Source organism: Prochlorococcus sp. G4PB16 (assembly GCF_059772465.1).
This window is the reverse complement of sequence record NZ_CM186289.1, coordinates 1801997-1858341: the sequence shown is the minus strand read 5'-3', so window position 1 is coordinate 1858341 and position 56345 is coordinate 1801997. Positions and strand designations below refer to the sequence as shown.

Genomic DNA, 56345 nt, shown 5'->3' with positions numbered 1-56345 from the left:
CCTGTTTTAGCTGGTACATTAATACTTTTGAGCTTTGACATAGTTGCTCATACTGGTTTCTTCAACCCAAGTCTTGGTGGAAATGTAATTGTTTATCAACATCTTTTTTGGTTTTACTCGCATCCTGCTGTTTATATCATGGTCTTACCTGCCTTTGGTTTAGTAAGTGAAATACTTCCAATCCATAGTAGAAAACCACTTTTTGGCTATACAACAATGGTCTTCTCAATCATGGGAATAGTTGTATTAGGTCTAGTTGTTTGGGCCCATCATATGTTTACAAGTGGGACTCCTCCATGGATGCGCTTATTTTTTACAATCGCTACTGCATTTATAGCTGTTCCCACAGGTATTAAATTTTTTAATTGGGTTGCGACATTATGGGGAGGGAAAATATCACTTAATGCTGCAATGCTATTTTCATGCGGATTTATAATTAATTTTGTTTTAGGTGGAATAACTGGAGTTGCCCTGGCTCAAGTACCTTTTGATGTTCATGTACATGATACCTATTTTGTTGTTGCCCATTTTCATTACATAGTTTATGGAGGTTCAGTATTTGTTATTTTCTCTTCGATTTATCACTGGTTTCCAAAATTTACCGGAAAAATGCTCAATGAAAACCTTGGAAGATTCCACTTCATAATTACTTTTATAGGGTTCAATCTTTGTTTTGCTCCTCAACACTGGCTTGGTTTAAATGGAATGCCCCGACGAGTTGCAGAATACGATCCGCAATTTCAGTTAATCAATCAAATAAGTAGCGTAGGTGCATTGTTAATGGCTTTAAGTACTTTACCGTTCCTATGGAATATTTTTCAAAGCATTCTTTACGGGGATGAAGCTGGAGGCAATCCATGGAATGCACTTACTCCTGAATGGTTAACAAGTTCACCTCCTCCTGTCGAGAATTGGGAAGGAGAGGCACCACTCGTTCTTGAACCATATGGTTATGGAGAAAAAGATTCAAATAAAACTCAGGAGGAAATGAAATGACCTCAATAGCTCCCAAAGAGCAATCCTCAGAAAGTAAGAAAGATCTCTCAACTGAAGATCATGAAGATTTTCGTTTGTTTGGATTAATAGCTTTTTTAATCGCAGACGGAATGACCTTTGCAGGTTTTTTCGCGGCATATCTAACTTTCAAAGCAGTAAATCCCATTGGCCCTGATGCTATTTACGAATTAGAACTACCATTACCAACTTTAAATACAGTTTTGCTGCTGGTTAGTAGCTTTACTTTTCATCGAGCTGGGAAATTCCTAGAAAAGAATGAATCAAAACAATGTCAAAAATGGCTTCTCATAACTGGCGCATTGGGATTGGCATTTTTAATCAGTCAAATGTTTGAATACTTTACTTTACCTTTTGGATTAACTGACAACCTTTTTGCAAGTACTTTTTATGCATTAACTGGCTTTCATGGGCTCCACGTAACACTTGGGTCGATAATGATAATGATTATTTGGTGGCAAACACGTGTCCCATCTGGTCGAGTAAATAATGAAAACAAGTTTCCATTTGAGGCAGTAGAGCTCTATTGGCACTTTGTAGACGGGATTTGGGTGGTTTTATTTATCATCCTTTACCTGCTTTGAGAGGTACAAATTGATACTAAGCAAGAAACTTTCAATTAATTTGTTGCCACAATTGCACTTATTGGTCAGAATTCAGTTAATTAAAACAGTCTGAAATGCTTGTTGGAAAAGAACTCCTCGACAAAGCAAGATCTTTAAGCAACCGTCCAGAAGACGAAATAGCTAAAGGGTGTGGTTACGTGGGGCCAAGCGGGAGAGTTTTACGTAAAAGTTTTTACCGAGCTCTAGTTGAAGCCAAAGGTTATAAACTTCGCTCAAATGGGCCAGGGAGAGCAGGAAATAGATCTTCAAGAGGAAGGCAAGCAGAATTTCGAACTAAAGTTCATGGCAATGGCAATCTTCTTATTGGTCATGCCTATACAAAAAAATTAGGTCTTGAACCTGGACAGGAATTTCGTATTGATGTGAGAAAAGAATCTGGAGCGATAAGTTTATTACCACTCAAGAAATAATAAATCTCTCAAAAAATTAAATATAAAGCGACTAATTCCAACCTTGCTCATTTAGCCACTGAGAGTTAATTATTGGGCTTTGTTTGAAAATGGGATCATTATTATTTACTTTTAGTAGTTTTTCTGCGTACTTAGCCATCAAGTCAACTTCCAAGTTAACCTTTTCACCAATCTTCAAGAACTTCAAGCATGTATTGGACCACGTATGAGGTATTACGGCTAATGAAAATTCACGCCCATCAACATATATCTCTGCAATAGTTAGACTTATTCCATTTAGGCTAATACTGGCTTTATCGCACATATATCTGCAGAAATTTAAATCATCCCAAGATACTCTCAAATTCCAAGAATTTTTCAAATTTTCGATTGAAACAACTTCACCCAATCCGTCTATGTGTCCACTCACAATATGTCCTCCTAATCTGTCAGAAAGACGTAATGCTGGCTCAAGATTTACATAACCATTTCTCTGAGATTTTTCTGCAAGATTTGTCCTCTTAAGAGTCTCTTCACTTATATTTGCGGTAAAAGAATCATTCATTAATTCAGAAACTGTTAAACAAACTCCATCAACAGAAATGCTATCTCCAAGTTTCAGAGGAGAAAAAGGACTACATCCATCAACAACCACTCCAAAATTATTTTTCTTGATTGTGCCAATAGCCTGAATTAAACCAGTAAACATTATTGGACCACAACTTCTAGAATGCTAGTTATGGTCTTAAGAAATGTCTTTGAAAAGTTTTTTGAATTTCAAATTTTGTTTGGTTATGAATTATTCCAGTTGAAAGCCAAGTCCTTTTTTCTCTGAAAACTTAGTATTGGCAATGACCAACATTTATTCCAAACACTTTCTTCTGGAATAAAGATAGTTTGATACTTCTGGGGAACATTTATATTTTTTTCCCTTATGTCAGATAAATTTGTTGGTGGCAAAAAACCTTTTCTTATTACACGACTCAAGTAAGTTTTGCCCCATAAAGAGTTAAACCAATCCGTAGGAAAAGATTCTGGAGGCAGTGAAGGAGAAGCAAGTACTGTCCAATTTAGTGGACTGCCCTCATTAGGCAAAAGGACCGACAAACGAGGGTCTTCAATAAGGCTCTTAACACAGCTAGATAAAGGTAAAACTGCTGCATTAGCTCTACCAGACACAACCCAATTCAAAGCATTCCTATCATCATATGACTTGGCTTGACTCTTAATTTTTGAAAAATCATTAACTAAATCTATTTTTTGTGCTATTGAAATCAGAAGATAAGGACTATTAGGAAAAACTATTTGATTTGTCAGTGAACTTGAGAAAATAACTTCCCAAGAATTCTTATTTTTTAGAGACAGGGAATCTTCATTTCTAAAAAGTATCACCCATGGACTAACAGCCAAAGGTAAAAGCTTTTTTTTATAATCCGCACCTAAACCATCAAGAAAAGAGCTAGTCTGTTTGCTGAAATTTTCTCTAATATTATCTGCTTTGATTTCTTGAAGTGAATTAATTGGCAAATCAGAAATCCAACCATCATTTAAGACTAGTAAATCTGTTTTTTCTTTAAGAGTGGAGTTATAGGGAACTTTTTTCAACTCGATATCTTTTATGGGGAAAAATTCCCAACCTGTAGACAAACTATTAATAAATTCACTTGGAAAACTATTAGCAACGCCTTTCAAAGCTAATTTTTGGTGAGACGTTGAGCATCCAGACAATAAAAATAAAGAAGAAATTAATCCATATTTGATGAACTCTCTCCTTCCAAGCATATCAATATTCATATTGATTAGATCCCTTGACAAGTTTTTTGTTTATTTGACTTAAAAAGATTAGCAACCTCAATATCACACATTTCAATCATTTCTTTCTGTGTCAATCCCTTGATTTGAGCCAGTAACGATAATGCTCCCGCACCAACACCCTCTTTGACGTAACCAATTTCATAATCTCGAAGAACCTTTTGATTACTATCATTAAATCTATAACCACTAGCCAAGCCCAAGATATTGACTTTGAAATGATTAGCGACTTGATTCATTAAATGAATAAAAGAATTTTTATTTTCAGCAGAAGAAAGTGATTCATCAACTAACCATGATGTCGTTCCTATTGAAATCTTACCAACAAATTCAGAACGTGATTCAGGTTCAATTTCATTTAACACCAAAGCCAATACTGCTAACATTTGACAACCACCTCCTAATAAAATCTCTTGGCCTGATTCTCTAGCTCCTATTAAAAGACCAACTGCAATTGGCTGAAATGGATCGCCAACAGCAGCCATTAGCTCTACAGAAGATGGGTTTTGCTTTAATTTCGCTGCCTTAAGTCCTTGTTTAACTAATTTTGTTTTTAATTCTGTAGGTGGATTTCTATGACTTCCGCTAATAAGACCATAAATATTTATTCCTAATCCAGACAGAACTGCAGAAGCTGTAGACGTGCCTCCTGGGACACACTCCGTTATCAAAAGAGGTTTTTTTAATTTCTTACCTATCCTAAAACCACCATCAAGTAAAAGTTTAACCCTAGTTCTTTCCATTGCATTACCTGAGCTTAAGCATCTAGCAGGGCCTATCTCGGGAGACTCTAGAGAGACATGAGTAAAGGGAGGCCTTTGTAGCAGTCCTGCAGATATGATTGTTGGTTTGATTTTTAAGAATCTTGAGGCAACATAACTAATCAATGCGGGAGAGACGCCTGCGGGTAAAGGAGGTAAAGGCCATCTTTTTGGAAGATTAGGTCCTCTCAATAAAAGTTCAGCATCTGCAACAGCTGTATAACGTCTAGAAACAGCCGTTGAACCAGCTGCAGAAATCCCCTCAATTTCTGCAGTTTGAGATCCAGCAAGAATTAAAAAGAAAGCCGTATTCGTAATATTTTCTTGCCACCGTTGAACTCTCTCATCAATATTTTTCTCATTGAGTCCTTCCCCAAAAGCTAATACTCCTGACGGCAACAAAACATAGTTGTCTCCAATCATTTTCAATCAATCAGATTCAATTGAAATTAAATTTTCTAGAATAGCGGGTGGTTCAGGTATTGATGATTTTAGTCTAGGGAAAATCCAATAAGCCAAAGCATGCAAACAAATAACATAAACGATTTCTTGAGTTATAATTAGAAACAGGGCAACTATTTGAACTTGTCTCATCTCAGGAGTAAAAGAAAGATTAAAAATTTCTATTCCTTTTTCAAGCAATCCTGCACCAGCACGAGTAATAATAACCCATAAATTCTCACCAACTAACAAAGATAAAACAAACACCCTAACGAGAAAACCCATAGTTCCTATTGAGACTCCAACGCTCCAACTTACCCACCAATTCAATCCTTTTTTCCAACTATATCCTAACCACAACGAAAGTAATCCATAAGGGAAAAGTACTAAAGGTCCTCTTAGTGGACCCATGAGAGCAGTTAATAACATCACACAGATCGTCACGCCCTCAATACCTGTTTTAACTCCTCTTCGAATTTGAAGAAGAGCCAACGGCAAAGGTAAAGCCAGGCGAAAAATAGCTCCACCAATAGGTAAGTAATAAAGCGCTATCCAAATCAAAGCAGTTGCTGAAGCCAAGTAAGAGGACTCAACAATTTTCAGGGCCTTCCTTTTGCTTAGAGGAGCTTTGTAAAAAGGCCCTCTTTTTATAAAGTTCTTATTATCTATAGTCAAAATTATTATCTTTTCAAAGATGTACCCTTTGACAAATTTTCCTCGTCAAAACGTTCAATCTTTTCGACCTCAAACTGGACCCCTGCTTTTCTCAACGCATTAGTAACACTCTCAGCTGGCGCTGAAGGATTTGCACCTGACAATCTTAGGATAATCCTGTATGGCTGAGGATTAAAAATCACCTTCTTTATTGACATAGATGATTTTTGACTAAATCTATCTTTATTAGATATTGAACTTTCTTTAATAGTATTCCCAAAATCATTTTCATTTTCTTTTTTATCATCTTTTTCCCTTGATTTGAATTTTTTTATTTCATTTGTTTTATTAGACACATTAGTTGTATTACTTAAAGTTTTTAAATTCTCAGTGCTATCAAAACTATTTTCCAACTTTTCTCCAATCAAGGTATTTGAACATGATTGCAATGGGACAATAGTAACAATTAAAAATATTCTAAGAAAAATCTTCTGAACTAATCTTAAAATTTTCAAAATTTTATTTGGTTTTTATTACCCTTACCTTACTAGCTCTTAATCGTCCTGTTTTTGTTGTAGAAGGCGCTTTTCGAGTACTACTTTTTTTTGATGATAAATCCAAATCTTTCTTAGTTGACTTTGTTGTCTTTTTTGTAGAACTTTTTTTCTTAGATGTTGTTTTCTTACTAGATTTTTTTGCTGCCAATAATTCAATAGCCTCCTCAATAGAGATATCTTCAGCACTTTTCCCGTCTGGGAGAGAGGCATTTACTTTTCCTTGTTTAACATATAAACCATACGGGCCATTAAATAATTGAATGATTTCTTTTTCTCCTTCCGGAATACCAATATCCTTCAAAGCAGTTCTGCCCCCTCTTCCGCGTTTTGGAATAGATAAAAGCTCAAGAGCCCTCTCTAGACTTACTTGAAGGACGTCATCATTACCCTTAATTGAACGATAATCTTTTTCACCATCATTTTTATTCCAAACTACATAAGGGCCAAATCTACCCAAACTTGATTGAACTCTACCTCCCTCTGGATGCTCACCAAGCATACGTGGTAGTTGAATTAATCCAAGGGCTTCCTCAAAAGTTAAATTCTCTGGTTTAAGATTCTTTGGCAATGAAGTTCTTTTTGGATTTGGAGCTTTTTTCAACGATTTATCATCTAGATATTCAAGGGCTTTTTCAATATCAATTTCTTCTTCTTTTATGTTCTCTGGCAACAATATTTGAGCCTTTGATGAATCTTGCTTCAAATAAAGTCCATATTGACTACTTTTGAATAAGCGTAAATTTCCTAGCTTTTTCTTACCTTTCGGGATACCAAGATCTTTCAATTCAACTACTAATCCCCGTTGAACAAAATGACCATATCTACCATTTAATAAATATAAATTCTGTCCACTATCAGGATCAACCCCTAATGATTCAGGACCCTCAGCTTTTTGCTTTAAGATCATTTCTGCAATATCCTCGTCCAAATCCGCAGGAGTAATTTCCTGTGGAAGAGTAGCTGTTATGGGCTTACCATTTTCACCAAGTTGCTTTGACTCAAGATAAGTTCCAAATTTACCCAACCTAACAAGAGACGAAAGCCCCTCCAAGGAAACAGATCGGAATTCGCCTCCATCTATATCTCCTTCTCTTTGTTGGACTTGATTCTCTAAACCAGTATCACCTTTATAAAAGCCCTTGAGATATGGCAGCCAACTCACTTTACCGGTTGAGATCTCATCAAGAGTAGATTCCATTCGGGCCGTAAAGCTAGTATCTACAAGATCAGGAAAATGTTCTTCAAGAAGTGCCGTAACCGCAAATGCTGTAAAGCTTGGAGTCAAAGAATTGTTATTTAAAACTGAATATCCTCGATCTACGATTGTTCCAATAATGCTTGCATACGTTGACGGACGGCCTATCCCTTCTTTCTCTAGTGTTTTAACTAGTGAAGCTTCGCTATATCTAGCGGGAGGCTGGGTCTGGTGCCCCAACGCCTCTACATACTTAGCTGTTGGAGTATCTCCTACCTTTAATTTAGGCAAAAGCACTTCTTGTCCCTCAAGTGCACTTTCAGGATCATCAGTACCTTCAACATAGGCTCTAAAGAAGCCAGGGAAATCTATTCTTTTCCCACTTGCCCTAAAACATACATCCGAAGCTTGTATCTCAACGCCAAGCATTGTCAACCTCGCATCCGCCATCTGACTTGCAACTGTTCGTTTCCAAATCAGTTCATATAAAGAAAGATCTCTTCCTTGTAAGCTTGACTCCTTGGGTGTTTTAAAGCTCTCGCCAGAAGGACGAATTGCTTCATGAGCCTCTTGAGCATTTCTAGTCTTATTGGAAAATTGGCGCGGCTTGTCACTCAAATATTCAGTCCCATACTTTGCTTTTACACAATTTCGTGAGGCGTTAATTGCTTGATCGGAAAGATGAACAGAATCTGTTCTCATATATGTAATAAAACCTCTTTCATACAAACCCTGCGCACATCTCATAGTTTCCCTAGCTGATAATCGAAGTTTTCTATTAGCTTCTTGTTGTAATGTGCTTGTCGTAAAGGGAGGAACTGGTTTACGAATGGAAGGTTTTTCCTCGACATTAATAACTTTCCATGTATCAGTAGTTAATTTTTTAGCAAGCTTCTTAGACTCTTCTTCCTTTAGTAATTTGACTTTTCGACCAGATTTTAATAATCCAGTTGACTCATCAAAATCACTACCGCTAGCAATTCTTTGACCACCAATTGAGGTCATTTTCACCTCAAATTCACAACCTTCTTTTTCTAATTTTGCTTTTAAGTCCCAATAACTTCCGCTTTTAAAAGATCTCCTTGCTCTCTCTCTGAGAACGAGCAATCTTACTGCAACTGATTGAACTCTTCCAGCAGATAAACCCCAAGAAACTTTCTTCCACAAAAGAGGAGATAACGTATAGCCTACTAATCTGTCTAATATCCTCCTTGTTTCTTGCGCATGAACTAATTCCATATCAATTTCTCTTGTTTTCGATAGAGCTTTAGAAATAGCTTCTTTTGTTATCTCATGAAAAACCATCCTCTTTACGGGGATTTTCGGATCAAGCACATTCATCAAATGCCAACTTATACTTTCGCCTTCTCTATCTTCATCAGTAGCAAGCAACAATTCACTGGCACCCTTCAAAGATTGTTTTAATTCCTTTACAATTTTTTTCTTGTCTTTGGGTACCACGTACAAAGGATCAAAATCAGCAGTGGTATTAACTCCAATCGTTGCCCACTTTTCTCCTTTGTGCTTAGCAGGTATCTCAGATGCATTGTTAGGCAAGTCTCTTATGTGCCCCATTGACGCAAGAACTTGAAAATCCTTCGGCAAAAACCCTCTAATAGTCTTTGCCTTTGTGGGACTTTCAACAATTACCAGAGTATGGTCAGTGGGCATCAGCTCAATTTTCCTCCTTCTTATCTAACGTACTGAATAGTAAAATGCATAGCCCAAAATGATAAAAAAGGCATATTTTATAACTTCGCTAGAGTTATAAAATCAGACACTGCTTAAAAACAATACATAAATGGGAGAACTTTTGTCTTTTCAAATATTCATAAATGAGCCTGTAGAGCTTTTAAATCTTTCTTTAAATGCCAAAGCTGTGCTTCCAGAGGCTGCGGTTCTAATGGCAATGCTAGGGACACTTTTGGTTGATTTGGCTGGGGAAAAGATTTCAGCCCGCTGGTCTCCTCCAATTTGTTATGCAGGTCTTTGTGCTGCTTTGATTTTGCTATTAATGCAATGGAATGGAGAAATTCAAGAATCTTTCTTAGGTGCATTTATCGCAGACAATCTTGCTATTGCTTTTAGAGGGGTTATAGCTCTATCAACTCTTATATCTCTTCTAATCAGTTGGAGGTATGCGGATCAGAATGGAAGTCCTATTGGTGAATTTGCAGCAATTTTATTAGCTGCCACTCTTGGAGCAATGCTTTTATGTGGCTCAACTGATTTGGTAAGTGTTTTTGTTTCACTGGAAACACTTTCTGTTGCGAGTTACCTACTTTCTGGATATCTCAAAAGAGATTCAAGAAGCTCAGAAGCAGCTTTGAAATATTTGTTAGTTGGTTCTGCTGCAGCCGCTGTATTTCTATATGGAGCATCCCTACTTTATGGAATCAGTGGAACTACAAATTTAAAAGAAATAGGAATAACGCTACTAAATGCTCCCACACCTTTATCTGCATTAGCACTGGTTTTCGTATTATCTACAGTGGCATTCAAAATTGCAGCAGTTCCTTTTCATCAATGGACACCAGATGTTTACGAAGGTTCTCCCACTCCAGTAGTTGCCTTTTTATCAGTAGGGTCCAAGGCGGCAGGTTTTGCTCTTGCGATAAGGATATTAGTCGGGTGTTTTAGTGCTTTTGACACACAATGGAAATTGCTATTTACTGTTTTAGCTGTTCTAAGTATGTCACTGGGAAATGTTGTTGCGCTAGCTCAAAAATCAATGAAAAGGATGCTCGCTTACAGCTCTATTGGCCAAGCTGGATTTGTAATGATTGGATTAGTTTGCGGCACTGAAGATGGATTTGCCGCGATGGTTCTATATATGGCAGCTTATTTATTTATGAATCTTGGTGCTTTTGCATGCATAATACTTTTCTCAATCAGAACTGGAAGTGATCAAATCTCAGATTATGCAGGCCTTTACCAAAAAGATCCACTCATAACTTTGGGGTTAAGTTTATGCCTTCTTTCTTTGGGAGGCATTCCTCCAATGTTGGGATTCTTCGGGAAGATTTATTTATTTTTTGCTGGATGGGCAGATGGCCAATACTTATTAGTAAGTGTTGGTCTAGTTACTTCTGTTATTTCAATTTACTATTACATCTCTGTTATAAAAATGATGGTAGTGACAGAACCTAAAGAAGCCTCAGATGTTGTAAAAGCATATCCATCAATAGAATGGTCAATTCCTGGAATGTCATCTCTCAAAGTGGCTTTGATTTTTTGCGTTCTAGTAACTGCTATTGGTGGAATCATTTCAAACCCTCTCTTTGATTTTGCTGATAGTGCGGTAAATGGAACTCCATTACTTCGTGAAGCCATTACTCTTGCAAGTAAAAGTTCAATTGGCTAACCAATTAAAATCATTGAAAAAATCTGTAGCGCGTCTAAAGAATGTAAATAAATATTATGGGGAAGGCTCAGTCAAAGTCAAAGCTCTTGACGAACTAAACCTTGAGGTTTATCAGGGCGATTACCTTGCTGTCATGGGTGCAAGTGGATCTGGGAAAAGTACTGCAATGAATATACTTGGATGTCTTGATCGTCCAACCAACGGAACTTATGAATTAAATGGAACAGCAGTAGAAAAACTTGATGATGATTTGTTAGCAGATATTAGAAACAAAGAACTTGGTTTTGTTTTTCAGCAATTTCATCTGCTTCAAGAAGTTTCAGCACTTGAGAATGTCATGCTTCCAATGATTTATGCATGCGTCCCCTTTCTCGAAAGGGAGAGGCGCGCTGAAGAAGCTCTTAATCGTGTTGGGCTTGGAAACAGGATGAGCAATTTGCCTAATCAATTGTCGGGAGGGCAACAACAAAGAGTTGCCATAGCAAGGGCAATAATCAATCAACCATCTTTGTTATTAGCAGACGAGCCAACTGGTGCTCTTGATTCAAAAACTACTGAAGATGTTTTAAATCTTTTTGACCAACTTCATAGTCAAGGGATAACAATTGTCTTAGTTACTCATGAAGATAATGTTGCTCAAAGAGCAAAAAAAATAGCAAGATTTAGAGATGGCAAGGTAACAGAGATTAAACATAATTAACTCAGGTAATTATGTTTAATAGACAAGACTTTCTTTTTATCACCTTTAAAAAGAATCAATCTTCCATTCGAGTCGATACCTTTGATATCCCATCGATATTTTGTTTCTTTTTCAATGTATTTTCTTGACCACAATCTTTGTTCAACCTGACTTGAAAGAAAATTTTTATCATCCAAAAAATCTAAAGATCTTTCTATTGCAAGTAAAACTTCCGATGACCAAAAATTTATATTCATCTTTTTATCTCCAATAATTTGTTTTAGTGAAATCCCCTCTTTAGGAACATTATTGAAAACATTTAAACCTATTCCAACTCTTAATAATCTGAGTTTTCCTCCTCTAAAAGATAATCTAGGTAAGATTCCAGCTAATTTTTTACCATCAACCAATAGATCATTTGGCCATTTTATTTTGACATTCACTCCTATCCTTTCAATCCTTTCAACCAACGCTAATGCCACCGCTAACCCGTAAAGCTGAGAATTATTTTCACAACGATCTTCTCCCTTAATAGCTGCACTAATCCAAACCCCCCCCTTTGGTGCATGCCAAATTCGACCAGCTTGACCTTGACCAAATCTTTGGCAAGAAGAAAATACAGCAATTGACTGATTTTGTTTTACTGGTTTCTCTGCAATCCAATTTGATAGCTCTATTTCTGTACTAGCACAAATAGGTTTAATAATTAATTTCCAAGATCTGGGAGAGGGATTATTTGATTTGTAATATCTATGAATCAAGCCAATCCCCATATCAGCTTTTTGATTATTCATAGTTCAAAAGTAATGTGTTCTAAAAAATTCAAGTATTATCCAACGACTTTTTCATCTCCTCTAATTCAACTTCAACTTCTTGGATTTGTACTGTCTTTACTTCATTTACATCTAAATCAGACGATGGTAAGGCTATTGCCTCAACCCCTGATTTCAACTGAGTTCTCAATATCTCTAATTCATTCTCTATATCATCACCTCCCTCTAATGCTGCAAACTTACTTTCTAGATCCTCTCCAGCCAGCTCTAATGCAGCTTGCCCAGAAGCTTCCAATGCCTCAACTTTATCTTCCATTCGTTCAAAAGCAGCCATAGCAGACTTACTACCTAAATCACCAACTGCACTTTGAATTTGTTGCTGAGCTTTAGCTGCCTGAGCTCTTGCTTTCAGCATATCTTTTTTAGTTCGAGCCTCGGCAATCTTTCTCTCTAATAACAAAAGACTTTTCTTTAATTTTTCAACTTGACCATTTTGTGTTTGGAATTGAGTCGATAAAGATTCAAAAGTTTCCTGAAAAGTTTTTTTTCTACTCAATGCTTCTCTAGCCAGATCATCTTCCCCTTTTTTTAATGCTAATTCAGCTCTAGAAAACCAATTTTTAATTTGTTCTTTTGCTTGATTTGCCTGATTCTCTAATCTCTTTTGACTTGCAATTGCCATAGCGACTGCTTGACGAAGCCTTACCAAGTCTTCTTGCATATCAGCAACAGACTGATCAAGTATTTTTATTGGATCTTCTGCATCGCTAACAAAAGCATTTAGATTGGCCCTTAGCAAGCGACTTAACCTATCAAATAATCCCATTAGGATCTTTTATGCAATCTAAAAAATATTAGCTAGATTTAAGCACTAACTCCTCAATGGTGTCTAATTAAAATTGATTTTAAAAGACTTAAAGCATAAAACAAAAGCAAAAAGAGAGCAATCAATATACGCATGCTTAGAGGAAATCAAGTCTGCATGGGAAGGGAATGTCGGAGGTCTTATTCAAAATTGGGGAGAAATAGCTGGGGAGCAACTCGCATTAAATTGCACACCACTTGTTATCCAAAATAAAGTGTTAACCATTGGAGCAAGTCATCCGCAGTGGAGACAGGCGCTTTTGTACAACCGTTTAGAGTTAATAGAGTCTCTAAAAAAATATGGATATCAAATAAAAGAGATTCGGATTAGACAACACTATCCTAATGACTTAGCTCCTCGAGAGAGTGAAAAAGAAATATGGGAAAAACACCCAAGTAGAACTGACAAGAATGGAATTACCAATTGTCCTTTTTGCAAAGTTCCTTCTCCCAAAGGTGAGGTTAAATTGTGGGGTAAATGTAGTTTTTGTAGAAGAAAAGAATTGATAATAGATTGAGCGGTTAATTTTAGGCTTCAAGTAATAAAATCCCCATTTGTCCCTTTGCTAATGTTTGATATGTTGCTTTCTTAAAGCCAGCCGAAAGTGCTAAATGAATTTGTTTTGCCCCTGAAGGGAAGTTAACTAAGCTTTTTTTTATATATGAATATTCCTTCCCTAATCCAAATAGTGATGCGATTGGGACCACATAAAAACTTAAATAAATTTTTTGGAATAGCCCTTGGATGGAAGGTCCCTCAAAAGATCTAAAATCTAAAATTCCAGCTCTTCCTCCAGGTTTCAAAATTCTTAAAGCCTCTCTAAACCCTTCATAAGAACTAGAAAGATTCCTTAAGCCATAGGCCATTAAAAGACCATCAAATTGATTTGATGGCAAATTTGTTTTAAGAGCGTCACCTTGTATCCATTCAATTGAACAATAGTTTCGTTTAGATCTTCCTTTGGCAATTAACAATGATTGAGAGGATGAATCTATCCCGATAATATTTTCAGAACTCTTCATATATCTAGCCAAAAGTATTGACATGTCTCCAGTTCCACAACAAAGGTCTATCCATTTCTCTCCAAAAGTCGGATTAAGAATATCTAGCAAACTTCTTTTCCAAAACCTATGTAAGCCAAAGCTAAATATATCATTTAAAAAATCATATTTTGAAGAAATTGAATCAAACATTTCCTCTATAGCTTTAGTATTGCCAGGTCTCATATAAATCTAAGAATTATTTCCTCGCACAAGAAATTTAATGTGGAGAGATTTATTTTACATCTTTATAGTGCAAAGATTAATCATTCAATTGGTCTGATAAGTAAATTTTCCTTAATTAAATATTCTTTGATTTCGCTGATAGTTAATTGTCCATCATGTAATAGGGATGCCAATAGAGCAGCTGAAGATTTCCCAAGAGTAAAAGCCTCTTTAATGTGTCTCAAGCAACCAGCTCCTCCTGAAGCGATTACAGGAATTGGAACCATTTCAGAAATAGATTTAGTCAGTTCTATATCATAACCATTTTGAGTTCCGTCACCGTCCATTGAAGTTAATAGGATTTCACCTGCTCCTAGCTCAAATACTTTTTCTGCCCATTCAATCGCATCCAAACCGGTATTGTTACGTCCACCACTCACATAAACGTCCCACTTATTAGGAATATTTTTATTCTTTTTTGCATCTATTGCGACCACAATACATTGAGATCCAAAGCGATTAGCCCCTTGAGAAATCAACGAAGGGTCTCTAACAGCACTGGAATTTAAACTTACTTTGTCAGCTCCTGCTCGTAACAATTCATTTATTCCATTAATAGAACTTATCCCACCTCCAACTGTGAAAGGAATGGTTACCGCCTCGGATGTTCTTCTAACCATATCAACCAAAGTTGATCTTTTCTCGTGAGTGGCTGTTATGTCTAGAAAGACCAATTCATCCGCTCCAGCATTGCTATATCTACATCCCAGCTCAACAGGATCACCTGCATCACGCAATCCAACAAAGTTAACCCCCTTCACTACTCGTCCATTTGAAACATCAAGACAAGGGATCAATCTTAAAGCAACCATGATTTTAAACAGGGGAACTGTTATGGTTGCCCAAACTTAAGCATTTTAATGCCATGGCTAAGCCAACCTCCCTTTCAAGGATAGGTTCAAAAATCAAGATCAATATTGAACGTGTAAGAGATCGCATACCTTCTTATTTGATCAACCAATTATCTGAGGACCCAAGAGGCACTGTAATCGATTATAAGATGACTGATGGTAGAGGTGGTATTGGTGTGGTAATTAAAATGAATAATGGAAGCAAACATTGGTTCTTCGAAGATGAAGTTTCTTAACCCTGAGATAGAAAAGTGAGTGATGCTAGGCAACTCCTTGGAATAAAAGGAGGTTCTGAAACAAAAAACATTTGGAAGCTTCGTTTGCAATTAATGAAGCCAATCACATGGATTCCCTTGTTATGGGGAGTCATATGTGGAGCAGCTGCCAGTGGTAATTTCCACTGGGAATTAAGCAACATTCTTGCTTCGATAAGTTGCATGTTTATGAGCGGGCCACTCTTAACTGGATATACCCAAACAATAAATGATTATTTTGATAGAGAAATCGATGCAATAAATGAACCTAATAGACCAATACCATCAGGGGCGATTTCACTTTTTCAAGTAAAATGTCAAATTTGGATTCTATTAATAGCTGGTCTTGGAGTTGCCTATTTATTAGATTTATGGGCACATCACTCAATTCCTTCCGTCCTTCTTTTGGCATTAGGAGGTTCATTTGTAAGTTTTATTTACTCAGCGCCACCTTTAAAACTTAAACAGAATGGTTGGCTTGGAAATTATGCACTTGGCGCAAGCTACATAGCTCTTCCTTGGTGGGCTGGACAGGCTCTATTTGGACATTTAACGTGGACAACTGCCCTGCTTACTCTTGCCTATAGCTTGTCAGGATTAGGAATTGCAGTAATCAACGATTTTAAAAGCGTGGAAGGGGATAAAAGCCTTGGACTTGAATCACTTCCTGTTGTTTTTGGCATTAAAAATGCAAGTCGTATTAGTGCAGGAATGATAGATATCTTTCAGCTAGCAATGGTAGTAGTTTTAATCGCGATAGGACAACATTTTGCATCTGTCATTCTGGTTTTACTAATAATTCCTCAAATAACATTTCAAGACATCTGGCTATTACGTGATCCGTTAAGCTTTGATGTTAAATATCAAGCAAGCGCACAACCTTTTCTAATATTAGGAATGCTTGTAACTGCAATTGCAATAGGACATAGTTCCTTAATCAGTTTATAAAATTAATTATTAAATCTAAAAATAAGATCAAGCTATTTAAAATTCAGTTTACAGTCCACTAGCTTTTATTGATTTTTTAATTTATTTAAAACAGCAATATAAAAACCATCTCCTTTAATTTCCTCTCCAGGCCAGATCTGTTTTTCATATTCCAATAAAAACTCAGACTTTAATTGAAGAAAGTTTTTTATCTGATTAAAATTTTCTTCAGGATGAATAGTACAAGTGGAATAAACCAACTTCCCACCATTTTTCAATAAAGGAGCCAACGAAATAAGTAGCTGACGTTGAAGTAAAACAAGCTGCCGAATATTATCCTTATTCATCCTCCACCTTGCATCAGGATGGCGAGCAAGAGTACCCAATCCTGAGCATGGGGCATCGATTAATATACGATCAAAAAAACTTTTCCATTCTGGATGTTTGGCTAATAATTCATTGGAATCAGAGACTAATAGTTGCAAACAGTTAATCCCAAGTCTCTCTGAGTTCTCAAATATTTTTTTAGACCTTCGGCTTGATCGATCAACAGACCAAATCTTGCCCTTATTATTAATTAATTCAGCAATATGTGTTGATTTACCACCCGGAGCAGCACAAGCATCAAGGATCCTTTCTCCAGGTAAAGGTCCTAATGATGGAGCAATTAGCTGTGAAGATCTGTCTTGCACGCTCCATTTACCTTCTTCATAACCAGGCCATTTCCTAGGTTCACCTAAACCAGCTTGAACTTCCAATCCGTAAGGACAGTTTGGAATTATTTGATTTTGAATGCCGAAGGAATCAAAAAGTTTTTTCACATCTTTTAAATCTGCACGCAATTTATTCACTCTTATGTCAATAGGACTAATTCTGTTGAATGCCTTAGCAATCTTATTAGCATCTACGACTCCCTTCCAAGAAATCAATTCATCTGCGAACCAAATAGGAAGAGACTCGTTTTTTGCTAATTCTAAAGTCGGATTATTTGATTTAGGTAGTTGAAAGCCTTTCTCTTTTGTTCTAAGAGCAGATCGCAAGATTCCATTAACAACTGGAGCAAGTTTTTTCAAATGATGAGTTTTCGCAAGCTCGACAGTTGTATTGATTGCCGCCGCTGGTGGTATTCGCTTCATTTTCAAAATCTGATAAAGCCCAAGATGCAATAGCCATCTCAATAAAGGAGGTTGTTTTCTAGCCGGTACTTTCCCTAAATAATCAATCCAACAATCTAAAAAATATCTTTGGCGAATTGCACCATAAGAAAGTTCAGTTATTAAGGCTTTATCTATCGATTCAAAGGAATACAGATTAAAAATCCTTTCCAAAGCTACGTCTGCGAATGCACCTCCACCTACTGCTTGGACGACCTCCCAAGCAGCTTTTCTGGCATCTAAGCCTTTTATGGATGAAAGATTTTCACTCAAAAGCAACCATGAAATTAAGATTCAGTCCACATTAAAGTGTTTATCTAATAATCATAACTCGCAGCCCTAGGAAGTCTTTTACTGCAGTGACTTTCAAAGAAAAGTCAGGGCTGTAGGCCAACTCGAAAGGTGTAACATATGTCACTTTCAAAGTATTCTTCGAGAAGTTACATTTGATACAACTTCTTTAATGTGTGAGGACACTATGAAGCTTTTTCAGCGTTTGCTGGTAGCTCCAGCTGCTTTGGGCCTAATGGCTCCACTTGCAGCTAATGCAGATACTGCATTTTCATCAACAACAACTCTTTCTGGTTCAGCTGTTTTCACAACTGGTTCAGTTGCAGATGGCGGAACATCTGATTCAGAAGAAGAACTTTATATGCAGTATGCATATACACTAGATGTTAACTCTAGCTTTACTGGTGAAGATCTTTTCTCTGCAGGTATCGTAGCTGGTAATGCTAGTGGTCCACTTGCAAGCATGGATAGTGCTGAGACAGGTGACCTAGATGTTCAGTCTCTATTTTATGCCTTCCCTGTAGGAGATCTTTCAGTAACTGTTGGACCTTTGGTTGATCAGGATGATGTTGTTGCCGCAACAACCTCTGCTTATTCAGACGCTTTCAGACTAGGCGCAATGCCTTATTCTCTAGCTGGTAACGAAACTGGTCCTGGAGTTGCTGTTGCTTACTCTAATGACAACGGCGTAGTTGCTTCTGTAAGTTTCGTTTCTGTTGGTGGTTCTTCTTCTACAGTAGGAATCGGTGCTGATGATGGCGATGATGTTTCAACTTTTACACTTGGCTATAACGGCGACGGTTTTGGTGGCGGTCTTGTAATCGCTTCTAACGACGGCGAAGGCGGAACAGCTGGATACGACACATTTGGTGGTGGTATCTACTACAGCCCAGAATCAATTGATGCAACATTCAGCGTTGCTTATGACACAACAGATCCAGAAACAGGAGCTGATGCAACTGACTTGTTCGTTGGTGTTGACTATGAAGTTGGTCCTGGAACATTAAGTGCTGCTTACAACTCAACTGATGTTGATGGTAGTGATTCTTTAGATTCAACAGGATTTGAAGTTTCTTACACTTATTCATTGAACGATAACGTTACACTTACTCCAGGTTTCTTCACTGTTGAAGATACAAGTACTGGTGATGACGACACAGGTGTTGTTGTTGAAACTGCATTTAGCTTCTAAATTTAATAGAACCTAAATTCTTTTACTCAAGTAAAAAGCTCTTGCCCAATGGGCAAGAGCTTTTTACTTGGAGATTTATCAAATATTTTAAAAACCACTGATATGTATTTTTTTATATGAAATAAATACCACTATCATCATCAAAGAGCTCCTACTGTTCCATAAGTCATAAGAAATGCCTCTACTACCAAGACGTTTTGAACGAATAAAATCAGTACTTAACAGGAGGTTTTCCGATCTCACCGTATTAATTGAGAATGTTGAAAAGCCTCATAATCTATCAGCGATAATACGAAGTTGTGATGCAGTTGGTGTTCTTGAGGCATATGCAATCTTCAATAAAGAAAAATTTTTAACATTTAATAGTACGGCTCAAGGAAGTCAAAAATGGGTACAAATAAACCAATATAAAGAAACCACTGAGGCAATAAAAGTTCTTAAAAAAAAAGGATTCAAATTGTATGGCACAAACTTAAATCCCACATCAATTGACTATAGAAAATGTAATTTTCAAGGACCAACAGCATTTGTACTAGGTGCCGAAAAATGGGGTATCAGCGAAGAAGCCGCGAGTCTAATGGATGAACATATTCATATCCCAATGAGAGGCATGGTTGAATCTTTAAATGTATCAGTTGCAGCATCTGCTTTATTATTTGAAGCGCTAAGACAACGACAAGTAGCAAATATAGTTCCTGAATCTGGAGAAGGTATGAGCGAAGAAACATACAAAGAAAAGATCTTTGAGTGGGCTTACCCAGAGGTGGCCCAATGGTGTAAAAGCAAAGGTAGAGAATATCCAGAAATTAATGAAAAAGGTGAGATTACTGATGATCTCCCAAGAACAGAAAAAATGAGGTATTAAATTCCAAACCTCAAGTATGATTCAATCCTGCAGACTAGTTTCACTAAGAAATTTCTCTAAGCCCTCTCCAATGAAAGACAGACCCAACACTAAAATAAACATAGCCATGCCAGGATAGATCGCTGTCCACCAGATACCAGTAGGTAATGCAACTAATGCCATATTTAAATCACTTCCCCATTCTGGAATATTCTCAGGAAGACCTAATCCAAGAAATCCCAATCCCCCAAGAACCAATACAGCATCCGCAGCATTAAGTGTTAAGACCACAGGGATAGAAGTAAGGACATTTTTAAGAAGGTACTTTCTTATAACCCACGTAGGGGAAGCTCCCATTGATATAGCTGCCTCTATATAAAGTTCTGATTTAACCTGTGAAGTTTGGTTTCTAACAAGCCGAAAATATTGCGGAATATAAACGACACACAATGCTATAGAAGCATTAAATATGCCTCTCCCCAATAAAAATGCCATCACCACAGAAAGGAGGAGAACAGGAATGGTATAAAGAGTATCCATGAAAAGAACTAAAATCCTATCCAAAAGCCCACCAATATAGCCACTCAAAAGTCCCAAAGGTATTCCTACGAGGACTGCAAAAGAAACGGCAACGAAAACAACCTGTAACGCAACTCCACTCGCAGCCAAAGTTCTAATACAAACATCTCTTCCTAGTCGATCTGTTCCACACCAGTGATGTATGGATGGAGCTGAAAAAATTGGATTTCCTAAACCAAATTCACCATTAGATACAATCTTTAAAGAGATTAATAGTGGCATAAAAATTGAGATGCCTATATATACGAATAGAATTATCAGCCCAGCGAACAATAATCGAGTCGACAAATTCTTTCGTCTTAAAAAACCTCTCAGATTCAATAGTCAAATAATAAGACCTAATTAAATTTAGCGGTAAAAGGTAGAAATTAAAAAAAAAATTGCTTAAATGAATGAATACATACAATTTAAGATGCATTTAAAAAATGATGGTCTCACAGTAGGGGAGCTCTCAATAACAATTGCAGCATTAATAATTATAGGTTTCATATGGACAAACTTAACCAAAGAGAAAGGGAATCAAGAGGTCTCAATGTTTATAAATAATTCAAGTGAGATAAGCCATACAAAACGAACATAGATTATAAAAAATCTATTAATCATTATTTAATTTCAAGACAGCCATAAAAGCCTCTTGGGGAACATCTACTTTCCCCATAGACTTCATTCGTTTTTTCCCTTTTGCCTGTTTCTTCAATAATTTCTTTTTTCTAGAGATATCGCCTCCGTAACATTTGGACAAAACATCTTTTCGTAAGGCACTAATACCTTCACTAGCAATAATTCGACTCCCAATTGAAGCCTGTAAAGGAATCTTAAATTGCTGTTTTGGAATAAGTTCTTTTAATTTCTCGACAAGTCCTTTTCCGACACCATAAGCATTATCTTTATGAACAATTGTCGTTAAAGGATCTGCTCGCTCTGAATTAATTAAAACGTCTAATCTGACTAAATCATTTTCTCTATATCCAATTAAGTGATATTCCATAGAAGCATATCCCTTAGTTCTACTTTTCATCTGATCAAAGAAGTCGGTGACAACTTCTGCTAGAGGTATTTCATAAATAAGAGTGACTCGATCAGTCGTTATGTACTTCATATCAATAAAATCTCCTCTTCTGTCCTGACAAAGTCCCATCAAAGTTCCGTTGTAATCATTAGGAGCATAAATTTCCATTCGGACATAGGGTTCTTCTATAGTTTCACGTTTTTGAGGGTCTGGAAGTGTAGCTGGATTATCGATCATCAAAACTTCTCCATCAGTCATTTTAACTTTATAGATAACTGAAGGTGCAGTAACAATTAAATCCAAATCATATTCTCGTTCTAAACGCTCTTGAACAATTTCCATATGCAGTAAACCTAAGAATCCACAACGAAAGCCAAAGCCCATTGCACTACTTGTTTCAGGTTCATATTTCAACGCAGCATCAGATAGCTGTAATTTGTCTAGAGCTTCTCTTAGATCTGGGTATTGATCTGCATCAGTGGGGAACAACCCGCAAAAAACCATAGGCTTGGCTTCGGTATAGCCTGGTAAAGCTTCATTAGCAGGTCTATCCTGCAACGTGATCGTATCCCCGACCCTTGCATCAGCAACTGCTTTGATTGATGCAGCTAAATATCCAACTTCACCTGCATGAAGAGAATTTACTTTTACTTGATCAGGAGCCATTACACCTATTTCATCTAGCTCATAACTTTTTTTACTAGCCATAAGTAAAACCTTGTCTTTCTTACTTATGCCCCCACTCATGATTCGGAAATAGACAATCACCCCTCTATAAGGGTCGTAATAAGAATCAAAGATAAGTGCTTTTGTAGCTTGATCAACATTATCTTTTGGAGAAGGTATTCTATCTACTACTGCTTGCAATATTTCTGGAATTCCAACCCCTGTTTTGGCAGAACAGGAAATTGCCCTAGATGTATCTAAGCCAATAATTGATTCAATCTCATTTTTGATTTTTTCAGGATCAGCACCAGGTAAATCAACTTTATTGAGAACAGGAATAATTTCTAAATCATTTTCCAAAGCAAGATAGACATTAGCCAAAGTTTGAGCTTCAACTCCTTGACTAGCATCAACAACCAGCAAGGCACCCTCACAAGCCTGCAATGATCGACTCACCTCATAAGAAAAGTCAACATGGCCAGGAGTATCAATCAAATTCAATACATATTCCTCTCCATCATCAGCTTTATAATTCATCCTCGCAGCCTGTAATTTTATAGTTATCCCCCTCTCTCTCTCAAGGTCCATATTGTCCAAAAATTGTTCTTGCATGTCTCTAGAAGAGACAGTGCCAGTGTCCTGAAGAAGCCTATCTGCCAAGGTTGATTTACCATGGTCAATATGAGCAATTATGCAGAAGTTTCTCAGACGAGAAATGGGCACATTAGTCATATGAAAGAAATTAAAGGAGCAAGATCTTCATTTATCAATTCAACTCTAAATAAAGATTAAATATAGCTCACAAGTACTAAAAATTTTAAATTAATTTAAGTAAGAAATCGTTTCTCTTGCGAATTGCCAAAAGTGCTTCTTGATTTGAATTAATATCTTTCCCAATACTGGGAAAAAGCTCTAACATTTTAATTTTCCATTTAGTTGATTTCATTTTTTCCTGCCAGCAACGATTTAAAACTTCAATCATGATTGTTACGGCTGTGCTTGCGCCAGGAGAAGCCCCAAGCAAAGCAGCTAAAGATCCATCCGATGAAGTAACAACTTCTGTTCCCATTTTCAAAACACCACCTTTAGAGGTTTGTTTAATTATTTGAACACGCTGTCCTGCAATTGAAAGATTCCAATCATTAGTTGAAACCTCAGGAAGAAATTTCTTTAAAGTTTCTATTCGATCCTGATTTGTTTGTATTAATTGATTTAATAAATATTTTCCTAGGTCTATATTTTCTAATCCTGCTTGCAACATTGGGAGAAGATTAGTTGTTTTGATGGATCTGAACAAATCCAATTTTGATCCATATTTTAAAAAATTTGAACTAAATCCAGCAAAAGGACCAAACAACAGAGATTTTTTTCCATCTATCCATCTTGTATCTAAGTGTGGCACAGACATTGGTGGTGATCCAACTGCTGGGTTACCATAAACCTTTGCATTGTGTGTTTTTGTTAATTTCTCCTCATCACAAATCAACCATTTGCCGCTGACAGGAAACCCTGCATATGACAATCCTTCTGGAATTCCCGATTTTTGCAAAAGGGATAAAGCTCCTCCTCCTGCCCCAAGAAAAACAAACTTTGATCTAACAATTCTATTTTTTTTAGCTCCTTCTAATGATAAGTACCAATCTCCCTCGCTATCTTTTTGAAGATTTTTGACATTAGTAGAGTAGTTAATCTCAATAGATTTTGCCCCCTCAATTTGGTTGATATATGAGCGAGTTAAGTTACCAAAATCAATATCAGTTCCTCTTTTAATTCTTGTCGCAGCAATCTTTTCACTCTTTTTCCTACCATCCATAATCAATGGAATCCAATCTTTTAATTCACCATGGTCCTTGGTGAAATCCATTTGCGCAAAAGCTGCATGAGAACTAAGTTCCGAAAACCTTTTTTTAAGAAAAGAAATATCTTGATCTCCAAAGACAAGGCTGATATGTGGCAACTTATTTAAAAAATTTTTTGGTATCAATTTCCCTTTTTCTGATAACGATGCCCAAAACTCTAAGCTTTGCTCGAATGATTTATTGATTTCAAAAGCTTTGCTAGTACTCAGAGAACCATCCTCTTGCATTGGAGTGTAATTAAGCTCACAATTAGCAGCATGTCCTGTTCCAGCATTATTCTTGGCGCAGCTACTTTCTAAACCAGCAGAAGATAATCTTTCAACAATAAGTAATCGTAAATCTGGCTCAAGCTCATGCAAAAGTACTGCAAGAGTTGAGCTCATGATTCCTGCACCTACTAATATTGCGTCATAAGTGTTTTCTGACTCTGAGGCATTGGTAGTAAACAAAATCTTTATCAAGATTACATACAGACTATCCTGCAATTAACTAAGCTAAGCAAAATTAAATTAAGCGAGCCGAAATGAGCGACGAAACTCTTCCGCTGACCACAGAAAATGTCGAAAAGGTTCTTGATGAATTAAGACCATTTCTCATGGCTGATGGAGGAAATGTAGAGATAGCTGAAATAGATGGACCAATAGTCAAAGTTAGACTTCAGGGGGCTTGCGGAAGTTGTCCCAGCAGCACAATGACTCTAAAAATGGGTATTGAAAGAAAGCTGAGAGAGATTATTCCAGAGGTTAGCGAGGTAATACAAGTTTTATAAATTAACTGTCTAATTAACCTTTGTTATTTAATTCAGAGAACTTAATTCCCTTTCAATTGCAGACTTATAATTAAGACAATCCAAAGGGAGACCATTATAAATTAGATAACCTATTGGGCCCATTAGACCAAGTGTAAAGACAAGATTAGAGACTTCTAAACCTATGTTTCTAAGTAAAAAAGTTATTCCATATATGCCTAAAAGATAAACATGAAGAATTAAAAATTCTTTAGTATTTTGAACAGGCCATCTAAAGATAGAACCTAAGAAAAACAAAACACCTTTCATCAATCTTATTTATAGTTGAACGATCATACATAATCATTAATCATTTTCAATGATCAATATGTATTTAAAGATCAAAAATGATGTATCAATTAATTTTTAAATTTTGATTTATTTAGAGAATATTCATTTTTAAGCTTTCTCATTCTTCTTGCCCAAATCAGTGTCGCGATAACAACCCATAAAAAGAATCCACCCAAAGCAAGAAGGCTAGCTGTGTAATTCATGAAGCAATACTTTTAAAAAGTTAGAATCGAAGTCTTTTGAAGCCAAAATATTCCTGTGACTATTGATAGTGCACCAATTGATCGCATCAAGAAAGGATAGAACCTTTTATTAGCTTTACTAGTTGCAAAAGATATACCTAAAACAACGCATCCCATTGCGAAGACTGATCCAAGTAAATATGCAAATAGATAAGCCAATGCTCCAAAAAAAGGCAATGCCAATGCAGGAATAACTGCAACCAAATGACTAGCACCAGCAAAGCCGTGCAAAACGCCTAATCCCGTTGCGGCGTGTGTATGACTTTTATGAAGTTTGTTTCCAGGTGAATGGAAATGAAAATGCTTATGAGGCATTTCTTCTCCATGCTTATGCTGATGCATATGAATATTTACTTTTAAGGAAGTCCAAATAGCTAGGAAACCAACAATCAAAAGACTTAAACCAACAAGGAACTCTGCATAAGAAGACATTAATTCAATATTTATTAAGTCTTTGGCCAAAATCCCAAATATTGAGAGGATTAAAACTCCAGCTGAGTGCCCTATCCCCCATGCCAACCCGTCAATCAAAGCCACTCGGGGTTTTTGGATAGAGGAAGGAGCCATTGCTACCATATGATCAGCTCCGCTAACCACATGTACTGCACCAGCAGCAAATCCAGTTAATACACTGATCATCATAAGTATATATCAGTAGAATTTTCTTCTAAGGAATAAATATTTTCTTCTTTCAAGGATTAAATTTTACAGCTTTATTTTTTATATTACATCCCAATAGTTTAAATATCTTTATGAAAAATTTTTATAACCAAACTTTTTAGTTGAAATTGAAAAAACAAAACTTTTTGTTTTACGAGATTTGATCCTTTTGGAGTTTTCCAGACATCTCATAGGCCTCTGAACTTCCACCATGTCCATGAGCAATACCTAATTCATGCATTTTTGCATGTTCATCAATGGTATCTCTGAGCTCTTTTGAGCCTGAACCGAATGTTGAATAAACTCCGTATGCAACTGAGCCTGCTAATAAAACAACTATTCCTCCTATCAACATCAATAAAGTTGGATCAGTAGTTGAGGTTTCCATTTGTATTAATCATTTTGATGATTCTACTGTATGAGTAAAGACATCGAGAGCGACAAATGGAAACTAGTTAAATTGTCCTATTATGATCTTAAAATTCATCAATCAAAAAGTCAAAAGGTAATTACTATTCCTGATTTTCAAATAATAAATAGCTTACAAATAATTGCTAATTGATAATAATCTAACTATTAAATATCATATTAAAAAATTTTATTATTATAGAATTATCAATATAACATTAGAGAGTGGAATTATAAGCTAAAAGGCCGAAAAAACCCAATATCAGGAGGATGCTAGCAATCCTGCTAAATGTTACAGGGCCAAAATCAATTTTCATCTCAATAGGTAACTTGGACTTTCATCTTAATATAAAACGCCACAAAAAGTGAAGCAGCTTAATTAGAAAGCAATTCAAAAGTTCAATAGAAATATCATTTTCACTAATTTGCTCGATGGAACAAAATCCAATCACTATTCACTCTTTTGATTGTTAACTTCCAATTGATGCTCATGAGCATCAATCTCTTTCTCACTTTTTTTTATTTGTCCATCGAACATAACCACCCACTCTTGAGCTTTGATTTTTTGTTCTTTTTTGATATTCATAAACCAATTAAAAATTAAATGCCATCATACTTTAAAAACTTACTTTATGACTTAAAGCGCTCCACAGTATAAATAAAAATGGTAGGCGTTATTTTTGACATAACTAGAAGCTATAATCAGATTGGTAAGTTGGCCAAAAAAAGATAATCTTAGTTACTAAAACTAAAAGATTGAAGATATGTCACCAACATTGTTTAAAGACAATTTCACCGCTCTCCAAAATAAAGACTATTTTAATTATGGAGGTCAGGGTCCACTCCCATCTCAATCATTAAATGCAATAACTTCGAGTTGGCAAACAATTCAAAACTTAGGTCCATTCACAACTAATGTTTGGCCATATATTACGAAAGAAATCATAACCACGAAAAATCTTATAGCGGAGATTTGCTCTGTTCACCCTAAGAGAATTGCCTTTACTGAAAATGTCACCTCCGGATGTGTCTTACCTTTAATAGGACTACCATTTTCTGATGGTGATAATTTATTACTCAGCGATTGTGAGCATCCTGGGATAATAGCAGCATGCAAGGAGTTGGCTCGACAAAAGAATCTAACAATCGGAATACTACCTGTCTCAAAATTATGCAATGGTGACGACAAAAAAGATGAGACGTATAAAACAGTACTTAAATTGATAGATAAATATCTACAAAAAAACACGAAACTCGTTGTCCTCTCTCATCTCCTTTGGAATACAGGACAAGTTATGCCCATTGAACTCATCTCAAAAAGACTTAAAGAGCATTCAAGCCACCCTTATTTATTAGTTGATGCTGCTCAAAGTTTTTGTCATATCCCAATCAAAGGTGCTTGTGACAATGCGGACATCTATGCGTTTACAGGACATAAATGGGCTTACGGGCCTGAGGGACTGGGGGCTGTTGCTCTTTCAACAAGAGTCCTAGAAGAATCGAGTCCAACAATGATTGGTTGGAAAAGCTTAAAATCTGAAGAAGGAATATATGTCAACAATAAAACTCCTTTTCATTCTGATGGCCGACGTTTTGAGATAGCGACTTCTTGTGTCCCTCTTTTAGCAGGTCTCAGGAACTCTCTAATAATGCTAAACAATGAAGGGCATGAATTTGAGCGCTTTTGTAAGATTAAAAGCCTAAGCTCTATCCTGTGGGAGAAACTAAACCAAATCAAAAATATTGAACTTGTTTTAAACAGTCCTCCACCTTCAGGAATTATTAGTTTTACTATAAATGGAATTAGTTCTCCTGAAGAGGTTGTCAACCATCTCGGTCGAGAAAATTTATGGATAAGAGTTCTCGAAGACCCTAAATGGCTTCGTGCTTGCGTTCATGTCACAACAGATTTAAATGAGATAGATAATCTTGTCATTGGTCTAAAAAATTACATCTCGAATAGATAGTCGATATATATTTTATTTTAAAGATAGTGCTTTTCTTGCTTGTTCACGGTCATCAAAATAAATTGTCTTATCTTTTAGAATTTGATAATCCTCATGGCCTTTCCCCGCGATTAAAACAACGTCGTTTTTCTTTGCTATTGCTATGGCCAATTGAATGGCTATGGATCTCTCTATCTCAACTGAAATTTCAGCATCAAGTGTTATTCCTTTTTCAATATCTTTAATAATTTCTCTTGGGTCTTCTTCCCGAGGATTATCAGATGTAACAACTACATGATCTGCAAAATTAGCAGCAACTTCCCCCATCTTAGATCTTTTACCTTTATCTCTATTACCACCACAACCAAAGACACATATTAATTTTTTTTTCGTCAATGATCTCGATGCGATTAAAGCATTTTGCAAACCATCAGGGGTATGAGCATAATCTACTATCACTAGTGGATAGCCGTCTTTGACTTTAAATCCATCCATATTTATCTCTTGCATTCTCCCAGGCACTCCGGGGAACTTATTCAAAGCTGTCACAAGATCATTTAATGGAAATCCCCTTTGCACTAAAATTCCAACTGCTTGCAAGAGATTCATTAAATTAAAATCACCTATTAATGGTGAATAAAATTTTTCTACCCCAAAGGGCGTATGCAATTTTCCTTTATATCCATCTTGCAGAATTTGAAGATTACTTATATATAAATCTGGTTTTTCTCTGGTTTGAGAATTCTTTTTTAATGAGCATGTCCAACATTTTTTGTTTAGCTCTTTTGCTAATAATGCGCCCCATTTGTTGTCTATATTAACTACTGATCTGGGGCCATCATCTTCTATTAGATATGATCGGAATAAACTAGCTTTAGCCTCAAAATAAGATTCCATTGAATCGTGATAATCTAAATGGTCTCTTGAAAGATTTGTAAATATTGCCCCACTAAAATCACAACCAGCAACTCTATTCTGAGCCAAAGCATGTGAACTTACTTCCATTGCTGCATATTCAACTCCTGCCTGAACAGCTTTACTAAGTTGTGCCTGCAAAGGGACAGCAAAAGTGGTTGTATATTTTGAAGTTTCCTCATGGTTAGGCCATCGATTAATTAATGTCCCAAACAAGGCGGATGGATGGCCTAACGAGGCAGTCAAAAATTCAATTAAAAATGATGTAGTCGTTTTACCATTGGTACCAGTGACACCTATCAGACAAATCTCACTAGATGGTTTACCCCAAAAATCTGCAGCTAATTTGCCCATAAATAGTGATACAGGCTCCGGAATTATAACTACAGGGTCTTCATTCGTTGGCGGATTTAAAAGAGAAGCCTTTTTGCTAATCATAGCCGCACAAGCACCTCTCTCAATTGCTTTTGTCCAATAGGTGCCTCCATCAACTTTTTCACCGCCTAAACCAATGAACAAATCACCTTTTTCGATTTCTCTAGAATCACATGAAAGATTTTTTATTTCTGGATTTGCTAACCCTAAGGGGACTTGAAGGTCAATAGCTTTCAATAAAGTGTGTAGATAACGCGACAAAACAAACCTCTGATGATGAAAAGTCAATGAAGGATCATTTCAAGTATAAAAAGATCTGCATAATTTTCACCACAAAATAAAGTGACTTACTATTAAATTATTAAAAATAAATTTAATCTTCTTTATAAAAGAAATTTAATTATAAAAAAAATAAATTATGTTTTTCTTTTTGAACCAATAAAATAATTTAATAAAAAGAGAAATTGGTTGTTTTCTTAATCTATTTTGTACAAAATATTCAAATTCTTTTGTATCCACGATAAAAGCATATCTTCCTTTAAACGTGGAGAGACCCGAGGTAATTCAATCTTTTTTAATAGTCTATTTGAGTCAAGAACTATAACTGGAACTTCATTTGTATACTTCATTTGAATATCTGTAGACACTTTTTTGCTATCTATGTCGACAATAGAAAGTACAATAGAAGGGTTTAATTTCCCTAGACATATATTAGACAATTTGTTTTCAAGTGTTTGACACAAGCAGCACCCTTTACGTGAATATAAAATCAATACCTCTGAATTCATTTTTCTGGAACTGGATCACACCCACAAGGAGTAAAAGGATGACATTTGCTTAACCTTTTCAAGGTCAGCCAACCACCTCTCCAAGGGCCATGTGTATTAACGGCTTCTATCCCATAAGCACTGCAACTAGGGATAAATCGACAACTCGGTCCAAGCAATGGCGAAATCCACTTCTGATAAAAGGAAATTAAACCAACAAAAACAAGTGCAATAGCTTTATTGATCTTTGTAAGCATCTTTAGATAGAATAATGAACTGGTGAAGAAGGGCCTAATGGAATCACTTCCAGATTACCTTTTCCAGTAAACTTTTTCTAAATTAAACCCCTATGTCTAGATACCGCGGACCTCGCTTGAGGATCACGCGACGCTTGGGAGACCTACCTGGTCTCACCAGGAAGGCCGCAAAAAGGTCTCATCCTCCAGGTCAGCACGGCCAAGCCCGTCGCAAGCGCTCTGAATACGCGATCCGACTCGAAGAAAAGCAAAAACTTCGTTTCAATTATGGTATTTCTGAACGCCAGCTTGTTCGTTATGTAAAGAAAGCTCGTGCTCAGGAGGGCTCCACAGGAACTAATCTCTTAAAGCTTTTGGAAAATAGGCTTGATAATGTTTGTTTTAGACTTGGATTTGGTCCCACCATCCCAGGTGCAAGACAGCTAGTAAACCATGGGCATGTAACCGTTAATGGAAAGATCACTGACATTGCTAGTTACCAATGCAAGGCTGGAGATGTCATTGCTATTAGAGATAACAAAGCTAGTAAGCAATTGGCCCAAGCCAACTTAGAATTTCCAGGGCTTGCGAATGTTCCTCCACATCTTGAGCTTGATAAAACCAAACTCTCGGCAAAGATATCAGCAAAGACAGATAGGGAATGGGTTGCTATTGAAATCAATGAATTGTTAGTTGTTGAGTATTACTCAAGAAAAGTTTAGAAATAGTCTGTTACTGGCTTTTTTCAATCTCAGTTCAACTTTAGTCAAACTCTTTCTACGCTACTTGGAGTGTGGCAAGAGTTTTTTTATGCCAAATATTGCAGAAATCAAGAGTTTTCGGAGGGAAAGGTGTTGTTTTGTCTTTCACAAGAGCTCCTGATGTTTTCTAATATCGTGAACTAATCCCAGGGACTAAAAAGTATAGATACAAAGTTATTGATGGAGCCAATAAGTTAGGAGCTGCCATTGATAGATCACTCGATGCCTAAACGTATTAAGAAGCTAGATCTATGAGCATGCGTAAGAGGTAGCGAGCAGGAAAGCTCAGCATGAAATCGAAACCAATAGTCCAAGAAGACGCGCAAGAACGATTAACGAAAATATGATTAGGTCAAAAAAAGTCAGTATTAGAAAGTGCCTAAATAACTTCCTTTATGAAGAGCAAAAAAGGTAGATGCTGATCTATTAAAAAAAAATCTATACAAAATAAAGCACAAGGTTTAAAACAGCTCGAGAAGTATCTCAGCTATAAAGGAATCGAGAGAACCCACCAAATAGATAACAATACTTTTCAAGAGTACACAACTTGGAGAAAAGCAAAAAAGTCGACTAGAAGAATTAAAATGTATGGAGACATGGCCAGCGAAATCTGATTCAATGAAGTCTTTTATTCAATCTGATTGATGACCGTTCGGTATTCCTCTCTCGAACACTCAACGCAATGAGTAAGATTTAATTTTTTACTAATCATGAACTCTGGTGCGGAACGTTTTAATGGTTTAATGGCGATGATAGGCATCGTTGCGGGAATAGGAGCTTATGCAACAACTGGTCAATTCATCCCAGGTATTTTCTAAAAGAATTAAAAAATCAGTGAATAGACTTTTAAGATCTATTTACTGATTTTTTTATTAACCCAATTTTTGAATTACTAATCCTGAAACGATTTAGCCTTGATTAGTATCCTTGGATTTTCCTAATGCAGGCGCATTCATTCCATCGTAATCAGGTCCAACCATAACTCCAACGATTGCAAACAAAACAATAAAAGCAATACCTACAATTGGAGCTGTGGGAGCTGGGGTTGATAACAAACCACCAAAGAGCAAATGACTCATATTAATAATGTTGGGAATTATGTTTTAGCGGTTTAATTTTATGAATGTGATTCGTTTGGAATATTTACTTTTTTATTTAACCTTTACACCTTTCATATTCAGTTCATTAGCATAAATAAGTAGTAAGGAGCAAAGTAGTTCACTCCAATTATGATAATTGCTGTACTGAAAGCCATAGGCTTGGCAACTGGAGCGGACTTAACCACTTTGTACGAAAAATTTTAAATACTGCTCAGATATTTTATCAGAGTAAGAAATCACCAATAAAATGAAGGTTTCAAGTAAACGATTAGTCTTGCTCCATCTCTTAAGAGAAAGTATTTAATGTGACAAAGCAAAAAACTTTCCATTTGATACGAGGCAATAGACTAGAAAAGGATTATAAAAATTAACTATTAAACAATATCTGGAATGATCCAGCCTGTTAAGCCGTAGTTAATTACTGCAGCAAAGAAGCCTATCATTGCAAGGCGACCATTCATTTACTCGGCTGATTTCCAGTAGTTCGTTTCTTTAACCATTACACAAAACCTGGAATAATTTGACCGGTTGCTAGATATGCCCCGACAAGAGCTAAGCAGCCAACAGAAGCAGCTAGGCCATTGAGTCGTTCAGCAAACACTTTGCCTTCTTCGACTCTTGATGTTTCAGTGATTTGATTGTTCATTACACGAAACCTGGAATGATTTGGCCGGTTGTTGCATATGCACCTATAAGAGCAATGCATCCAAACAATGCTGCATAGCCGTTAAGTCTTTCTGCAGTTACCTTTTCAGGATCAATGTTTCTGCTGTTGTTGTTGTTTTGAGTAGTCATTAAACGACACCTGGGATAAGTTGACCGGTTGTTAGGTAGATACCTGTTAATAGAACGAATGCCATCATGGCGGGTCTGCCGATGCTTCTTTCTAGAATTGTTTTGTTAGATGGTTGCATTTTAGTAGTTGTTATTGGTTTAGAAAATTCCAGGGATGATTTGACCTGTTGTGAAATAAGCACCTAAAAGGCTAATCATGCCGATCATTGCCCAACGGCCATTTATTTTCTCGGCGTATTCTGGTTTGAATTTTCAACTACATTGACGTAGTTGCCAGAGTTTGAAGGTGATTCGGAGATCAAAATATTCCAGGAATGATTTGACCTGTTGTGAAGTATGAACCCAAAAGACTGACCATACCGATCATTGCCCAACGGCCATTTATTTTCTCGGCGTATTCTGGTTTGAATTTTTCAACTACATTGACGTAGTTGCCAGAGTTTGAAGGTGATTCGGAGATCAAAATATTCCAGGAATGATTTGACCTGTTGTGAAGTATGAACCCAAAAGACTGACCATACCGATCATTGCCCAACGGCCATTTGTCTTTTCAGCTTCTTCTGGATAGCTGGTATAGTCCTCTACAAGCTGAGGCTGTGTTTCACGGCCAAAGATGTTTTGCTTACCATACTCTGTGATTACCTGAGATGAGGAAGAAGTCGTCATTGCTGGAATTGCCTAGTGTTAAAAAGTTATAGTATAAATTTTCTAAACGAAAGATACGGTAGGTACGGCTTCTTCTAATAATTAAGAACTCTAAACCTCAAACAATAAATACAGCAACTAATTAGAGAGATATAAATCCAATGATTAGATCTATTGATGACCCTAATAAGTATAAATAGGCCGGACTGGTTAGCTCTACTTCAACCATCCTTAAGTAACTGTGGAGCTTAATAATGTCAAAATTATCAAAAATAAACTTTTAGTGATTCGTGCAATCAAAATGCACTGCTGCAAAACTAATTGTCCTCCGAAATCTTAATGCCTTACTTCTATTAGCTTGTGTTGTGAAGAAGGTACTACACACTGTTTACATAACTAACAATAACATCATCCAAGGATAGTCCCAGAGATAGGTCCGAGTGGAATAACAAAAAGCATTTCACTGATTATTCAAGAGGTTCAGGAACACAAATTGATGCGCTTTACGATTGCTAAATTTTTTTTCATAACATTTGTAATCCTTGCTTGCATGAAGAGCTTTAATTTTCAATCACTTCCACTAACACTAATCAATGCAAAAGGTTAGCGACTCAACAACCCATTTTCCTATGTCTTGAAAACCTGGGAAGGTCAAGCAGTCAACATAATTGTCGTCATCAACAAAACCAGCAATTAAATCCAATGCCGTTCAAAGCAAATAAACCTGAAGAACAAATCAAAAATACTTGGCCAGACATTATTACAATTAGATTCTAATTGAGTAGAATCAGTAAAACTACTTCAATAATCCATAATTCGCCACGATTAAAAGCTTCGACAATAGATTCATAAAAATCGTTGGTTTGATTTGACAATTTAATTGATTCGGTTTTCTATTTGTTTATTTTTACAATCGATATCATCTTCGGCACATACAGCCTCGGGTATGTCGGTAGAAGAACTACAACCCATCGCACTAACAGGCAAGGTGGCAATTGTGGAATAAAGAGCTGTAGAAGAGATAAATAGTAATGAGATTAATTTTCTCATTGGAAATGACGAATATACATACAATTAAAGAAAAAAAAAGAAGTTCGTGAGATGTAAACGTTCGGTTAACTGTAAATACAAGACAACTATAAATTTTTTTTGTTTATTTGAATGGTTTGATTCTAACTCGCATTCCTCAAGATTAGAGCTGCAAAGTGGTTTATTGAATTTAACTTTATCTGATTAAACTTATGTCTAGCAAAATCAAAGCAAGTGATAATAAACTTAATTTGAAATTAGTTTAAGATATTATGACTTAGTAGATTCTACTAGAGACATTTAAAAATTTGAGACAGAGCTTACTATCAATAAAGTCCCAAACAACATTGCTTGATAAAGGATGAACATTACTACCAAACATTTGCTAAGAGGTAAATTTGATGATCAAAGTTGTAGTGCAAGTACTACTTTTTTGGAGGGAGTCCTACACCTCAACTGGACCTGTAAATGCATTAAAACTTGAGAGTGTTTAAGAGATTTCTTAAATTGTTTGCTCCTTTTAGCACTTCTAGACTAGAGGTTACTTAGCAATATCGCTTTCAAGAAGCAACAAAAAAAGAAGTCAAATAAATGAAATTGTTTTAGCTAACCTCATGAAATCATCTAGTTTCTACCTCTCATTTTTTAGCCAAAGACCGTTAGAAATGAGTTTATTCTTTATCTATTGCGGAGCTTTAGCTTGTTTCGTTAGCTCAATTGGTCACTACTAAAAAAAACCATGAATACCAACGAATTATTCAACAAGCCCATAGCAATGACTCTCGCTTTTGTCGTTTGTACTTTTTTAGCTGATTCTCTAATTGGTAGCTTTGTATGAAAATTCCAACTATCAGCTTAAAAAGAACTCTTAAAGTGACAATGAATGATGCCGTAAAGAGACTTAAGGAACTTGATGGGCTTGATAAAAAAGCTCTAAGAGAAGAGTATAAAGAATGGATTGAAGCTAACGACAGGAATAAAGACCAGCCACATGTTCTATACGCAAACCAGATCAACATTGAACAACTTTAGATTTTAAACAAAAGATTAACCATGAATGCTATATCAAAATTGACAGAAGTTCTTGAACATACCCCTAAATCAAATCAGATCGTTGATCTTATTAAACTAGCTGAAAGTGAATCTAGTGTAGACATAACAAAGCAACTTACTTTGCTCACAGGTGTATGGGAACTAAAATGGAGTACTTCCAACTCTCCTTTTTTAAATTATTCACCGCTATTAGATAATTTACAAATTCTTGAGCCAGATAGAAGTAGAGGACTGAATTTATTAAGACCCAAAGGTTTTGTAGGGAATCTTTTTTCTACTAATATTGTTGCTGAGATAGACATCATTGATCAGAAACGTATAGACGTTAGCTTTAAAAAAGCAGGAATAATAGGTCCTAAGTTACTAGGTAATCAGATTGGTTTCTTATTAGAGATTAGAAAAACTCAAAAAGGTTGGTTAGATACAACTGTATTATCTCCCAAATTGCGTATATGCAAAGGTTATAAGGGTACAACTTTTGCTTTGTTAAAAAGAAATGATTTATTACTTACTGAGTTTTTTAATCCTTTAACTTTGTCATGTTAAACGTAAAGATATGTAGTACAAGCCTCAATCAAAAGACATGAAAATGTTTTAGAAAAAATAGGTCATCATTCATATCATTATGGCCTCAATTCCTACTTATACCTTCATTCTATCCAATTTTAATTGGATATTTTACTTGGATTGCAGGTCTTTTTAAAATCTTTATACAGTTATAAGGCTTATTCAAACTGACCTTTTCGAGGTTAAGCGTAAATTACTTTTTATAGATTCACTCTCGGAAAAGTAACAAATGAAGACTCTGGCAAGAAGAGAAATTCTAGTTCTTAATATGTCAAAAATTTTGGAGCCTCAGAAAGAATCCCAAGTTAATTTCATTTTTCGTTCTTCAAATATTCAATTAGTGTTTGTAATTCTTTAATGCGTTGTTCAGCAGCTTGAATTCTTTCTTGTGTAGTCATTTCTTATCCTTCCATCATGAAACTAAAAAACGCTATAAATATGTAGAAGTTTCCTGCAAAAATAAGAGGAATGAACTTTTTAAAGTTTGATTCACTAAAGTTTTTATTCAATGAAGTCATAATTAGGTAAGTACTGAAGAACCAATTTCGAAAGCCCCAGCTAATAAAAGGATTGCTGGAAGATTTATAAGAAGCAATAGCTTAGCAGCAGTAATTTTAGTTATTGCATGCATAGCTGATTAATTTCCTGTATTTTGTGTAATTGTCTAATTAATATAGAAGTTAGTTTTTTTCGCATAGGTTTGTCGGTGTAGGGGTAACCAGTTCGGGGCATTTTTACCTATTGGATTGTTTTATAGGTTTCTTAGATAATCACTTCGGTTCTACAAATCATCTAACAATGGCTTTTTCAAAATTTCCTCAAACTCTTTAATAAATAATTAAGCTCGCTTGTTTTTAAGACTATGTCCAATACTTTTCACCTTTCACAAACTAAGAAGAAGGGTAAAGTTTTGACACTCTCTTTGTTCGTCTTGTAAGTTCTCTTCTCTTGAATTTTTGATTTGTCATTCTCGTAAATATAAAACCTGGAACAATCCATATTGATGCAATCAGGGAAGTCATCAAGACTTGATTGTTAAAGATATTTTCAAATAGATTCATCGCGAAGTAATCAGGTTTCATTTTTCTCATGCTCGCTTCCAAACAAGGTAAGTGTGATACTATTTTTGTACGGATAGCTAGTCAGACTGATTTCGCAAATATCATGAAAATCCGTCAAACAGATAGTCAAACTTGAATCCAACTTAAATTTCTTTACAAACAGTTGCTATTGCTAAAGCCATGTATTACTCATGAAAGGTATGGGCTTCACATGGCTCTTTCTCATTAAATTTAATTATATAGCCCCTTTTTTTAGGGGGTTTTTCATGTTTTTCTATAGCCTATAGAAAAACAACTCAAAGAATATGAGATCAATAAAAAGAGAAAAAGAGTTCAGAGCTGGAGTAAACACAAGAGTCATACATCACAAAAAAAATTTTTCTGAAGAGACTGGATCAATAATGTCTCCAATCTTCCAAACCTCAACGTTCGTTCATGGCAATGAAAGTGGCTTTGACTACACTCGTTCAGGGAATCCAAATTTTCGAATTCTTGAATCAGTTTTGTCTGATCTGGAAGAATGTCAGTTCGCAAGTGTATTTAGTTCTGGGGTCGCTGCTATTACAGCAATAGTGTCCTCTCTTAAAGCTGGAGACTTAATACTTTGTGAGGAAAACCTTTATGGGTGTACGGTGAGACTATTTGAACAAGTTTTTAAACGTTTTGGATTAAGAACTCAATGGATAGACTTTACTAAGCCCAATTTTAAAGAAGTCATTTCAAATAACAAACCCGCGATGATTTGGATCGAAAGTCCGACAAACCCACTCCTTAAAATTATTGATATTGAAGAGATTTGTCATGTCTCAAATAAAATGAAAATTCCTGTTGTGGTAGACAATACTTTTGCGACACCTCTAATACAAAGGCCTCTTAAGCTTGGAGCGACCTTATCTTTAACTAGCACGACCAAGTATATCAATGGTCACTCAGATGCACTTGGAGGTGCGGTATGCACCGAGAGTACCGCATGGAGAGATAAGCTCAATTTCGCTCAAAAAGCTCTTGGCTTAAATCCTTCTCCTTTTGATTGTTGGCTTATTACTAGGGGGGTGAAAACGCTTCCACTTCGCTTAGATAGACAAATAAATAATGCATCTATAATAGCTAATCAATTAGCCGACAATCCAGCAATAAAATCAGTTAGCTATCCCTTCAGGAGTGATCATCCACAATGTAAATTAGCTAAAAGGCAAATGGCTCTGGGAGGAGCAATTGTTACTGCCACTATTAACGCAACGCAAGCCCAAACTTATTCATTTTGCAAAAGTCTTCATTACTTCAAAATGGCAGAAAGTCTGGGAGGGATTGAAAGCCTTGTTTGTCACCCAGCAACAATGACACACGCATCAGTTCCCAAAGAAACCAAATTAAAGATTGGAATCACTGATTCACTTATACGATTTTCCATCGGATGTGAAGATATTGAGGACTTGAGTAATGATTTAAATCAAGCCTTAGGAAAAGTCTCTTGACTGAAAGAAATTTACTAAATGATCCTTGCTGGAGTTCTAAAGATTTAGGAGAGCCTCTACCGGACAGGCCACATGCCGTATCGGTTGCGTTACCCAGATGGGAAGATGTCATCGCCTACGAAGAGAAAGTTCCAAGCTGCATTGATTCATTAAAAGCAATTTATCCTAGATTTGGGTTTAACCCGTTTGTTGCTGAGGTAGCTCTTAAATCACTTGAATTTCATGGTCAATCACAGCAAAGTTGTTGGCCCTATCCCAATAAAGCTTCTGCTTTGAGCGCTCAAAAATATTGTCATAGAAAATATTCTGATTGTTCTTCAAAAATAAAAGATTTTCTTGGTATTTCCTGTCTAATTGTTGACCAAAGGAGTTCTTCTTCAGCAAAAGCCTTCTGGCAACACACTGGTCTTGGATTATCATCACGTGAAGCTGCAATTGCTCTTGGGAAAGAGAAAAAGCCCTCCACTTCTGATGGGCATAGCGCTCGAAATGAACTTCTTAATCGTTTAGCAAAAATATATAATTGTGATAGCAATCTAATACGACTACATCGTTCAGGCATGGCTGCCTTAACGACTATTCTATCAGCGATAAATTCTCTTAAAAGAACTTCTTCGACGCTTCAAATAGGCTTCCCATATGTTGACGTGCTTAAACTTCCTCAGATTATTTTCCAAGGAAGTGATCTAATTGTTAACACAAAATTAAATCATATAAAAGAAGCGCTGGATAAAAAAAATCCAGCCGCATTAATTATAGAAATACCTAGCAACCCTTTATTGCAATGTGTTGACCTCATCTCTATTTCAAAATTAGCCCAAGACAAAAACATCCCAATCATCGTTGACGATACCATCGGTTCATCTCTAAATGTTCATCTAACTCCTTATGCCGATGTTGTTTTTAGTTCACTTACAAAAAGTTTTGCTGGAAGAGGAGATATTCTTGCTGGTAGTACTGTCATAAGCCCTTTTTCTAAATGGAAAAAAGAATTAGCTGAGATAATTCCTAAAGTTGCATTATCAACCCTATCCGATTCAGATGCTATCGAGTTGGAGAAAAGCAGTCGAGACGTTGAGGACCGCTTAAAAAGGTTAAATAAATCTTGCTTAAAACTGAAAGAAAAATTAGAAACAAAAAAAGAAATTTCAAAGGTTTTACATCCTCAATATTGTAAAAACTTTAATTCGCTGTTAAAGAAAGGAGGAGGTTATGGATGTCTATTATCGTTTGAACTTAAAGGGGGGATTGAAGAATCAAAAAGAGTCTATGATTTATTGAGAGTAAACAAAGGACCAAGTTTAGGTACAAATTTTACGTTGGTTTGTCCATATGTTCAGTTGGCTCACTTTAAAGAATTAAAATGGGCTGAAAGTTGCGGCGTATCAGAACACTTATTGAGAGTGTCTGTAGGGCTAGAACATGAAGATGACTTATGGTCAAGATTTAATTCAGTAATATAAAAAAAACACTAATAAAGATTATCTAAATAACCAATTATCTAGATTTTTATATAGATTTAGAATATTAGTTAATTAAGTCATTTAAAAAATGTCCAGAATCTATGAAGACAATAGTTTTGCTATTGGTCATACACCCTTAGTCAAACTTAATTCGATTACAAAAAACACAAAAGCAACAGTGCTTGCAAAGATTGAAGGCCGCAACCCTGCCTACAGCGTCAAATGTAGAATTGGGGCAAATATGATCTGGGATGCTGAGAAGAAAGGTTTACTCAATAAAAATAAAGTCATTATTGAACCAACATCAGGAAATACTGGAATAGCCCTTGCCTATACAGCTGCTGCTCGAGGTTACAAGTTAATCCTCACGATGCCTGAGTCCATGTCAATTGAACGTAGAAGGATGATGGCTGTTCTTGGTGCTGAATTAATACTTACTGAAGCATCAAAAGGAATGCCTGGCGCCATTGCGAAAGCCAAGGAAATAGCAGATGGCGACCCTCAAAAATACTTCATGCCAGGACAATTTGATAATCCAGCCAATCCAGAAATACATTTCAAAACAACAGGTCCTGAAATCTGGGATGATACCGATGGTAAAATTGATGTTTTAGTATCTGGAGTCGGAACAGGTGGAACAATAACTGGTGTTTCTCGTTATATCAAACAAGAAAAAAATCATTCATTATTATCCGTTGCCGTAGAGCCCACTCATAGCCCAGTAATAACACAAACTCTAAATGGAGAAGAAGTAAAACCTGGCCCTCACAAAATCCAAGGTATTGGAGCTGGGTTCATTCCTAAAAACCTTGACTTATCGGTAGTCGATCAAGTTGAGCAAGTCTCTAATGATGAGTCTATAGCAATGGCATTGCGTTTAGCACAAGAAGAAGGTCTCCTGGTTGGCATCTCATGTGGTGCAGCTGCAGCAGTAGCTTTAAGACTGGCTGAAAAAGAAGAGTTTTCAGGAAAAACAATCGTTGTGGTTCTACCTGACCTTGCCGAAAGATATATCTCATCAGTGATGTTTGAGAATGTTCCAACAGGCGTTATTAAAGAACCATCATTAGCTTGACTTTTTTGTTTATATAACTGATTCCGGTGTTATTAACATCGCGTCTCCATAAGAGAAAAATCGATATTTGTTCGAAATAGCATTTTGATAAAGTTTCAACATACGTTCTCGGCCAATTAGAGCGCTAACTAAAAGCAATAGGGAACTTTTTGGGAGGTGGAAATTAGTGAGCAATCCATCGATTACGGAAAATTGAAATCCTGGCTTAATGACCAAATTCACCTTGCCCTCAAATGGTTTCAAGACGCCTTTTCCTGAAAGGTATGCAGCCTCAACAGCTCTAACACTAGTAGTACCAACAGCAAAGACTTTCCCCCCCTCTTCCTTGCAATTAGTTATCGCTTTTATAGTCGCTTCAGTGACATCTATCCACTCACTGTGTAAATGCAGATTAGATAGGTCTTCTTTTTCTAATGGTCTAAAAGTTCCTAAGCCGACATGCAAAGTAATTTGCGCGATTCTAATACCTCTGATTTTTAAATTTTCTATAAGTTCATCACTTAGATGTAAACCCGCTGTGGGAGCAGCTATAGATCCTGGCTTCGATGCAAATCTAGTCTGATATCTTTCCTCATGTCCACTAGACTTATCCTTATCTATATAGGGAGGCAATGGAACTTCACCACATAAATCAAGCAATTTTTCCATTTCCTTCCTACTCGTAAATTCATTAGGAAATTGAATAATTCTTCCGCCTGTACTTTCATCTTTATCAATAACCTTTAAGCATAAAGAATTATTGGGAGAGTTATCCAACCATAATTGATCATCTCTTCTCATACGTCTAGCAGGGCGACCTAAACAAAGCCATTGACCATTCCCCCTTGGTTCCATTAGCAATAACTCACCTAAACCTCCTCCTGATAATCGAATTTTTAATCTTGCCTTAATCACTCGCGTATTATTAACAATCAAGAGGTCACCAGCCTTCAAGATATCCTTCAAGTCCCATACCTTTGCATGGACAAGGTTTAAAGACTCATCCAACCCATCTTTAACAATCATCAATTTTGCATCATGCCTACTCTCTGCAGGTGATTGAGCAATTAAATCATTTGGCAAATCATAGTTGTATGAGCTTAAAAGATTATCTTTTTGATCTAGCACTTCAAATCAGATTAAAGTAAGAAAAAATCACTTGTGGTTCGACCAATTAAAGTTCAAGATGAGAGGCTATATGGATTTTTTTCGATTAAGTAAGCCAAATCCTTCAGAAATAGTGCTCCATCAGCCCCATAGATCACTCTGTGATCAGCGGTAAGATTTACTTGCATCTGTTTTTTGATTGAAATCGAACCATCTTTAGAAGCAATAACTTTAGGCAAGGAAGCTCCCACAGCTAAAATTGCTCCTGTCCCCGGGGGCAGAATTGCATCAAAACGATCCACACCAAACATACCTAGATTAGAGAGGGTAAATGTACCGCTGCTATATTCTTGAGGTTCTAATTGCTTATTTCTGGCACGCTTAACAAGATCTGCCCATTGAAGGGATAAATCAGCGAGACTAGTCTCGTCAGCATTTTGCAAAACTGGAGTTATCAACCCTCCATCCTCCATTGCGACAGCAACGGCTACATTTATTTGTGAAGGATAAGCAATCCCCTCAGAACTAAAAGCTGCATTCACCTGAGGGTGCCTTGCAAGAGTTAAACCAACTGCTTTAGCAAGTAAAGCTGTCATAGTTACACCATTAGGCTTTACTTGTTTATAAAAAGAATCCAATTCATCAGTAAGAATTGAATATCCGACTCTAAAACAAGGAGTATTTAAGCTTTCCTCCATATTCCTATTTACAGCTTGTTGAAGAGTATTAAATGCAATCGTTTCCCCTCTAGATCCAAAACTTTTACCTGCAGCAGGTGGCTTATCAGAGGCAACTGATTTTTTTTCTACGCGAGGTATATCATTAATAACTTTTGCTGGAGCATTACTTTCAGCAATCCAAGGAACACTTATAGGTTGACCTGTTGCACTTTGAACATCTTCAGCTTGTATCCGTCCATGAGGTCCTGAACCCCTTACAGTAGATAGATCAACACCCATTTGAGACGCAAGTTTTTTAGCTCTTGGAGAAGCGACAATTCGACCATCATTTAAAAACTGAGGCTGTTTTATAGAAGGTGTAGGGACAAGAGGTACATCAGGTTCCTTTTTAACTTCTGTTGTTCTAGAAGAATCAACGGAGGCTTCTTTTTTTTGAACCTGAGTAGATGAACTCGCTTCCTTTTGACTTATTGATTGAGGTGTGATGGAAGGTGCATTAGATTGAGCCGCTGCTATCTCATCTGCTGTCTCAACAATCAATCCAATTGTCTCTCCAACAGGTGCAGAACTGCCAGCAGGCATCACAATCGAAGCAAGAAAGCCATCTTGGAAAGACTCAACATCCATATCAGCTTTATCTGACTCAACAACTAAAACTGACTCACCTCTTTCAACTTTATCTCCAGGTTTTTTCAGCCACTCAACTATTTTACCCTCAGTCATTGTTGAACTTAAAGCAGGCATGAAGATGTCATAAGTGGCCATAATTTGTTCCTATTCCCTTTATGGAGAGTTTGTGGCAAGGCTTCAAAATTTTCTATCTAGAAGCTTTGCAAGTATCAATACATACCAATGTTAGTTCTACATGTGTGTCCTTACAACGATAGTTTTTTTTATGTGGATTTCTTCTTAATATCAGAAATTCTCTGATTGGATAAATTGTAGTTCGATCAAATTTCAATCTTGATCAATTGCCTCTACAACGCCATCTCTGACCAAAATACTCACACCCATTTTAGTAACTAAATTATCACCAACTTTTAAATCACAAAAACTGTCAATTTGTCCTTGCTCGACGATTTGTTCCATCTCTAACTCGCGAACTTGAGATTGCTGCGCGAGGAGATTTCTTTTTTGCTCTTCAAATTCGGATCTCTTAGAAGCAACTTGGTTCTGAACTTGAGCGACTTGCTCTTGAACTCTTGGGTCAAGTGGGTTGGAGCTCTGTCGTCTAATACCATCAACAATTTGTTGTCCTTCTTTTTCTAATTCACCTAGTTGCTGGTCTATTGCTGATATTGCATTACTTAATTCACGTTCGGCATCCTCTTTCCATGAAGGTGTTACAACTGCTCTGACCGTTATTGAACGTTTTATAGAAATTGAATCCACCTGATAAATAAATCACTATTGGATCAATAGGGTCTCAGCAAAAGATAGTATTGGTCAATTTAATTGACCAAACAAACAAATTACAAACCGTATATTTCATCTATAAGTTTCAAATCACGTTGAATAATACTTTCACGTTTTTGCTTAAGAGTTTGTGTTAACAAACCATTTTCTATTGTAAATGGCTCAACTAAAGCAATTGAAAATAATCTCTCTTCTCTTCTAGATGCTGGACGATTTGCTAGTAACTTATTGATTTCCAATCTTAGCGCTTGTCTTAATTCATAATTTTCTAAAGATAGACCAAGAACAATTTGTGAATTTACACCCCTTTCAGCTAGCCAGCCTTTTACTTGATCAATTCTTGGAACAATCAAAGCAGCAAGATGTTTTTGATCTTGACCCAATAGCAAAGCCTGCTCAATTAATGGACTTGCAATCAAGCATTCCTCCAACGGACCAGGTTCAATATTTTCTCCACTACTTAGCACAATGGTATCTTTTGCTCTCCCAGTCAAGATTAGGGATCCATCAGAAAGCAACATGCCTAAATCACCAGTGTTAAACCAGCCAGTAGAATCTAAAACCTTCCTCGATTCAGATCGTTTTCCGAAATAACCAGACATTATTTGAGGTCCACGAGCTAGAACCAATCCTTTTTGACGTAGCTTTTTTATTTGGAAAGTTTCTGGATCTACAATCTTGATCTCAGTCTCTGGTAAAGGTTGACCTGCACCTCCTCGTATATTTCTCCAAGGTCTTCTACATGTGAGGACTGGACTAGTCTCCGTCAAGCCATAACCAACTAATAATTCAACACCTAAAGCTTCAAAGAAAGAATCAATATGCGGAGCGATTGCGCCTCCTCCACTAATTGGGTATCTCAATCTTCCTCCGCAAATCTTACTAAGAATTTTTGGCCATAAATAAATAGAAGAAATTCTATGAATTGGATACCGCAAAAGTATCTCTAGAAAAGAGATAGTTTGTTCTAATCTAGAAACACTATCAATCGTTAAAAAATAAAGTTTTCTTAATGCCAATTTATATGCCTTACTATTAGAAATAGCACTGTTAATCAAGGTCTTTCTAAGCCTTGGCATTTTATCAACGGCATCCTCAAACCCTACCTTTATTGACTCCCAAAGTCTTGGAACTGTTGCCATAACTATTGGTTTTACCCTTTGCAAATCTTCCTTTAGATACCTAATTGATGTATAAGTTTGAGTACAACCACAAGAAAAAAAATAATATTCTGCACTACGTTCATATGAATGCCAAATTGGTAACACACTTAATACAGGCGCTCCCGGCGAGGGATTTGCTACGCAAGCAAGATACCTAATTTGATGTAATAAATTAGAGTGTGTTAGTGGAACGCCCTTGGGTTTACCTGTCGTTCCAGAAGTATATAAAATAGTTGCTATTCTTGTTGTTTTCCTCTCAATTATTTTCTTCCGAATACTTGCATTTTTTGTATTCAATCCTTTCTGCAAGAAACTCTCCCATTCTAAAACGCCTTCACAAGCTTCACCCTCAAGTTGAAGAACAAATTTCAAATTATTTTTTTGATCATCATTAAGCGAAAGTCTCTCCCAGACATCAGAATTTTGAACAATCAATCCAACCGCATTTGAATCCTCAAGAATATATCTAAGCTCACTTGGAGGAGCAGTCGAACCTCTTACAGAGTCTGTTGCGCCAATTCGCATAAGGCCTTGATCGGCAATGAGCCATCTAGGACTATTTTCTGCAAAAAGAGCGACCACATCATCAGGTTCTACCCCGCTCTGAGAAAAAGCCAATGCTGCCTGAGATATTTTTTCTGCAAGCTCTTCATATGTAAATCTTTCTGGGTGGAAAGTATGCGGTGATTCAACCGCTAATACATCCCCTAACTGAACTTTCAGTGATTCCCAAATCTCATCAACTTGAGAGATCTTCTCAAGATGAGATCTTCTGTTAATTGATTGTTTCTCTTTTCTATTAGGTACCCAAAAAGCCAAAGCATCTTTAGAAGCAAATATATTTTTTTGTGAGTTAGTTTTTGTCATAGCAAAAAAATAATTTTTTATTTTTTAGTAATACCTAAAAGGTCAATTTATATGTTTTCCCAGTTTAAGTTAAAACGTCTTTTAACAGATTCCCTTAAAAGCGGCTTAACGTCACAGACTTTGATGCCAGGTATCAAGTCACTGACTTTACCTAATTTCACGTTATCCAGTCCACAAGGAATTATCTTCTCAAAACCAATAAGATCACAATCTACATTTAGTGAAAATCCATGTTGAGTAACCCATCTCTTACAACCAATTCCTATGGAACCAACCTTTTTATCTTCACACCAAACTCCTGTTAGGCCATTTATCCTCTTCCCCTCTATTCCCAACAAGTCAAGAACATCAATAAGCACTTGCTCCAATTCTCTTAAATACCAAAATAAATCTTTTTTATAACGACTTAAATTTAAAACCAGGTATCCAACGATTTGCCCAGGCATATGATGCGTGACTTCACCTCCTCTCTCAATAGTAAAAATGGGTAAAGGAGATTTATTTTCTTCGAATAACAAATTATTTTTGTTGCTACCTCTACCTATTGTGTAACAAGAACAATGTTCAAGAAACCATACTGCTTGTGGCGAGAATGGTTCCTTAATAAGGGTTTGCTGAAAATTCTTCTGCCAACCTAACGCAGTCTCAAATGGCACAATATTTTTAGGTTCAAAAAGAAAAGCGGAAGAAGATTGTGCAAGTTGAGGGGTTAGATCTAAGTTGCTATTAGGCCCGGATTCAGGCGAAACAGAATGAAGCTTCTTATTCATGGACGCAATCTTGAATTAACTCCATCACTTCGTGATTACACCAAAACAAAAATTGATAAAGCAACTCACAATTTCCAAGAAATGGTACAAGAAGCTGATGTCCACCTCTCAGTCGCTCGAAATCCTCGCGTGCCACAACAGACAGCTGAGGTGACTGTTTTTGCAAACGGAACAGTAATAAGAGCCCAAGAAAGAAGTGAAAATCTTTATGCAAGCATTGACTTAGTAGCAAATAAACTTGCACGGCAATTACGTAAGTATAAAGAGCGACATAACAGTCACAATGTTCATAGTAATCAGTCAACGAAATCAGTCCAAAACGAAGAAACTCAAAATTTTTCTTCCTCTGATCATTCACTTATTGAAGGTAAAGAAGCACATCTACCTAGCCCAGGAGTAAGACGCAAATATTTTGAGATGAATCCTATGACCATTGAGCAAGCAAGAATACAATTAGACCTAATTGATCATGACTTCTATTTATTTAGAGAGGAAGAAGGCTCAGCTTTGCGAGTGATATACAAGAGAAATCATGGAGGATATGGCGTAATCCAAGAAAAAATTTAATTCTACTAGTCAAATGAATAAAAACACACTGGAAGAAGCACATACCAATATTTCTAATGTGATTTATCAAGCAGTCTTAAATCCTCATTTCGATAAAGAAATGCTTGTTCAAATTTGTGATGCATCAAAGCAACATGGCTTTGCAGGTTTATGCACCAGTCTTTCTCATCTACCAATTGTTCGTGAAAGGTTAGGGAGCAAAAATACTACAAAATTAATAGCAGTAATTGCCTTTCCTTTTGGTTTTATACCAACTTCTAACAAACTCAAAGAAGCCGAGTATGCAATCGAAAAAGGAGCAGAAGAATTAGATTTTGTTCCAAATTATTTTGCATTAAAAGAAGGAAATATCGAACTTTTTGCTGAGGAAATAAATCAAATAAGTGAACTCGGCATCCCAGTAAGAGTAATAATTGATTCAAATGCACTATTAATCTCATCAAAACTTTCGATAGCAATAAATGCTTCAATTGATGGAGGCGCAACTGGAATTCAAATAGGGAATGGTTTTGGACAAGCTGTCACAAAAAATCAAGCCCATCAGGTCTCAGGAATTGTTAAAAATCGCTGCTCAATTAAGGCCGTAGGAGGTATTAAAACTTTTGAACAAGCAATAGAAATAATTGAAGCAGGATCTACATATATTGGAACAAGTTTTGGATTTGAAATTGCCCAAGAACAAAAGAAAAAGGATGAATGAGTTCAACTCAAAGATTAAAAGGACTGTCTTTAAAAGTAGGCCCTCTCGGTGAGAATGACCGGCTTTTAACCGTACTCTCTGAAGAAAATGGAATATCTCGTCTTGCAATACCAGGAGCAAGAAAACCCAAAAGTCGACTTGGAGCAACATCTCCTTTTAATTTTTTAGATTTATATATCGTCGGGAAAAAAAATCTTAGGAGAGTTACACAAATAAAGATTCTGAAGAGTTATGGGAATCTTGGGAAAAGCATCGAAACACTTTCAGCAGCACAAGCAATTTCAGAGCTAATTATGATTATGGTTGGGAATGAAGATCCGCAAAAAGATTTACTTAAACTGGTTTTAATCCATTTAGATAGACTAAATAACTTACATAAAACAGAATTTGATACATTAGAAGCTTTAGCAATAAGCGTTCAATCGTGTATTCATTTATTAGCTTTGGGAGGATATTGCTTGCCACTTCAAAACTGTTGTCATTCAGGCTCTAGGCTAATACCCCCTATTGGGGATTGGAGCTGGAAGTGCAGCTTTATTCCTGAAGAAGGTTTTGCAATTGGAACAATACCTAACGCAATAATTGAGCTGAATCCTTCTGAACTTGCACTACTTCAAAGACTATTACTTGAAAAGCTACCTTTTCATAGTAAAGGAAAATTATTAGGTCCTAAAACAGTCTGGTTAAAATTACTAAAGATTGTTGAGACTTGGATCGAGACACATTTACAAAGAAAAATTACATCTCTTCAAATGATGAGAGAAGTAATAATTAGCAATGATCTAAATACTAAGAAGAAATATATATAATTATTTTTAAACAAACTTTATTTATAAATTATTTAACTATTAACAATAGTTTGAGAAGAAATTTATACTAGCTGCTAGTTTTAAATACCGGTTTTTTAGAGTTTGACCCATATAGCCTGGCTAGGCAAAAAAACACCTTTTTGCGGAAACGTCTGTTATGGGCTTAGTACGACTGAAGAACTTAGAGAAAGAGGATATCAAACAAGTTTTATTCACTTTGACAACCCACGTAGAGAGGGGAATAATAAGACTTCCCTTCTCGCAAACGATCCAGACGTAAGTCTTCCTTATTTAATTAAATCTCAAGTTTATACAATCCCTTCCTTGAATGCTCAAAGAGAGCTTAGAGAATCTCTTTCAAGACTTAAACCTGATTTGGTCCATGCAAGTCTGACTCTTTCTCCATTAGATTTTCGACTTCCGGAGTTATGTCATCAACTTGATTTACCTTTAATCGCAACTTTTCACCCAGCTTTCGATTCAAAGCTTAGAAATCTTACTGCGAATACACAGCAACTTACCTATCAACTTTATGCACCATCATTAGCTAGGTATGACAAAGTAATTGTTTTTTCAGCTTTGCAAGCAGAAGTGCTCGCAAAGCTAGGAGTCAAAGAAAACCGGCTTGATGTAATACCTAATGGAATTGACATAAAAAAATGGAAGCCTCTTAATCACAGTGATTTACAAAATGAGCTTCAACTTGAAATAAGGAAAAAGCTAGGTCATGAGAGAATATTTATCTATATGGGCAGAATAGCCTCTGAAAAGAACGTTGAGGCGTTGCTTCGTGCATGGAGATTTGTCCAGCCAAAAGGATGTCGACTAGTAATAGTAGGAGATGGTCCGTTAAGGCCAACACTTGAAAATCATTCAATCTTCAATAAAGAAGATAATGTTATTTGGTGGGGATACGAAGCTGATCAAAATAAAAGAGTCGCTCTTCTGCAAATCGCTGAGGTGTTTTTACTTCCAAGTCTTGTAGAGGGATTATCTATCGCATTGCTCGAAGCCATGGCAACTGGGACAGCATGCGTGGCGACAGATGCAGGCGCAGATGGAGAAGTGCTTAAAAATGGAGCAGGAATCATACTTAATACTGAGGGAGTTACTTCTCAATTAAGAACTCTGTTACCTGTTTTGCACGAGCAACCAGTACTTACAAGCGAACTAGGTAGACGTGCACGTTTAAGAGTAGAAGAAAAATATACACTTCAACAAAATATTGACTCACTTGAAAATCTATATACAAACGTTCTTATGTCATCTAACTCGAAAACTCTTCAGCCAATTGACGACTCTTCTGAGCTGCCAAAACGACTGCTTCAATTAAAGCAGATCTCAAACCCGCAAGTTCAAGGTGTCGAAGAGCGCTGATTGTAGTCCCTGCAGGAGAAGCAACCATATCTTTCAGTTCAGCAGGATGCAAACTCTTTTCTCTTAGTAGAGATGCTGTACCTGAAAGGGTTTTATGAGCTAATTGATTGGATAAATATCTTGGCAATCCTGAAGCAACAGCACCATCAGCCATTGCTTCAACCACTAAAGCTATATAGGCAGGCCCTGAAGAAGTTAAAGCCAAAAAGGAATCAAGCATTCGCTCCCGTAATTCAAAAATCTCACTAATAGGTTCAAAAATCTTTTTAACTAGTATCTTTTGATCCAAAGTTATCTCATCCTCCCAAGACAACCCAGTAAGGCCCTCCCCCACGAGGGAAGGGGTATTTGGGACAGCTCTTACACATGTGTGCCCAGGGAAAGATTTCTTAAGACTTTTCAATGTTATTCCAGCTAAAACTGAAATCAACAATGGTTTAGGAAACTGATCATTCGATTGGAACGAAGAGTCATATTCTTTGATTTTGCCAAATTGTTGAGGTTTCACAGCCAATATTTTCAAAGGGGCATTCCATACCTCTCTAGACAAAGAATCTTCACTCGATACTACTTTTACTCCTTTTGGAAGATCATTCGATGCAGGTGCAATACTTGACCTACTGCCAACAATTCCAAAAACATGCTCAGACTTGTATTCACCTCTTTGAATAAGAGGTGAAACAATGGCTTTAGCCATACTTCCAAGACCAATTATTCCAATTGAAATTTCCAATCTATTTTTTTATCAAAGAGCTGTAGCGACTGTCTCCCCCCAAGCAGGCGCTGGCGCAGGAGAGGACTCCTTAGAAATTAAATCAGCTCCTTTATTAGTCATACTTGAAGGAGAAGCTTCCTCTTGAAATGAATTAGTTACAGTTACGCAAGAAGGTGCAAAAAGGAAAATACTTTCTCCAACTCTTTCTTGATGTCCATCAATAGCAAACGTTCCACCTGCGACAAAATCAACAGCTCTTTGAGCTTGATCAGGCTCCATCATTGTCAGATTCAAAATAACTGTTTTACGCTCACGCAAAGCCTGGATCACTCTCGGCATTTCATCAAAACTACGTGGCTCCATCAAACTCACTTCAGAATCATTTGTAGATATACCAGGCATCCCAATCACATTGGAAGAAGTAAATCCACTCCTGCCATCAAAGGGATTGGGCTGAGAAATGGTTGCCATCTCTCCATTTCCTTCTTTGTTAGCTCTATTGAAATTTTCAAAATCATCACTTGTTTCGTAATCGAGATCATCAAAATCACTATCTAAAAAGTCATCACCAGCAACGACAGCACGAAGGCGGGAAATAAGCGACACCAGTTAATCCTCTCGGAATAATTTGTTTAATAGTTGGATAAGCCAACAATCGATGCATCTTCAACAACATTGAAGGATGAACCATATACTTAGATAACGTTACTTAACCTCAGGGGCAAGCTTTTTTATTAGTTTTTTCATATCTTCAGAAATTAACTTAAGTTTGACGTTTACCAAATAGAATTGATCCTAAACGAATCCAAGTGGCACCACCTTCAATAGCCTCTTGCCAATCATTGCTCATCCCCATTGAACAATCCTTTAATCCGAGTTGATTTGCAAGATTTCTACATTCACAAAATAAATCTTTTCTTTGATACGAATTAATTGCCAGAGGTGGGATTGTCATTAGGCCAATTAAATGAATATTCTCCAAAGCAAAAATTTTGGACCAACTTTGCAAAAGATCTTGTTTTGAAAATCCACCTTTTTTTGGATCATCCAGAAATTTTACTTGTAAAAAAATATTTGGAATTTTTTGCTCTTCTAGTGAAATCCTAGAAATTCGTTCTAGCAAAGGCAAAGAATCAACTGAATGAATAAAATCAAATTCTTTAATCACTCCTCGAACTTTATTTTTCTGCAATGTACCCACGAAATGCCATCGGAGTTGCGTTAAATCATTCAGGTCGTTTTTTTTTAGAACAGCCTCTTGTAAACGACTTTCTCCAAAATCCAACTGACCATGAGCAGAAAGTTTACGTATAGATTCTTGAGTATGGCCCTTGCTTACTGCAAGTAAATTAACCCCTGAGGGTAAAGAATCTTTTATTAATTTTAATTTATTAGAGTAAGTCAAAATCAAATCACATAAAAGTTTGATTAAATAATTCCAGCCAAACAGCAATGTCAGACAATTTATCTCTTTTACATTTAGATAAATGCATTTCGGAATAATGCCTAGCATCCATATATGGAATGACTTCAAAGGCTGCTCCACGAGGTTGCGAAGTAACTAAAAAGAATATTTTCTGTGCATATAAAGTTGCATATACATCTCTACCATTAGTTGCCGGTGACACTAGATATAGCATTCCAAAAGTTGGATGATTTAGATAGCGTTCAGCGTTCAAATCTTGATTTTTTTAATTAAGACGTACCATACTGAAAACGTAAGATAATAGCTATCATAAACAAAATAATTGAAGCGAAATTAATCCACAAATATCTAGAATTAATAACAATGCAAGGTCGTAATTGTTGAGATGATAGCCAAAGCCCCTCTCGTGACATTAAAGAATCAGCCCCCTGTTCTGCCCTAAGCAAGATATTTGACAACAGTCTTTCCCCTAAAGAGATAAACAAACCTAATGTACTTTTAAGTCCTAATTTTCTAAAATCAATTGCCCTAACACCAACTGAACGAAAGAGGTTTTGAAGTTCTTCTTGAACTAAAGGTAAAAACCGTAAAGCCAAAAGCAGTTGAAATGACAATTTTTCCAAAGGGAATCCCAATACATTTAGAGGGGCAAAAAACCACCTTATTGCCCAAACAAGATCTTCTGGAGGGGTTGTAATTAACATCAAATTCACACTATGAATAACAGTAAAAATAAGTGTCGAAGTTTTAACACCTAATTCTGCGGAGCGTCGATCAACGATTAAGGGTCCTAATGAAACACCTCCGATGTCAAATGGCCCCAACCTGAAAATCTCCCATGATTGAGTTATTATAATTGCTCCTGGTATTTCATCCGGTGATCTTATAGGCAATTCACTTGATGCATCACTCGTAGGTAAAACAATCGATAAGCATCCAATAATCAAGGAAAATACTAATAAAACCACTAAAGATCTCCACCAAACACGTGGAGGCAAGAAACTTAGAAATGTAATTAATAAAAGAACACAAGCTGTAGAGAGTCTCCATATGGAGTTTGCCAGAACTGGGGTTAACAAAAACAAAAGGATCCATGAGAGCTTGATTCGAGGATCAATACAACGAAGCCAACTTGATTTCCCAGAGACATATTGACCTATCGGAATCTTTTTTAGCCAGTCCATAGATAATTACTAATTTCAGGTCCCTTTCTGTTGGCGTGCCAAATCTTTTTCAACATCACGTTGCTGCTTTCCTCTCCAAAACAATTTTATAGGAGTCCCTTCAAAGCCAAGTCCCTCTCTAATTTGTCTCTCAATATATCTTCGATAAGTTTCCCCAAACAATTTAGGTTCATTTACAAAAAGAGTAAAGCTTGGTGGATTCATAGCTACTTGAGTACCGTAATAAAGACGCCCCTGCCTCCCACCTCTCGTAGTAGGAGGACTTCTCCATTTCAATGCATCATTGAGTACTTCGTTAACAACCGATGTACTTACCCTTCTTCTGTTCTGATCAACTGCCAAAGTAGCCAATGAAAAAATACCTTCTACTCTTTGTCCCGTAATCGCTGAAGTGAAAATCATTTCAGCCCAATCAAGAAAATATAGCTTTGAACGAATGTTTTTTTCCATTGCAGACATGGTATGACTATCTTTTTCTACGGCATCCCATTTATTCACAACAATCAAACAGGCTCTTCCTTCCTGTTCAATTCTACCTGCAAGTCTTTGATCTTGTTCTGTGACGCCATCTAAAGCATCTATAACCAATACACAAACATCACTTCTTTCTATAGCCTTAAAGCTACGATTAATGCCAAAAAATTCAGGACCATAATCAACACTTCTACGTCTACGTATCCCCGCCGTATCAACTAATTTCCATTGCTTACCCTGATGAGTAATTCTAGTGTCAATCGTATCTCGAGTCGTACCCCTGATTGAACTAACAATTGCTCTTGTCTCTCCACAAATAGAATTAAGAAGACTGGACTTTCCTACATTTGGTCTCCCAATAATGGCCAATTGAACAGGGGCTTCGATAACTTCATCTAAGTCTTTAGGGGGAAACAAATTGACCACATGGTCAAGCAGATCGCCTGTACCCACTCCATGTATAGCTGAAACAGGATATGGCTCGCCAAGGCCAAGTTTCCAGAATTCAGCTGCCATTGCTAAACCTTGTTCAGGAGATTCACATTTGTTTACTACCACTAGTGTTTTGCAAGAATGAGACCTCAAAAATTCAGCAATAGATTCATCCGCTGTAGTAACTCCGTCCTGGCCATCAACAATTACTAATGCAACTACAGCTTCTTCAAGTGCAAGATTAGCTTGCTCTCTTATTTCAGGAAGGAACTCACTATCGTCATCGAAAACCAATCCACCGGTATCTACAACTTTAAAATCTCTATCTCTCCAAAATCCATCTTGATAAGTTCTATCTCTAGTTACCCCTGGTTCATCATGAACAATGGCTTGTCTACTCTGACATAAGCGATTTACCAATGTAGATTTACCAACATTTGGGCGTCCAATTATTGCGACTATAGGTAGCGCCAAATTCCTCTACCTTTCATAAGATTATTTAACCTTTATAGGTCAAAATTAAGATTAATTCTTCATACTACAAGTATAAGCAATGAGTTCGATTTCAAAATGAGATTTAGCAATCAATCTTCCCTGAAAAGACTGACCTCAAAAAAAAAGGATTCGTCAAATACAAAACCTTTAACAGCAATCCTTCTGGCTTTGATAGCTTTTCTGCAAATCCCAATTTCCTTAAAAGCATCATTAAGTATTTTTTGCTTATTTTCAGAAACTAGCAATACAACTAAAACTTTATTTGTTTGCAATAACTGAAACACATCTAAATCTACTTTGCAGATGAAAGTGTTACCTCCGATTTTTTTATCAGGGAATGGGACTTCCAGATCTTTAGAATGCCCAATTATTCAGTCCCCACTCGCTGGCGTAAGCGATCAAATATTCAGAAAATTTGTTCGCAGATGGTCTCCAAAAGCTTTGCTTTTTACAGAGATGGTGAATGCTAAAAGTCTTGAATTAGGTCATGGAGAAGAGAAAGTAATTGAGCT

66 protein-coding genes (2 of these 66 running past the window's edge) are annotated in these 56345 nt (G+C 36.5%); 25 read left to right on the top strand and 41 right to left on the bottom strand.

The genetic code is table 11. From position 1 onward, the window contains the following. The 3 genes from ctaD to AC6EIZ_RS10485 all read left to right on the top strand — a co-directional run. Positions 1 to 996, top strand: partial view of a cytochrome c oxidase subunit I gene (gene ctaD, locus AC6EIZ_RS10495; RefSeq protein ID WP_498511066.1) — the 3' portion only. Its footprint begins 645 nt before the window's first position; only the last 996 of its 1641 coding nucleotides appear in the window; the start codon falls outside the window, past its left edge; the stop codon is at positions 994 to 996. Beyond that, entirely contained in the window at positions 993 to 1598 is a 606-nt protein-coding gene (locus AC6EIZ_RS10490) for a cytochrome c oxidase subunit 3 (RefSeq protein WP_498511065.1), read from the top strand. Before ctaD ends, AC6EIZ_RS10490 begins: the two co-directional genes overlap by 4 nt. 95 nt (positions 1599 to 1693) lie before the next feature. Beyond that, on the top strand, positions 1694 to 2050 hold the full coding sequence (locus AC6EIZ_RS10485) for an AbrB family transcriptional regulator (RefSeq protein WP_158466122.1): 357 nt from the start codon (positions 1694 to 1696) through the stop codon (positions 2048 to 2050). Between the two features lie 31 nt (positions 2051 to 2081). Here AC6EIZ_RS10485 and AC6EIZ_RS10480 read toward each other — a convergent pair whose 3' ends face one another. From AC6EIZ_RS10480 to topA, 6 genes are all read right to left on the bottom strand, one after another. Beyond that, positions 2082 to 2738, bottom strand: a complete 657-nt coding sequence (locus AC6EIZ_RS10480) for a riboflavin synthase (protein WP_498511063.1) — start codon at positions 2736 to 2738, stop codon at positions 2082 to 2084. Positions 2739 to 2821: 83 nt separating this feature from the next. After that, the gene (locus AC6EIZ_RS10475; RefSeq protein WP_498511061.1) at positions 2822 to 3844 is read right to left on the bottom strand and encodes a substrate-binding domain-containing protein; all 1023 of its coding nucleotides are present in this window, start codon (positions 3842 to 3844) and stop codon (positions 2822 to 2824) included. Then, positions 3829 to 5025, bottom strand: coding sequence for a nicotinate-nucleotide--dimethylbenzimidazole phosphoribosyltransferase (locus tag AC6EIZ_RS10470; RefSeq protein WP_498511060.1), 1197 nt, complete (start codon positions 5023 to 5025; stop codon positions 3829 to 3831). Before AC6EIZ_RS10470 ends, AC6EIZ_RS10475 begins: the two co-directional genes overlap by 16 nt. A 6-nt stretch (positions 5026 to 5031) precedes the next feature. Next, positions 5032 to 5718, bottom strand: coding sequence for a DUF2232 domain-containing protein (locus AC6EIZ_RS10465; protein ID WP_498511058.1), 687 nt, complete (start codon positions 5716 to 5718; stop codon positions 5032 to 5034). A gap of 5 nt (positions 5719 to 5723) precedes the next feature. Then, the gene (locus tag AC6EIZ_RS10460) at positions 5724 to 6212 is read right to left on the bottom strand and encodes a hypothetical protein (protein ID WP_498511056.1); all 489 of its coding nucleotides are present in this window, start codon (positions 6210 to 6212) and stop codon (positions 5724 to 5726) included. A 4-nt stretch (positions 6213 to 6216) separates the two neighbouring features. Continuing rightward, complete coding sequence (gene topA, locus AC6EIZ_RS10455; RefSeq protein WP_498511054.1) at positions 6217 to 9120, bottom strand: type I DNA topoisomerase; 2904 nt, start codon at positions 9118 to 9120, stop codon at positions 6217 to 6219. A gap of 130 nt (positions 9121 to 9250) precedes the next feature. Between topA and AC6EIZ_RS10450 the strand changes: the two genes are divergently transcribed. Together AC6EIZ_RS10450 and AC6EIZ_RS10445 are read left to right on the top strand one after the other, a co-directional pair. Then, on the top strand, positions 9251 to 10813 hold the full coding sequence (locus AC6EIZ_RS10450; protein WP_498511052.1) for an NAD(P)H-quinone oxidoreductase subunit N: 1563 nt from the start codon (positions 9251 to 9253) through the stop codon (positions 10811 to 10813). A gap of 13 nt (positions 10814 to 10826) precedes the next feature. Beyond that, complete coding sequence (locus tag AC6EIZ_RS10445; RefSeq protein WP_498511050.1) at positions 10827 to 11513, top strand: ABC transporter ATP-binding protein; 687 nt, start codon at positions 10827 to 10829, stop codon at positions 11511 to 11513. Here AC6EIZ_RS10445 and AC6EIZ_RS10440 read toward each other — a convergent pair. Both AC6EIZ_RS10440 and AC6EIZ_RS10435 read right to left on the bottom strand, forming a co-directional pair. Beyond that, positions 11510 to 12286, bottom strand: coding sequence for a biotin--[acetyl-CoA-carboxylase] ligase (locus tag AC6EIZ_RS10440; protein WP_498511049.1), 777 nt, complete (start codon positions 12284 to 12286; stop codon positions 11510 to 11512). The two genes, AC6EIZ_RS10445 and AC6EIZ_RS10440, sit on opposite strands and share 4 nt — an antisense overlap. Positions 12287 to 12314: 28 nt before the next feature. Further along, positions 12315 to 13091, bottom strand: coding sequence for a PspA/IM30 family protein (locus AC6EIZ_RS10435; protein WP_498511047.1), 777 nt, complete (start codon positions 13089 to 13091; stop codon positions 12315 to 12317). A gap of 73 nt (positions 13092 to 13164) precedes the next feature. On the opposite strand from AC6EIZ_RS10435, the gene AC6EIZ_RS10430 reads away from it, so the two are divergent. Next, positions 13165 to 13647, top strand: coding sequence for a DciA family protein (locus AC6EIZ_RS10430; protein ID WP_498511045.1), 483 nt, complete (start codon positions 13165 to 13167; stop codon positions 13645 to 13647). A 10-nt stretch (positions 13648 to 13657) separates the two neighbouring features. Here the strand turns inward: AC6EIZ_RS10430 and ubiE are convergent, their stop codons facing one another. Then, positions 13658 to 14356: a bifunctional demethylmenaquinone methyltransferase/2-methoxy-6-polyprenyl-1,4-benzoquinol methylase UbiE gene (gene ubiE, locus AC6EIZ_RS10425; RefSeq protein WP_498511044.1), complete on the bottom strand. Its 699-nt coding sequence runs from the start codon at positions 14354 to 14356 to the stop codon at positions 13658 to 13660. A gap of 80 nt (positions 14357 to 14436) precedes the next feature. Then, on the bottom strand, positions 14437 to 15207 hold the full coding sequence (hisF, locus tag AC6EIZ_RS10420; RefSeq protein ID WP_498511042.1) for an imidazole glycerol phosphate synthase subunit HisF: 771 nt from the start codon (positions 15205 to 15207) through the stop codon (positions 14437 to 14439). A 53-nt stretch (positions 15208 to 15260) separates the two neighbouring features. Here hisF and petP point away from each other — a divergent pair, with 53 nt between their 5' ends. Continuing rightward, a complete protein-coding gene (gene petP, locus AC6EIZ_RS10415; RefSeq protein WP_498511040.1) occupies positions 15261 to 15482 on the top strand; it encodes a cytochrome b6f subunit PetP in 222 nt (73 codons plus the stop codon). Between the two features lie 15 nt (positions 15483 to 15497). Continuing rightward, complete coding sequence (gene chlG, locus AC6EIZ_RS10410) at positions 15498 to 16448, top strand: chlorophyll synthase ChlG (RefSeq protein WP_498511039.1); 951 nt, start codon at positions 15498 to 15500, stop codon at positions 16446 to 16448. Positions 16449 to 16513: 65 nt separating this feature from the next. Here chlG and AC6EIZ_RS10405 read toward each other — a convergent pair whose 3' ends face one another. Next, on the bottom strand, positions 16514 to 17860 hold the full coding sequence (locus tag AC6EIZ_RS10405; protein WP_498511037.1) for a 16S rRNA (cytosine(967)-C(5))-methyltransferase: 1347 nt from the start codon (positions 17858 to 17860) through the stop codon (positions 16514 to 16516). Between the two features lie 184 nt (positions 17861 to 18044). On the opposite strand from AC6EIZ_RS10405, the gene AC6EIZ_RS10400 reads away from it, so the two are divergent. Together AC6EIZ_RS10400 and trmH are read left to right on the top strand one after the other, a co-directional pair. Further along, complete coding sequence (locus AC6EIZ_RS10400) at positions 18045 to 19064, top strand: porin (protein WP_498511035.1); 1020 nt, start codon at positions 18045 to 18047, stop codon at positions 19062 to 19064. 175 nt (positions 19065 to 19239) lie between these two features. Next, complete coding sequence (gene trmH / locus AC6EIZ_RS10395) at positions 19240 to 19929, top strand: tRNA (guanosine(18)-2'-O)-methyltransferase TrmH (protein WP_498511034.1); 690 nt, start codon at positions 19240 to 19242, stop codon at positions 19927 to 19929. Between the two features lie 21 nt (positions 19930 to 19950). Here the strand turns inward: trmH and AC6EIZ_RS10390 are convergent, their stop codons facing one another. Next, positions 19951 to 20709, bottom strand: a complete 759-nt coding sequence (locus tag AC6EIZ_RS10390) for an ABC transporter permease (protein ID WP_498511032.1) — start codon at positions 20707 to 20709, stop codon at positions 19951 to 19953. 190 nt (positions 20710 to 20899) lie between these two features. Between AC6EIZ_RS10390 and AC6EIZ_RS10385 the strand changes: the two genes are divergently transcribed. Further along, on the top strand, positions 20900 to 21067 hold the full coding sequence (locus tag AC6EIZ_RS10385) for a hypothetical protein (RefSeq protein WP_498511030.1): 168 nt from the start codon (positions 20900 to 20902) through the stop codon (positions 21065 to 21067). Between the two features lie 15 nt (positions 21068 to 21082). On the opposite strand, the gene lepA is transcribed toward AC6EIZ_RS10385, so the two are convergent. Both lepA and AC6EIZ_RS10375 read right to left on the bottom strand, forming a co-directional pair. Next, a complete protein-coding gene (gene lepA / locus AC6EIZ_RS10380; RefSeq protein ID WP_498511028.1) occupies positions 21083 to 22894 on the bottom strand; it encodes a translation elongation factor 4 in 1812 nt (603 codons plus the stop codon). Between the two features lie 85 nt (positions 22895 to 22979). Next, on the bottom strand, positions 22980 to 24470 hold the full coding sequence (locus AC6EIZ_RS10375) for a malate:quinone oxidoreductase (protein WP_498511026.1): 1491 nt from the start codon (positions 24468 to 24470) through the stop codon (positions 22980 to 22982). 74 nt (positions 24471 to 24544) lie between these two features. Between AC6EIZ_RS10375 and AC6EIZ_RS10370 the strand changes: the two genes are divergently transcribed. Beyond that, positions 24545 to 24790 (top strand): NifU family protein, encoded by a 246-nt coding sequence (locus tag AC6EIZ_RS10370; protein ID WP_498511024.1) that lies wholly within the window; start codon positions 24545 to 24547, stop codon positions 24788 to 24790. 27 nt (positions 24791 to 24817) lie between these two features. Here AC6EIZ_RS10370 and AC6EIZ_RS10365 read toward each other — a convergent pair whose 3' ends face one another. The 5 genes from AC6EIZ_RS10365 to AC6EIZ_RS10345 all read right to left on the bottom strand — a co-directional run bounded on the left by AC6EIZ_RS10365 (position 24818) and on the right by AC6EIZ_RS10345 (position 26995). Beyond that, positions 24818 to 25078 (bottom strand): hypothetical protein, encoded by a 261-nt coding sequence (locus tag AC6EIZ_RS10365; protein ID WP_498511023.1) that lies wholly within the window; start codon positions 25076 to 25078, stop codon positions 24818 to 24820. A gap of 89 nt (positions 25079 to 25167) precedes the next feature. Then, on the bottom strand, positions 25168 to 25302 hold the full coding sequence (locus AC6EIZ_RS10360; protein WP_498511021.1) for a hypothetical protein: 135 nt from the start codon (positions 25300 to 25302) through the stop codon (positions 25168 to 25170). Positions 25303 to 25314: 12 nt separating this feature from the next. Further along, positions 25315 to 25983: a hydantoin utilization protein A gene (locus AC6EIZ_RS10355; RefSeq protein WP_498511019.1), complete on the bottom strand. Its 669-nt coding sequence runs from the start codon at positions 25981 to 25983 to the stop codon at positions 25315 to 25317. Between the two features lie 169 nt (positions 25984 to 26152). Beyond that, a complete protein-coding gene (psbN, locus tag AC6EIZ_RS10350) occupies positions 26153 to 26389 on the bottom strand; it encodes a photosystem II reaction center protein PsbN (RefSeq protein ID WP_225866589.1) in 237 nt (78 codons plus the stop codon). Positions 26390 to 26860: 471 nt separating this feature from the next. Then, a complete protein-coding gene (locus AC6EIZ_RS10345; protein ID WP_498511018.1) occupies positions 26861 to 26995 on the bottom strand; it encodes a hypothetical protein in 135 nt (44 codons plus the stop codon). Positions 26996 to 27173: 178 nt separating this feature from the next. Here AC6EIZ_RS10345 and AC6EIZ_RS10340 point away from each other — a divergent pair, with 178 nt between their 5' ends. After that, a complete protein-coding gene (locus AC6EIZ_RS10340) occupies positions 27174 to 28376 on the top strand; it encodes an aminotransferase class V-fold PLP-dependent enzyme (RefSeq protein ID WP_498511017.1) in 1203 nt (400 codons plus the stop codon). 12 nt (positions 28377 to 28388) lie between these two features. On the opposite strand, the gene AC6EIZ_RS10335 is transcribed toward AC6EIZ_RS10340, so the two are convergent. The 3 genes from AC6EIZ_RS10335 to yidD form a co-directional block, all read right to left on the bottom strand. After that, entirely contained in the window at positions 28389 to 29906 is a 1518-nt protein-coding gene (locus AC6EIZ_RS10335) for a UDP-N-acetylmuramoyl-L-alanyl-D-glutamate--2,6-diaminopimelate ligase (RefSeq protein WP_498511015.1), read from the bottom strand. 215 nt (positions 29907 to 30121) lie between these two features. Further along, positions 30122 to 30433 carry a glutaredoxin family protein gene (locus AC6EIZ_RS10330; protein ID WP_498511013.1) on the bottom strand — a complete coding sequence of 104 codons (312 nt, stop codon included), beginning with the start codon at positions 30431 to 30433 and terminating at the stop codon, positions 30122 to 30124. Further along, positions 30430 to 30669, bottom strand: a complete 240-nt coding sequence (gene yidD / locus AC6EIZ_RS10325; protein WP_498511012.1) for a membrane protein insertion efficiency factor YidD — start codon at positions 30667 to 30669, stop codon at positions 30430 to 30432. The genes AC6EIZ_RS10330 and yidD overlap by 4 nt, the downstream gene beginning before the upstream one ends. A 92-nt stretch (positions 30670 to 30761) precedes the next feature. Between yidD and rpsD the strand changes: the two genes are divergently transcribed. Then, positions 30762 to 31370: a 30S ribosomal protein S4 gene (rpsD, locus tag AC6EIZ_RS10320; protein ID WP_269609728.1), complete on the top strand. Its 609-nt coding sequence runs from the start codon at positions 30762 to 30764 to the stop codon at positions 31368 to 31370. A 749-nt stretch (positions 31371 to 32119) separates the two neighbouring features. Continuing rightward, positions 32120 to 32227 (top strand): high light inducible protein, encoded by a 108-nt coding sequence (locus AC6EIZ_RS10315; protein ID WP_158466094.1) that lies wholly within the window; start codon positions 32120 to 32122, stop codon positions 32225 to 32227. 90 nt (positions 32228 to 32317) lie between these two features. On the opposite strand, the gene AC6EIZ_RS10310 is transcribed toward AC6EIZ_RS10315, so the two are convergent. The 7 genes from AC6EIZ_RS10310 to AC6EIZ_RS10280 all read right to left on the bottom strand — a co-directional run bounded on the left by AC6EIZ_RS10310 (position 32318) and on the right by AC6EIZ_RS10280 (position 34999). Continuing rightward, the gene (locus tag AC6EIZ_RS10310) at positions 32318 to 32488 is read right to left on the bottom strand and encodes a hypothetical protein (protein WP_498511010.1); all 171 of its coding nucleotides are present in this window, start codon (positions 32486 to 32488) and stop codon (positions 32318 to 32320) included. A gap of 520 nt (positions 32489 to 33008) precedes the next feature. Next, a complete protein-coding gene (locus tag AC6EIZ_RS10305) occupies positions 33009 to 33155 on the bottom strand; it encodes a high light inducible protein (RefSeq protein ID WP_498511008.1) in 147 nt (48 codons plus the stop codon). After that, positions 33155 to 33304: a high light inducible protein gene (locus AC6EIZ_RS10300; RefSeq protein ID WP_413678158.1), complete on the bottom strand. Its 150-nt coding sequence runs from the start codon at positions 33302 to 33304 to the stop codon at positions 33155 to 33157. The genes AC6EIZ_RS10305 and AC6EIZ_RS10300 overlap by 1 nt, the downstream gene beginning before the upstream one ends. After that, positions 33304 to 33423 (bottom strand): high light inducible protein, encoded by a 120-nt coding sequence (locus tag AC6EIZ_RS10295; protein ID WP_011294968.1) that lies wholly within the window; start codon positions 33421 to 33423, stop codon positions 33304 to 33306. Before AC6EIZ_RS10295 ends, AC6EIZ_RS10300 begins: the two co-directional genes overlap by 1 nt. 179 nt (positions 33424 to 33602) lie before the next feature. Then, positions 33603 to 33767, bottom strand: coding sequence for a hypothetical protein (locus AC6EIZ_RS10290; RefSeq protein WP_498511006.1), 165 nt, complete (start codon positions 33765 to 33767; stop codon positions 33603 to 33605). Further along, positions 33764 to 33970 carry a high light inducible protein gene (locus AC6EIZ_RS10285; RefSeq protein ID WP_498511004.1) on the bottom strand — a complete coding sequence of 69 codons (207 nt, stop codon included), beginning with the start codon at positions 33968 to 33970 and terminating at the stop codon, positions 33764 to 33766. The genes AC6EIZ_RS10290 and AC6EIZ_RS10285 overlap by 4 nt, the downstream gene beginning before the upstream one ends. Positions 33971 to 34825: 855 nt before the next feature. Beyond that, the gene (locus AC6EIZ_RS10280; protein WP_498511002.1) at positions 34826 to 34999 is read right to left on the bottom strand and encodes a hypothetical protein; all 174 of its coding nucleotides are present in this window, start codon (positions 34997 to 34999) and stop codon (positions 34826 to 34828) included. Positions 35000 to 35812: 813 nt separating this feature from the next. Between AC6EIZ_RS10280 and AC6EIZ_RS10275 the strand changes: the two genes are divergently transcribed. The 5 genes from AC6EIZ_RS10275 (at position 35813) to cysK (ending at position 41672) form a co-directional block, all read left to right on the top strand. Next, on the top strand, positions 35813 to 36010 hold the full coding sequence (locus tag AC6EIZ_RS10275; RefSeq protein ID WP_498511000.1) for a hypothetical protein: 198 nt from the start codon (positions 35813 to 35815) through the stop codon (positions 36008 to 36010). Between the two features lie 21 nt (positions 36011 to 36031). After that, positions 36032 to 36577 carry a PAP/fibrillin family protein gene (locus AC6EIZ_RS10270; protein WP_498510998.1) on the top strand — a complete coding sequence of 182 codons (546 nt, stop codon included), beginning with the start codon at positions 36032 to 36034 and terminating at the stop codon, positions 36575 to 36577. A gap of 1387 nt (positions 36578 to 37964) precedes the next feature. Then, a complete protein-coding gene (locus AC6EIZ_RS10265) occupies positions 37965 to 39134 on the top strand; it encodes a trans-sulfuration enzyme family protein (RefSeq protein WP_498510996.1) in 1170 nt (389 codons plus the stop codon). Beyond that, positions 39131 to 40597, top strand: coding sequence for a PLP-dependent transferase (locus AC6EIZ_RS10260; protein WP_498510994.1), 1467 nt, complete (start codon positions 39131 to 39133; stop codon positions 40595 to 40597). Before AC6EIZ_RS10265 ends, AC6EIZ_RS10260 begins: the two co-directional genes overlap by 4 nt. An 88-nt stretch (positions 40598 to 40685) precedes the next feature. Then, positions 40686 to 41672 (top strand): cysteine synthase A, encoded by a 987-nt coding sequence (gene cysK / locus AC6EIZ_RS10255; protein ID WP_498510993.1) that lies wholly within the window; start codon positions 40686 to 40688, stop codon positions 41670 to 41672. 9 nt (positions 41673 to 41681) lie between these two features. On the opposite strand, the gene queA is transcribed toward cysK, so the two are convergent. The 5 genes from queA to lipB form a co-directional block, all read right to left on the bottom strand. After that, on the bottom strand, positions 41682 to 42779 hold the full coding sequence (gene queA / locus AC6EIZ_RS10250; protein ID WP_498510991.1) for a tRNA preQ1(34) S-adenosylmethionine ribosyltransferase-isomerase QueA: 1098 nt from the start codon (positions 42777 to 42779) through the stop codon (positions 41682 to 41684). A 53-nt stretch (positions 42780 to 42832) separates the two neighbouring features. Further along, on the bottom strand, positions 42833 to 44203 hold the full coding sequence (locus AC6EIZ_RS10245) for a dihydrolipoamide acetyltransferase family protein (RefSeq protein WP_498510989.1): 1371 nt from the start codon (positions 44201 to 44203) through the stop codon (positions 42833 to 42835). 192 nt (positions 44204 to 44395) lie between these two features. Then, entirely contained in the window at positions 44396 to 44830 is a 435-nt protein-coding gene (locus AC6EIZ_RS10240) for a YlqD family protein (RefSeq protein WP_498510988.1), read from the bottom strand. Between the two features lie 80 nt (positions 44831 to 44910). Next, positions 44911 to 46884 carry an AMP-binding protein gene (locus AC6EIZ_RS10235; protein WP_498510986.1) on the bottom strand — a complete coding sequence of 658 codons (1974 nt, stop codon included), beginning with the start codon at positions 46882 to 46884 and terminating at the stop codon, positions 44911 to 44913. Between the two features lie 47 nt (positions 46885 to 46931). Further along, positions 46932 to 47654: a lipoyl(octanoyl) transferase LipB gene (lipB, locus tag AC6EIZ_RS10230; RefSeq protein ID WP_498510984.1), complete on the bottom strand. Its 723-nt coding sequence runs from the start codon at positions 47652 to 47654 to the stop codon at positions 46932 to 46934. Here lipB and hpf point away from each other — a divergent pair. From hpf to AC6EIZ_RS10210, 4 genes are all read left to right on the top strand, one after another. Then, on the top strand, positions 47637 to 48221 hold the full coding sequence (hpf, locus tag AC6EIZ_RS10225) for a ribosome hibernation-promoting factor, HPF/YfiA family (RefSeq protein WP_498510982.1): 585 nt from the start codon (positions 47637 to 47639) through the stop codon (positions 48219 to 48221). The genes lipB and hpf overlap by 18 nt on opposite strands. Positions 48222 to 48234: 13 nt before the next feature. Then, positions 48235 to 48921: a deoxyribose-phosphate aldolase gene (gene deoC / locus AC6EIZ_RS10220; RefSeq protein WP_498510980.1), complete on the top strand. Its 687-nt coding sequence runs from the start codon at positions 48235 to 48237 to the stop codon at positions 48919 to 48921. Continuing rightward, positions 48918 to 49730 carry a DNA repair protein RecO gene (recO, locus tag AC6EIZ_RS10215; protein WP_498510979.1) on the top strand — a complete coding sequence of 271 codons (813 nt, stop codon included), beginning with the start codon at positions 48918 to 48920 and terminating at the stop codon, positions 49728 to 49730. Before deoC ends, recO begins: the two co-directional genes overlap by 4 nt. 102 nt (positions 49731 to 49832) lie before the next feature. After that, positions 49833 to 51107 (top strand): glycosyltransferase family 4 protein, encoded by a 1275-nt coding sequence (locus AC6EIZ_RS10210; protein WP_498510978.1) that lies wholly within the window; start codon positions 49833 to 49835, stop codon positions 51105 to 51107. Here AC6EIZ_RS10210 and proC read toward each other — a convergent pair. From proC to AC6EIZ_RS10175, 7 genes are all read right to left on the bottom strand, one after another. Next, on the bottom strand, positions 50998 to 51840 hold the full coding sequence (proC, locus tag AC6EIZ_RS10205) for a pyrroline-5-carboxylate reductase (RefSeq protein WP_498510977.1): 843 nt from the start codon (positions 51838 to 51840) through the stop codon (positions 50998 to 51000). The genes AC6EIZ_RS10210 and proC overlap by 110 nt on opposite strands. Positions 51841 to 51852: 12 nt before the next feature. Next, positions 51853 to 52428, bottom strand: coding sequence for a cell division protein SepF (locus AC6EIZ_RS10200; RefSeq protein ID WP_498510975.1), 576 nt, complete (start codon positions 52426 to 52428; stop codon positions 51853 to 51855). 157 nt (positions 52429 to 52585) lie between these two features. Further along, positions 52586 to 53233, bottom strand: coding sequence for a YggS family pyridoxal phosphate-dependent enzyme (locus AC6EIZ_RS10195; RefSeq protein WP_498510974.1), 648 nt, complete (start codon positions 53231 to 53233; stop codon positions 52586 to 52588). A gap of 1 nt (position 53234) precedes the next feature. After that, on the bottom strand, positions 53235 to 53501 hold the full coding sequence (locus AC6EIZ_RS10190) for a PipX family protein (protein WP_498510973.1): 267 nt from the start codon (positions 53499 to 53501) through the stop codon (positions 53235 to 53237). Between the two features lie 16 nt (positions 53502 to 53517). Continuing rightward, entirely contained in the window at positions 53518 to 54432 is a 915-nt protein-coding gene (locus AC6EIZ_RS10185) for an energy-coupling factor transporter transmembrane component T family protein (RefSeq protein ID WP_498510971.1), read from the bottom strand. 15 nt (positions 54433 to 54447) lie between these two features. Beyond that, the gene (gene der / locus AC6EIZ_RS10180; protein ID WP_498510969.1) at positions 54448 to 55812 is read right to left on the bottom strand and encodes a ribosome biogenesis GTPase Der; all 1365 of its coding nucleotides are present in this window, start codon (positions 55810 to 55812) and stop codon (positions 54448 to 54450) included. 110 nt (positions 55813 to 55922) lie between these two features. After that, positions 55923 to 56117 (bottom strand): hypothetical protein, encoded by a 195-nt coding sequence (locus AC6EIZ_RS10175; RefSeq protein ID WP_498510967.1) that lies wholly within the window; start codon positions 56115 to 56117, stop codon positions 55923 to 55925. A 19-nt stretch (positions 56118 to 56136) separates the two neighbouring features. Here AC6EIZ_RS10175 and dusB point away from each other — a divergent pair, with 19 nt between their 5' ends. Then, positions 56137 to 56345, top strand: the beginning of a protein-coding gene (gene dusB, locus AC6EIZ_RS10170; RefSeq protein WP_498510965.1) for a tRNA dihydrouridine synthase DusB. Its footprint extends 784 nt past the window's final position; 209 of the gene's 993 nt are visible here — the first part of the coding sequence; the start codon lies at positions 56137 to 56139; the stop codon falls past the right edge of the window.

Coding starts and splice junctions, on each gene's coding strand:
- AC6EIZ_RS10490 (WP_498511065.1), top strand. CDS start 993: ATGACCTCAATAGCTCCCAAAGAGCAATCCTCAGAAAGTAAGAAAGAT.
- AC6EIZ_RS10485 (WP_158466122.1), top strand. CDS start 1,694: ATGCTTGTTGGAAAAGAACTCCTCGACAAAGCAAGATCTTTAAGCAAC.
- AC6EIZ_RS10480 (WP_498511063.1), bottom strand. CDS start 2,738: ATGTTTACTGGTTTAATTCAGGCTATTGGCACAATCAAGAAAAATAAT.
- AC6EIZ_RS10470 (WP_498511060.1), bottom strand. CDS start 5,025: ATGATTGGAGACAACTATGTTTTGTTGCCGTCAGGAGTATTAGCTTTT.
- topA (WP_498511054.1), bottom strand. CDS start 9,120: ATGCCCACTGACCATACTCTGGTAATTGTTGAAAGTCCCACAAAGGCA.
- AC6EIZ_RS10450 (WP_498511052.1), top strand. CDS start 9,251: ATGGGAGAACTTTTGTCTTTTCAAATATTCATAAATGAGCCTGTAGAG.
- AC6EIZ_RS10440 (WP_498511049.1), bottom strand. CDS start 12,286: ATGAATAATCAAAAAGCTGATATGGGGATTGGCTTGATTCATAGATAT.
- AC6EIZ_RS10435 (WP_498511047.1), bottom strand. CDS start 13,091: ATGGGATTATTTGATAGGTTAAGTCGCTTGCTAAGGGCCAATCTAAAT.
- ubiE (WP_498511044.1), bottom strand. CDS start 14,356: ATGAGACCTGGCAATACTAAAGCTATAGAGGAAATGTTTGATTCAATT.
- hisF (WP_498511042.1), bottom strand. CDS start 15,207: ATGGTTGCTTTAAGATTGATCCCTTGTCTTGATGTTTCAAATGGACGA.
- petP (WP_498511040.1), top strand. CDS start 15,261: ATGGCTAAGCCAACCTCCCTTTCAAGGATAGGTTCAAAAATCAAGATC.
- AC6EIZ_RS10400 (WP_498511035.1), top strand. CDS start 18,045: ATGTGTGAGGACACTATGAAGCTTTTTCAGCGTTTGCTGGTAGCTCCA.
- trmH (WP_498511034.1), top strand. CDS start 19,240: ATGCCTCTACTACCAAGACGTTTTGAACGAATAAAATCAGTACTTAAC.
- AC6EIZ_RS10390 (WP_498511032.1), bottom strand. CDS start 20,709: ATGCCACTATTAATCTCTTTAAAGATTGTATCTAATGGTGAATTTGGT.
- AC6EIZ_RS10385 (WP_498511030.1), top strand. CDS start 20,900: ATGCATTTAAAAAATGATGGTCTCACAGTAGGGGAGCTCTCAATAACA.
- lepA (WP_498511028.1), bottom strand. CDS start 22,894: ATGACTAATGTGCCCATTTCTCGTCTGAGAAACTTCTGCATAATTGCT.
- AC6EIZ_RS10370 (WP_498511024.1), top strand. CDS start 24,545: ATGAGCGACGAAACTCTTCCGCTGACCACAGAAAATGTCGAAAAGGTT.
- AC6EIZ_RS10365 (WP_498511023.1), bottom strand. CDS start 25,078: ATGAAAGGTGTTTTGTTTTTCTTAGGTTCTATCTTTAGATGGCCTGTT.
- AC6EIZ_RS10360 (WP_498511021.1), bottom strand. CDS start 25,302: ATGAATTACACAGCTAGCCTTCTTGCTTTGGGTGGATTCTTTTTATGG.
- AC6EIZ_RS10355 (WP_498511019.1), bottom strand. CDS start 25,983: ATGATGATCAGTGTATTAACTGGATTTGCTGCTGGTGCAGTACATGTG.
- psbN (WP_225866589.1), bottom strand. CDS start 26,389: ATGGAAACCTCAACTACTGATCCAACTTTATTGATGTTGATAGGAGGA.
- AC6EIZ_RS10345 (WP_498511018.1), bottom strand. CDS start 26,995: ATGAATATCAAAAAAGAACAAAAAATCAAAGCTCAAGAGTGGGTGGTT.
- AC6EIZ_RS10340 (WP_498511017.1), top strand. CDS start 27,174: ATGTCACCAACATTGTTTAAAGACAATTTCACCGCTCTCCAAAATAAA.
- AC6EIZ_RS10330 (WP_498511013.1), bottom strand. CDS start 30,433: ATGAATTCAGAGGTATTGATTTTATATTCACGTAAAGGGTGCTGCTTG.
- yidD (WP_498511012.1), bottom strand. CDS start 30,669: ATGCTTACAAAGATCAATAAAGCTATTGCACTTGTTTTTGTTGGTTTA.
- rpsD (WP_269609728.1), top strand. CDS start 30,762: ATGTCTAGATACCGCGGACCTCGCTTGAGGATCACGCGACGCTTGGGA.
- AC6EIZ_RS10315 (WP_158466094.1), top strand. CDS start 32,120: ATGAACTCTGGTGCGGAACGTTTTAATGGTTTAATGGCGATGATAGGC.
- AC6EIZ_RS10310 (WP_498511010.1), bottom strand. CDS start 32,488: ATGAGTCATTTGCTCTTTGGTGGTTTGTTATCAACCCCAGCTCCCACA.
- AC6EIZ_RS10305 (WP_498511008.1), bottom strand. CDS start 33,155: ATGAACAATCAAATCACTGAAACATCAAGAGTCGAAGAAGGCAAAGTG.
- AC6EIZ_RS10300 (WP_413678158.1), bottom strand. CDS start 33,304: ATGACTACTCAAAACAACAACAACAGCAGAAACATTGATCCTGAAAAG.
- AC6EIZ_RS10295 (WP_011294968.1), bottom strand. CDS start 33,423: ATGCAACCATCTAACAAAACAATTCTAGAAAGAAGCATCGGCAGACCC.
- AC6EIZ_RS10285 (WP_498511004.1), bottom strand. CDS start 33,970: ATGACGACTTCTTCCTCATCTCAGGTAATCACAGAGTATGGTAAGCAA.
- AC6EIZ_RS10280 (WP_498511002.1), bottom strand. CDS start 34,999: ATGAGAAAATTAATCTCATTACTATTTATCTCTTCTACAGCTCTTTAT.
- AC6EIZ_RS10275 (WP_498511000.1), top strand. CDS start 35,813: ATGAAAATTCCAACTATCAGCTTAAAAAGAACTCTTAAAGTGACAATG.
- AC6EIZ_RS10270 (WP_498510998.1), top strand. CDS start 36,032: ATGAATGCTATATCAAAATTGACAGAAGTTCTTGAACATACCCCTAAA.
- AC6EIZ_RS10265 (WP_498510996.1), top strand. CDS start 37,965: ATGAGATCAATAAAAAGAGAAAAAGAGTTCAGAGCTGGAGTAAACACA.
- cysK (WP_498510993.1), top strand. CDS start 40,686: ATGTCCAGAATCTATGAAGACAATAGTTTTGCTATTGGTCATACACCC.
- AC6EIZ_RS10245 (WP_498510989.1), bottom strand. CDS start 44,203: ATGGCCACTTATGACATCTTCATGCCTGCTTTAAGTTCAACAATGACT.
- AC6EIZ_RS10235 (WP_498510986.1), bottom strand. CDS start 46,884: ATGACAAAAACTAACTCACAAAAAAATATATTTGCTTCTAAAGATGCT.
- hpf (WP_498510982.1), top strand. CDS start 47,637: ATGAAGCTTCTTATTCATGGACGCAATCTTGAATTAACTCCATCACTT.
- lipB (WP_498510984.1), bottom strand. CDS start 47,654: ATGAATAAGAAGCTTCATTCTGTTTCGCCTGAATCCGGGCCTAATAGC.
- deoC (WP_498510980.1), top strand. CDS start 48,235: ATGAATAAAAACACACTGGAAGAAGCACATACCAATATTTCTAATGTG.
- recO (WP_498510979.1), top strand. CDS start 48,918: ATGAGTTCAACTCAAAGATTAAAAGGACTGTCTTTAAAAGTAGGCCCT.
- AC6EIZ_RS10185 (WP_498510971.1), bottom strand. CDS start 54,432: ATGGACTGGCTAAAAAAGATTCCGATAGGTCAATATGTCTCTGGGAAA.